This is a genomic window from Cupriavidus sp. SIMBA_020 (assembly GCF_046535395.1).
In the GTDB taxonomy this organism is placed as follows: Bacteria; Pseudomonadota; Gammaproteobacteria; order Burkholderiales; family Burkholderiaceae; genus Cupriavidus; species Cupriavidus campinensis.
This window is the reverse complement of record NZ_JAWRWU010000014.1, coordinates 1-56,350: the sequence shown is the minus strand read 5'-3', so window position 1 is coordinate 56,350 and position 56,350 is coordinate 1. Positions and strand designations below refer to the sequence as shown.

General features: G+C 65.6%; 56 protein-coding genes and 1 tRNA gene (1 of these 57 cut by a window edge). 44 read left to right on the top strand and 13 right to left on the bottom strand.

Features of this window, described 5'->3' with window-relative positions; genetic code table 11:
- The 9 genes from trpB to SB751_RS22700 all read left to right on the top strand — a co-directional run.
- On the top strand, nt 1-982 hold the 3' portion of the coding sequence (gene trpB, locus SB751_RS22740; RefSeq protein WP_092290124.1) for a tryptophan synthase subunit beta. The gene continues 212 nt to the left of window position 1, outside the view; 982 of the gene's 1,194 nt are visible here — the last part of the coding sequence; its start codon lies off the left edge, out of view; it ends in the stop codon at nt 980-982.
- Nucleotides 982-1,866, top strand: a complete 885-nt coding sequence (locus tag SB751_RS22735; protein ID WP_144199396.1) for a DNA-methyltransferase — start codon at nt 982-984, stop codon at nt 1,864-1,866. Before trpB ends, SB751_RS22735 begins: the two co-directional genes overlap by 1 nt.
- Before the next feature lie 8 nt (nt 1,867-1,874).
- Entirely contained in the window at nt 1,875-2,672 is a 798-nt protein-coding gene (gene trpA / locus SB751_RS22730; RefSeq protein WP_144199394.1) for a tryptophan synthase subunit alpha, read from the top strand.
- A gap of 193 nt (nt 2,673-2,865) precedes the next feature.
- Nucleotides 2,866-3,738, top strand: coding sequence for an acetyl-CoA carboxylase, carboxyltransferase subunit beta (accD, locus tag SB751_RS22725; protein WP_092290111.1), 873 nt, complete (start codon nt 2,866-2,868; stop codon nt 3,736-3,738).
- Between the two features lie 84 nt (nt 3,739-3,822).
- Entirely contained in the window at nt 3,823-5,133 is a 1,311-nt protein-coding gene (gene folC / locus SB751_RS22720) for a bifunctional tetrahydrofolate synthase/dihydrofolate synthase (RefSeq protein ID WP_144199392.1), read from the top strand.
- A 50-nt stretch (nt 5,134-5,183) separates the two neighbouring features.
- Nucleotides 5,184-5,927 (top strand): SPOR domain-containing protein, encoded by a 744-nt coding sequence (locus tag SB751_RS22715; RefSeq protein WP_144199390.1) that lies wholly within the window; start codon nt 5,184-5,186, stop codon nt 5,925-5,927.
- Between the two features lie 47 nt (nt 5,928-5,974).
- Nucleotides 5,975-6,472 carry a CvpA family protein gene (locus SB751_RS22710; RefSeq protein WP_144199388.1) on the top strand — a complete coding sequence of 166 codons (498 nt, stop codon included), beginning with the start codon at nt 5,975-5,977 and terminating at the stop codon, nt 6,470-6,472.
- A gap of 85 nt (nt 6,473-6,557) precedes the next feature.
- A complete protein-coding gene (gene purF, locus SB751_RS22705; protein ID WP_144199386.1) occupies nt 6,558-8,087 on the top strand; it encodes an amidophosphoribosyltransferase in 1,530 nt (509 codons plus the stop codon).
- Nucleotides 8,088-8,111: 24 nt separating this feature from the next.
- Nucleotides 8,112-9,320 (top strand): O-succinylhomoserine sulfhydrylase, encoded by a 1,209-nt coding sequence (locus SB751_RS22700; RefSeq protein WP_144199384.1) that lies wholly within the window; start codon nt 8,112-8,114, stop codon nt 9,318-9,320.
- A gap of 69 nt (nt 9,321-9,389) precedes the next feature.
- Here the strand turns inward: SB751_RS22700 and SB751_RS22695 are convergent, their stop codons facing one another.
- Together SB751_RS22695 and nodI are read right to left on the bottom strand one after the other, a co-directional pair.
- Nucleotides 9,390-10,244 carry an ABC transporter permease gene (locus SB751_RS22695; protein WP_144199382.1) on the bottom strand — a complete coding sequence of 285 codons (855 nt, stop codon included), beginning with the start codon at nt 10,242-10,244 and terminating at the stop codon, nt 9,390-9,392.
- A 1-nt stretch (nt 10,245) separates the two neighbouring features.
- Entirely contained in the window at nt 10,246-11,139 is an 894-nt protein-coding gene (nodI, locus tag SB751_RS22690) for a nodulation factor ABC transporter ATP-binding protein NodI (protein ID WP_244845028.1), read from the bottom strand.
- Nucleotides 11,140-11,262: 123 nt separating this feature from the next.
- On the opposite strand from nodI, the gene SB751_RS22685 reads away from it, so the two are divergent.
- Both SB751_RS22685 and SB751_RS22680 read left to right on the top strand, forming a co-directional pair.
- Nucleotides 11,263-11,793 carry a PaaI family thioesterase gene (locus SB751_RS22685; RefSeq protein WP_144199378.1) on the top strand — a complete coding sequence of 177 codons (531 nt, stop codon included), beginning with the start codon at nt 11,263-11,265 and terminating at the stop codon, nt 11,791-11,793.
- Between the two features lie 30 nt (nt 11,794-11,823).
- Entirely contained in the window at nt 11,824-12,441 is a 618-nt protein-coding gene (locus SB751_RS22680) for a LysE family translocator (protein ID WP_144199376.1), read from the top strand.
- 72 nt (nt 12,442-12,513) lie between these two features.
- Here the strand turns inward: SB751_RS22680 and rpsU are convergent, their stop codons facing one another.
- Nucleotides 12,514-12,726, bottom strand: coding sequence for a 30S ribosomal protein S21 (gene rpsU, locus SB751_RS22675; RefSeq protein ID WP_029044331.1), 213 nt, complete (start codon nt 12,724-12,726; stop codon nt 12,514-12,516).
- A gap of 487 nt (nt 12,727-13,213) precedes the next feature.
- Between rpsU and SB751_RS22670 the strand changes: the two genes are divergently transcribed.
- Together SB751_RS22670 and SB751_RS22665 are read left to right on the top strand one after the other, a co-directional pair.
- Complete coding sequence (locus SB751_RS22670) at nt 13,214-14,137, top strand: esterase/lipase family protein (protein WP_144199374.1); 924 nt, start codon at nt 13,214-13,216, stop codon at nt 14,135-14,137.
- Nucleotides 14,138-14,142: 5 nt separating this feature from the next.
- Nucleotides 14,143-15,141 carry a lipase secretion chaperone gene (locus tag SB751_RS22665; protein WP_211943969.1) on the top strand — a complete coding sequence of 333 codons (999 nt, stop codon included), beginning with the start codon at nt 14,143-14,145 and terminating at the stop codon, nt 15,139-15,141.
- Between the two features lie 77 nt (nt 15,142-15,218).
- On the opposite strand, the gene SB751_RS22660 is transcribed toward SB751_RS22665, so the two are convergent.
- The 3 genes from SB751_RS22660 to fdxA form a co-directional block, all read right to left on the bottom strand.
- Nucleotides 15,219-15,294 (bottom strand) — tRNA-Asn (locus SB751_RS22660).
- 243 nt (nt 15,295-15,537) lie between these two features.
- A complete protein-coding gene (locus SB751_RS22655) occupies nt 15,538-16,641 on the bottom strand; it encodes an NAD(P)/FAD-dependent oxidoreductase (RefSeq protein ID WP_092290087.1) in 1,104 nt (367 codons plus the stop codon).
- Between the two features lie 87 nt (nt 16,642-16,728).
- A complete protein-coding gene (fdxA, locus tag SB751_RS22650; protein ID WP_092290086.1) occupies nt 16,729-17,052 on the bottom strand; it encodes a ferredoxin FdxA in 324 nt (107 codons plus the stop codon).
- Nucleotides 17,053-17,430: 378 nt separating this feature from the next.
- On the opposite strand from fdxA, the gene SB751_RS22645 reads away from it, so the two are divergent.
- The 6 genes from SB751_RS22645 to rmuC all read left to right on the top strand — a co-directional run bounded on the left by SB751_RS22645 (nt 17,431) and on the right by rmuC (nt 23,906).
- The gene (locus SB751_RS22645) at nt 17,431-17,943 is read left to right on the top strand and encodes a hypothetical protein (RefSeq protein ID WP_144199370.1); all 513 of its coding nucleotides are present in this window, start codon (nt 17,431-17,433) and stop codon (nt 17,941-17,943) included.
- A gap of 83 nt (nt 17,944-18,026) precedes the next feature.
- Nucleotides 18,027-19,205 carry a nicotinate phosphoribosyltransferase gene (gene pncB, locus SB751_RS22640; RefSeq protein ID WP_144199368.1) on the top strand — a complete coding sequence of 393 codons (1,179 nt, stop codon included), beginning with the start codon at nt 18,027-18,029 and terminating at the stop codon, nt 19,203-19,205.
- 81 nt (nt 19,206-19,286) lie between these two features.
- On the top strand, nt 19,287-19,973 hold the full coding sequence (locus tag SB751_RS22635) for a lactate utilization protein C (protein WP_144199366.1): 687 nt from the start codon (nt 19,287-19,289) through the stop codon (nt 19,971-19,973).
- A 144-nt stretch (nt 19,974-20,117) separates the two neighbouring features.
- Nucleotides 20,118-21,536 carry a sodium:proton antiporter gene (locus SB751_RS22630; RefSeq protein ID WP_377732130.1) on the top strand — a complete coding sequence of 473 codons (1,419 nt, stop codon included), beginning with the start codon at nt 20,118-20,120 and terminating at the stop codon, nt 21,534-21,536.
- Between the two features lie 5 nt (nt 21,537-21,541).
- Nucleotides 21,542-22,537 (top strand): 2-hydroxyacid dehydrogenase, encoded by a 996-nt coding sequence (locus SB751_RS22625; protein ID WP_144199364.1) that lies wholly within the window; start codon nt 21,542-21,544, stop codon nt 22,535-22,537.
- Between the two features lie 19 nt (nt 22,538-22,556).
- Complete coding sequence (gene rmuC, locus SB751_RS22620) at nt 22,557-23,906, top strand: DNA recombination protein RmuC (protein ID WP_144199362.1); 1,350 nt, start codon at nt 22,557-22,559, stop codon at nt 23,904-23,906.
- On the opposite strand, the gene SB751_RS22615 is transcribed toward rmuC, so the two are convergent.
- The 5 genes from SB751_RS22615 to SB751_RS22595 form a co-directional block, all read right to left on the bottom strand.
- Complete coding sequence (locus tag SB751_RS22615; protein ID WP_092290069.1) at nt 23,884-24,165, bottom strand: hypothetical protein; 282 nt, start codon at nt 24,163-24,165, stop codon at nt 23,884-23,886. The two genes, rmuC and SB751_RS22615, sit on opposite strands and share 23 nt — an antisense overlap.
- 210 nt (nt 24,166-24,375) lie before the next feature.
- Nucleotides 24,376-25,659: a gephyrin-like molybdotransferase Glp gene (gene glp, locus SB751_RS22610; RefSeq protein WP_250024677.1), complete on the bottom strand. Its 1,284-nt coding sequence runs from the start codon at nt 25,657-25,659 to the stop codon at nt 24,376-24,378.
- Between the two features lie 102 nt (nt 25,660-25,761).
- Nucleotides 25,762-26,361, bottom strand: coding sequence for a molybdenum cofactor guanylyltransferase MobA (gene mobA / locus SB751_RS22605; RefSeq protein WP_211943966.1), 600 nt, complete (start codon nt 26,359-26,361; stop codon nt 25,762-25,764).
- A gap of 48 nt (nt 26,362-26,409) precedes the next feature.
- Nucleotides 26,410-27,534 (bottom strand): GTP 3',8-cyclase MoaA, encoded by a 1,125-nt coding sequence (gene moaA, locus SB751_RS22600; RefSeq protein ID WP_250024676.1) that lies wholly within the window; start codon nt 27,532-27,534, stop codon nt 26,410-26,412.
- 242 nt (nt 27,535-27,776) lie between these two features.
- On the bottom strand, nt 27,777-30,965 hold the full coding sequence (locus tag SB751_RS22595; protein WP_144199354.1) for an Rne/Rng family ribonuclease: 3,189 nt from the start codon (nt 30,963-30,965) through the stop codon (nt 27,777-27,779).
- A gap of 894 nt (nt 30,966-31,859) precedes the next feature.
- Here SB751_RS22595 and SB751_RS22590 point away from each other — a divergent pair.
- The 4 genes from SB751_RS22590 to SB751_RS22575 are packed head-to-tail and all read left to right on the top strand — an operon-like array spanning nt 31,860 to nt 35,157.
- Nucleotides 31,860-32,861, top strand: coding sequence for an RluA family pseudouridine synthase (locus SB751_RS22590; protein ID WP_211943940.1), 1,002 nt, complete (start codon nt 31,860-31,862; stop codon nt 32,859-32,861).
- Nucleotides 32,862-32,921: 60 nt separating this feature from the next.
- Nucleotides 32,922-33,581 carry an HAD-IA family hydrolase gene (locus tag SB751_RS22585; protein WP_149135568.1) on the top strand — a complete coding sequence of 220 codons (660 nt, stop codon included), beginning with the start codon at nt 32,922-32,924 and terminating at the stop codon, nt 33,579-33,581.
- Complete coding sequence (locus SB751_RS22580; RefSeq protein ID WP_144199348.1) at nt 33,574-33,957, top strand: Rieske (2Fe-2S) protein; 384 nt, start codon at nt 33,574-33,576, stop codon at nt 33,955-33,957. Before SB751_RS22585 ends, SB751_RS22580 begins: the two co-directional genes overlap by 8 nt.
- Before the next feature lie 42 nt (nt 33,958-33,999).
- Nucleotides 34,000-35,157, top strand: coding sequence for a S49 family peptidase (locus SB751_RS22575; RefSeq protein ID WP_144199346.1), 1,158 nt, complete (start codon nt 34,000-34,002; stop codon nt 35,155-35,157).
- A 6-nt stretch (nt 35,158-35,163) separates the two neighbouring features.
- On the opposite strand, the gene SB751_RS22570 is transcribed toward SB751_RS22575, so the two are convergent.
- Together SB751_RS22570 and SB751_RS22565 are read right to left on the bottom strand one after the other, a co-directional pair.
- Nucleotides 35,164-35,895 (bottom strand): SAM-dependent methyltransferase, encoded by a 732-nt coding sequence (locus SB751_RS22570; RefSeq protein WP_144199344.1) that lies wholly within the window; start codon nt 35,893-35,895, stop codon nt 35,164-35,166.
- A 3-nt stretch (nt 35,896-35,898) separates the two neighbouring features.
- Nucleotides 35,899-36,501 (bottom strand): Maf-like protein, encoded by a 603-nt coding sequence (locus SB751_RS22565; RefSeq protein ID WP_144199342.1) that lies wholly within the window; start codon nt 36,499-36,501, stop codon nt 35,899-35,901.
- Between the two features lie 218 nt (nt 36,502-36,719).
- Between SB751_RS22565 and SB751_RS22560 the strand changes: the two genes are divergently transcribed.
- From SB751_RS22560 to nagZ, 21 genes are all read left to right on the top strand, one after another.
- Entirely contained in the window at nt 36,720-37,337 is a 618-nt protein-coding gene (locus SB751_RS22560) for a YceD family protein (protein ID WP_144199340.1), read from the top strand.
- Between the two features lie 122 nt (nt 37,338-37,459).
- The gene (rpmF, locus tag SB751_RS22555; protein WP_008644820.1) at nt 37,460-37,639 is read left to right on the top strand and encodes a 50S ribosomal protein L32; all 180 of its coding nucleotides are present in this window, start codon (nt 37,460-37,462) and stop codon (nt 37,637-37,639) included.
- Nucleotides 37,640-37,831: 192 nt separating this feature from the next.
- Nucleotides 37,832-38,911 (top strand): phosphate acyltransferase PlsX, encoded by a 1,080-nt coding sequence (plsX, locus tag SB751_RS22550; protein WP_144199338.1) that lies wholly within the window; start codon nt 37,832-37,834, stop codon nt 38,909-38,911.
- A gap of 85 nt (nt 38,912-38,996) precedes the next feature.
- Complete coding sequence (locus tag SB751_RS22545) at nt 38,997-39,977, top strand: beta-ketoacyl-ACP synthase III (RefSeq protein WP_144199336.1); 981 nt, start codon at nt 38,997-38,999, stop codon at nt 39,975-39,977.
- 79 nt (nt 39,978-40,056) lie between these two features.
- On the top strand, nt 40,057-40,986 hold the full coding sequence (gene fabD, locus SB751_RS22540) for an ACP S-malonyltransferase (protein WP_211943942.1): 930 nt from the start codon (nt 40,057-40,059) through the stop codon (nt 40,984-40,986).
- Between the two features lie 18 nt (nt 40,987-41,004).
- The gene (fabG, locus tag SB751_RS22535; RefSeq protein ID WP_144199332.1) at nt 41,005-41,754 is read left to right on the top strand and encodes a 3-oxoacyl-ACP reductase FabG; all 750 of its coding nucleotides are present in this window, start codon (nt 41,005-41,007) and stop codon (nt 41,752-41,754) included.
- Between the two features lie 169 nt (nt 41,755-41,923).
- On the top strand, nt 41,924-42,163 hold the full coding sequence (gene acpP / locus SB751_RS22530; protein WP_008644813.1) for an acyl carrier protein: 240 nt from the start codon (nt 41,924-41,926) through the stop codon (nt 42,161-42,163).
- A 210-nt stretch (nt 42,164-42,373) separates the two neighbouring features.
- The gene (gene fabF, locus SB751_RS22525) at nt 42,374-43,606 is read left to right on the top strand and encodes a beta-ketoacyl-ACP synthase II (RefSeq protein ID WP_144199330.1); all 1,233 of its coding nucleotides are present in this window, start codon (nt 42,374-42,376) and stop codon (nt 43,604-43,606) included.
- Between the two features lie 183 nt (nt 43,607-43,789).
- On the top strand, nt 43,790-44,389 hold the full coding sequence (rpoE, locus tag SB751_RS22520) for an RNA polymerase sigma factor RpoE (protein ID WP_092290028.1): 600 nt from the start codon (nt 43,790-43,792) through the stop codon (nt 44,387-44,389).
- Between the two features lie 116 nt (nt 44,390-44,505).
- Nucleotides 44,506-45,135, top strand: a complete 630-nt coding sequence (locus tag SB751_RS22515) for a sigma-E factor negative regulatory protein (RefSeq protein ID WP_144199708.1) — start codon at nt 44,506-44,508, stop codon at nt 45,133-45,135.
- An 8-nt stretch (nt 45,136-45,143) separates the two neighbouring features.
- The gene (locus SB751_RS22510; RefSeq protein WP_144199328.1) at nt 45,144-46,223 is read left to right on the top strand and encodes a MucB/RseB C-terminal domain-containing protein; all 1,080 of its coding nucleotides are present in this window, start codon (nt 45,144-45,146) and stop codon (nt 46,221-46,223) included.
- Between the two features lie 149 nt (nt 46,224-46,372).
- Entirely contained in the window at nt 46,373-47,866 is a 1,494-nt protein-coding gene (locus SB751_RS22505; protein ID WP_144199326.1) for a DegQ family serine endoprotease, read from the top strand.
- 261 nt (nt 47,867-48,127) lie between these two features.
- Nucleotides 48,128-49,921, top strand: coding sequence for a translation elongation factor 4 (gene lepA, locus SB751_RS22500; protein ID WP_144199324.1), 1,794 nt, complete (start codon nt 48,128-48,130; stop codon nt 49,919-49,921).
- A 71-nt stretch (nt 49,922-49,992) separates the two neighbouring features.
- A complete protein-coding gene (gene lepB / locus SB751_RS22495) occupies nt 49,993-50,892 on the top strand; it encodes a signal peptidase I (RefSeq protein ID WP_211943943.1) in 900 nt (299 codons plus the stop codon).
- Nucleotides 50,893-50,946: 54 nt separating this feature from the next.
- Nucleotides 50,947-51,345 carry a DUF4845 domain-containing protein gene (locus SB751_RS22490; protein ID WP_211943944.1) on the top strand — a complete coding sequence of 133 codons (399 nt, stop codon included), beginning with the start codon at nt 50,947-50,949 and terminating at the stop codon, nt 51,343-51,345.
- 4 nt (nt 51,346-51,349) lie between these two features.
- Nucleotides 51,350-52,120 (top strand): ribonuclease III, encoded by a 771-nt coding sequence (rnc, locus tag SB751_RS22485; protein WP_144199318.1) that lies wholly within the window; start codon nt 51,350-51,352, stop codon nt 52,118-52,120.
- Nucleotides 52,117-53,055: a GTPase Era gene (era, locus tag SB751_RS22480; RefSeq protein ID WP_144199316.1), complete on the top strand. Its 939-nt coding sequence runs from the start codon at nt 52,117-52,119 to the stop codon at nt 53,053-53,055. The genes rnc and era overlap by 4 nt, the downstream gene beginning before the upstream one ends.
- A 5-nt stretch (nt 53,056-53,060) precedes the next feature.
- Nucleotides 53,061-53,945 carry a DNA repair protein RecO gene (gene recO / locus SB751_RS22475; protein ID WP_211943945.1) on the top strand — a complete coding sequence of 295 codons (885 nt, stop codon included), beginning with the start codon at nt 53,061-53,063 and terminating at the stop codon, nt 53,943-53,945.
- A gap of 4 nt (nt 53,946-53,949) precedes the next feature.
- Complete coding sequence (gene pdxJ / locus SB751_RS22470) at nt 53,950-54,732, top strand: pyridoxine 5'-phosphate synthase (protein WP_144199312.1); 783 nt, start codon at nt 53,950-53,952, stop codon at nt 54,730-54,732.
- On the top strand, nt 54,729-55,145 hold the full coding sequence (acpS, locus tag SB751_RS22465; protein WP_144199310.1) for a holo-ACP synthase: 417 nt from the start codon (nt 54,729-54,731) through the stop codon (nt 55,143-55,145). The genes pdxJ and acpS overlap by 4 nt, the downstream gene beginning before the upstream one ends.
- A gap of 30 nt (nt 55,146-55,175) precedes the next feature.
- Nucleotides 55,176-56,234 carry a beta-N-acetylhexosaminidase gene (gene nagZ / locus SB751_RS22460; protein ID WP_144199308.1) on the top strand — a complete coding sequence of 353 codons (1,059 nt, stop codon included), beginning with the start codon at nt 55,176-55,178 and terminating at the stop codon, nt 56,232-56,234.
- Nucleotides 56,235-56,350: the final 116 nt, after the last annotated feature.

Genomic DNA, 56,350 nt, shown 5'->3' with positions numbered 1-56,350 from the left:
CGGCGGGGCGCAGATCTTCCTCAAGCGCGAAGACCTGAACCATACCGGCGCGCACAAGATCAACAATGTGATCGGCCAGGCGATTCTGGCCCGCAAGATGGGCAAGAAGCGCGTGATCGCCGAAACCGGCGCCGGCATGCACGGCGTGGCCACGGCGACGATTGCCGCGCGTTTCGGCATGGAGTGCGTGGTCTACATGGGCGCCGAAGACGTGCAGCGCCAGGCCGCCAACGTCTACCGCATGAAGCTGCTCGGCGCCACCGTGGTGCCCGTGGAGTCCGGCTCGCGCACGCTCAAGGACGCGCTCAATGAAGCGATGCGCGACTGGGTGACCAACGTGGAATCCACGTTCTACATCATCGGTACCGTGGCTGGCCCGCACCCGTATCCGATGATGGTGCGTGACTTCCAGTGCGTGATCGGCGAGGAAGCCAAGGTGCAGATGCCCGAGCTGGCCGGCCGCCAGCCGGACGCGGTCATCGCGTGCGTGGGCGGCGGCTCCAATGCGATGGGCATCTTCTACCCGTATATCGACTATCCCGATGTGCAGCTGATCGGCGTGGAAGCCGCCGGCGACGGCCTGGAGACGGGCCGCCACGCGGCGTCGCTGACCGGCGGCTCGCCGGGCGTGCTGCACGGCAATCGCACCTACCTGCTGCAGGACGCCAACGGCCAGATCATCGAGACCCATTCGGTCTCGGCCGGCCTGGACTACCCCGGCGTGGGCCCCGAGCACGCATGGCTCAAGGACATCGGCCGCGCGCAGTACGTGCCGATCACCGACGACGAGGCGCTCAAGGCCTTCCATGACTGCTGTCGCATCGAGGGCATCATCCCGGCGCTGGAGTCGAGCCATGCCATCGCCTACGCGTGCAAGCTGGCGCCGACGCTGCCGAAGGACAAGCTGTTGCTGGTGAACCTCTCCGGCCGGGGCGACAAGGACATGCACACCGTGGCCGAACGTGCGGGGCTGAAGCTCTGATGCAAGTGCTGCCTCCCGAATCCGACCTGCTGGACTCCTCCGCGCTGCGGCTCTACCAGGAAGACGTGCTGGAAGGGATCTCCAAGATCCCCGACGGCTCCATCGATCTCGTCGTGGCTGACCCACCCTATGGGCTGGGCAAGGACTACGGCAACGATTCCGACCGCCTCTCGGGCCAGGCCTACCTGGAATGGTCCGAGCGGTGGATGGACGCCATCGTGCCGAAAATCGCGCCGCGCGGCTCGCTCTACCTGTTCTGCACGTGGCAGTACTCGCCCGAGCTGTTCGTGATGCTCAAGCAACGGTTGACCATGATCAACGAGATCATCTGGGACCGCCGCGTGCCGAGCATGGGAGGCACCACCCGCAAGTATTCGTCGGTGCATGACAACATCGGCTTCTTCGCCCGCCAGCGCGACTACTACTTCGACCTCGACCCGGTACGGATTCCGTACGACGCCGAGACCAAGAAGGCACGCAGCCGGCCGCGCTTCGAGGGCAAGAAGTGGCTCGAGGTGGGGTACAACCCGAAGGACCTGTGGAGCGTGTCCCGCATCCATCGCCAGGACCCCGAGCGCGCCGACCATCCGACCCAGAAGCCGCTCGAGATCGTGGAGCGGATGGTGCTGTCAAGCTGCCCGCCGGGCGGGCTCGTGCTCGATCCGTTCACGGGCAGCGGCACCACCGCCGTGGCCTGCGTGCGCCATGGCCGGCGCTTCGTCGGCTATGAGATGAATCCTGAGTACGCGCAGCTGGTGCGGCAGCGGGTGGAGGCGGCCATTCCGCTGGTCACGCCCGCCGTTCCAGATCCGGTTCCCGCCGCCGCCCCCGCAGCCAATGACGATGCCGCGGAAGCCGATGCCGCCGTCCAACGCCTTATCTAATTCCTGACATGTCCCGCATCCAGAAGACTTTCGCGGCCCTGGCCGCGCAGCAGAAGAAGGGCCTGATTCCGTTCATCACTGCCGGCGATCCGGCGCCCGGCCTGACCGTGGACCTGATGCACGCGCTGGTGGCCGGCGGCGCCGATGTGATCGAACTCGGCGTGCCGTTCTCGGACCCCATGGCCGACGGCCCGGTGATCCAGCGCGCGTCCGAGCGGGCGCTTGCGCAGGGCGTGACGCTGACGCAGGTACTCGCCTGGGTCGCAGAATTCCGCAAAACCGACGCCAACACGCCTGTGGTGCTGATGGGCTACGCCAACCCGATCGAGCGGATGGGCGACGAGGCCTTCGCCAAGGCCGCCCGCGCGGCCGGTGTGGACGGCGTGCTCGTGGTCGACTATCCGCCCGAGGAGTGCGAGGCGTTTGCCGCACTGATGCGCGCCAATGAGATGGATCCCATCTTCCTGCTCGCCCCGACCTCCACCGATGCGCGCATCGAGGCGGTGGCGAAGGTCGCCAGCGGCTATCTTTATTACGTGTCGCTCAAGGGCGTGACCGGCTCGGCCACGATCGACCTGGAAAGCGTGGCGAGCCGCCTGCCGCTGATCAAGCGTCACGCCAACCTGCCGGTGGGCGTGGGCTTCGGCATTCGCGATGCCCAGACCGCGCGCGCCATCGGCAGCGTGGCGGACGCCGTGGTGATCGGCAGCCGGCTGGTGCAACTGCTGGAAGACGCTCCGCGTGACCAGGCAGTGACCGCGCTGCGCGACTTCATCGCCGAAATCCGCCAGGCCCTGGACGCCTGAGCGACGGCAAAACGTGACGCCATGCCGACATCGGCGTCGCTCTATTGTGATCGATGTATCACAATCGATGCGATTTGCTTCGGCCAGACCGGCCCGGCATGGTAAATTCGCGGCCTGATTCCCTGCCGTCCCACCGTCAGCGCCTGCGCATGCAGGCTGGCGCGCGGGCGGCGGCTATCCGAAAGGAGCTTTCATGAGCTGGTTGGATAAACTCCTGCCTCCCAAGATTCAACAGACCGACCCCTCCACCCGCAAGGGCATTCCGGAAGGGCTGTGGGTCAAGTGCCCGGCGTGCGAGTCCACGCTGTACCGGACCGACGTCGAGGCCAATCTGCACGTCTGCCCGAAGTGCGACCACCATATGCGCATCCGCTCGCGCGAGCGGCTGGACGCGCTGCTGGACGCCGAGGGCCGCTATGAGATCGGCCAGGAAATCGTACCGGTGGACGCCCTGAAGTTCAAGGACACCAAGAAGTACCCGGACCGCATCAAGGCCGCCATGGAAGAGACCGGCGAGACCGATGCCATGGTCGTCATCGGCGGTGCCATCCACACCATTCCGGTGGTGGTGAGCTGCTTCGAGTTCGAGTTCATGGGCGGTTCGATGGGCTCCGTGGTGGGCGAGCGCTTCGCGCGCGGCGCGCAGGCGGCGCTCGAGCAGAAGGTGCCGTTCATCTGCATTACCGCCACGGGCGGTGCGCGCATGCAGGAAAGCCTGCTGTCGCTGATGCAGATGGCCAAGACCACGGCCATGCTGAACCAGCTGGCCAACGCCAAGCTGCCGTTCATCAGCGTGCTGACCGACCCGACCATGGGCGGCGTTTCCGCCAGCTTCGCCTTCCTGGGCGACGTGGTGATTGCCGAACCCAAGGCGCTGATCGGCTTTGCAGGCCCGCGCGTGATCGAGCAGACCGTGCGCGAGAAGCTGCCGGAAGGCTTCCAGCGTGCCGAGTTCCTGCTGCAGAAGGGCGCGATCGACATGATCGTCGACCGTCGCAAGCTGCGCGCCGAGCTGGCGCAACTGCTGGCGCTGCTGCAGAAGCAACCGGCGGACGCGGTAGCCTGACACGATTCGTGCGAATGCAGGACAATGGCGCGGGTGCCCCCACCCGCGCCATTTTGTTTTTCCCGTTTTGAATCTGGTTTTCCCATGCCCATCTTCCACAATCTCCCCGACTGGCTGACCCATCTGGAAAGCGCCCACCCCGTGGGCATCGACATGGGCCTGACCCGCATCACGCGCGTCAAGGAGGCGCTGGGCCTGCGTATCGACGCGGTGGTCTTCACCGTGGGCGGCACCAACGGCAAGGGTTCGACGTGCGCGATGCTCGAGCGCATCCTGCTCGAGGCCGGCTACAAGGTGGGCATGCATACCTCGCCGCACCTGATCACGTTCAACGAGCGCGCGCGCATCAACGGGGAGATGGCCACCGACGCGCAACTGCTGCCGCACTTCGAAGCCGTGGAGCGCGCCCGCACGAGCTTTGCCGATCCGGTCAGCCTGACCTACTTCGAATTCACCACGCTGGCCATCATCCACGCCTTCGCGGCGGCCGGGCTGGACGCCATGATCCTCGAGGTGGGCCTCGGCGGCCGGCTCGACGCGGTGAATGTGATCGATACAGACTGCGCGGTCATCACCAGCGTGGACATCGACCACACCCAGTACCTCGGGGACACGCGCGAGAAGATCGGCTTCGAAAAGGCGGGCATCTTCCGCCCGCACGTGCCGGCGATCTGCGGCGACCCGATGCCGCCGAAATCGCTGATCGACCATGCCGAGGCCATCGGCGCGGAATTGTGGCTCGTGGGCCGCGATTTCCACCACCAGGCGGCCAAGGGGCAGGAGCGGCAGCAATGGGACTGGATTGGCCCGGACCGCAAGCTGAATGGCCTGGGCTATCCGGCGCTGCGCGGCGCCAACCAGTTGCTGAACGCCTCTGCGGCGCTGGCGGCGCTGCAGGCCATGCGCCCGCGCCTGCCGGTGAGTGCGCAGGAGGTGCGCAACGGGCTCGCCTTCGTCGAACTGCCCGGCCGGTTCCAGGTGATGCCGGGCCGCCCCGCCGTAATCCTGGATGTGGCGCATAACCCACATGCAGCCGCCACGCTGGGACAGAACCTCGAGAACATGGGCTTCTTCCGCTACACCTACGCGGTGTTCGGGGCGATGGCGGACAAGGACATTGCCGGCGTGCTGCGCCATGTGGCCGACAAGGTGGACCACTGGTGCTTCTGCGACCTGCCTACCGAGCGCGCCGCCAGCGCGGCGGACCTGCGCGAGCAGCTCGAGGCAGGCGGCTTCCGCGAAGGCCCGGACAATACGGCGGCGTGCTTCTCCAGTCCCGAACTGGCGTATCGCGATGCCATCGAGAGAGCGACCGAGAATGATAGAATCCTGGTCTTCGGGTCGTTCTACACGGTGGCCGGCGTGCTCGCATATCGCGCCACGCAGGCGAATTGATCGCCGCCGGAATGACATCGCACCGAATCACTCTCTAGGCATCGGCATCCATGGGCCTGCTTTCGCTGTTCTCGTCCCGCAAGGGCTCTGATCCGGCACCGGAGCGCGGTCGTCGTACGCGCGCGGACGTGGGCGCCGGCGTCGGCGCGTCGCGCCGGTTGAACGAGGAATACGCCGACGACACCCTCGACCCCGACTTCCCGCAGAAGCAACGCGCGCGGCGCCGCCTGATCGGCGCCGTGGTGCTGCTCGTGGCGGCGGTCATCGTGCTGCCCATCGTCTTCGAACACAAGCCGCGCCCCGTCTCGGAAGATGTGGCGGTCAAGGTGGCCAACGGGCAGGGCGCTGCGCAGAAACCGAAGGTCGAGGCACGCAAGGCCGATCCGCTGCCGCCCGCGCCAGCCGCCGCGCGCAATGACGCCGCGCTGGACGCTGGCGAGGAACTCGTCAGCGCGCCCGCCGCGGCCGACAAGCCGCGTGCCGAGGCCAAGCCAGAAGCCAGGCCCGATACCAAGGTCGCCGAGACCAAGCCCGCCGACAAGCCGGCTGACAAGGCCACCGGCAGCGGCAAGTTCATGATCCTGATTGGCGCGTTCTCCTCCGAGGAACGTGCGAAGAACTGGCTGGCCAAGCTCAAGGCGAGCAAGGTGCCGGCCTATGTGGAGAAAAAGACGCTTGCCGACGGCGAGCGGATCCTGCTGCGCGCCGGCCCGTTCACCGATCGTGACGCCGCCGATGCGGCCGACAAGAAGGTCAAGGCCGTGGGCCTGACCTCCAAGGTGGTGGAACTGTAAATCGCCCCCATCTGACGGGTCATCTGCCAGGAACAAGCGCCAGACGCATGGCTTTTACTTTTTTCGATTACGGCGTTGCCTTCATCCTCGTGGCCTCGGGCCTGATTGGCATCCTGCGCGGGCTGGTCCGCGAGGTGCTGGCCCTGGTGGGCTGGGTGGTGGCCTTCCTGCTGGCCTACCACTTCGGCGCGATGGCGGCCCAGTGGATGCCGGAAACGCTGCCCGGCGGGCAGCTCACGCGCAGTGCGCTGGGCTTCCTGGCAGTGTTCTTCGGTACCTGGATCGTGTCCGCACTGGCCGGCGCCATCCTCGGCCAGTTGCTGGAAACCACGGGCCTGAAGCCCGCGGATCGCGGCCTGGGGCTGGTATTTGGCCTCGCGCGCGGCGTGCTGATCGTGATGCTGGTCGTGGTGCTGGCCGGGCTCACCAAGCTGCCGGAAGAACAATTCTGGCGCGACGCGGTGTCGCGCCCCTATGTGATGCAGGCCATGGACGAGCTGCGGCAATGGCTGCCGCCGGACCTGGCCAAGTATGTGAAGACCTGAAGTCAACGCGGGTCCCGTCTCCTCCTACCGGATTGCAGCCGGGACCGCGCCCCTGAATCAAAGTTGCCTTTCCTGGGAGTGCGGCATGTGCGGTATCGTCGGCGTGGTTTCCACCAGCCCTGTCAACCAATTGATCTATGACAGCCTGCTGCTGTTGCAACACCGCGGACAGGATGCAGCCGGCATCGCCACGGCCAACGGCAGCACCTTCCACATGCACAAGGCCAACGGCCTCGTGCGCGATGTGTTCCGCACCCGCAACATGCGCGGCCTGCCGGGCACGTCCGGCATCGGCCAGGTGCGCTACCCGACGGCCGGCTCCGCCTCGAGCGAGGAAGAAGCCCAGCCGTTCTACGTGAGCGCGCCGTACGGCATCATCCTGGCCCACAACGGCAACCTGACCAACTCGGAACAGCTGCGCGAGGAGATGTTCCGCCGCGACCGTCGCCACATCAACACGCATTCGGACACCGAAGTGCTGCTGAACGTGCTGGCCGACGAACTCCAGCGCGGCAGCGACGGGCTGTCCCTGGACCCCGAGGCGATCTTCAAGGCCGTCTCCGGCATGCATCGCCGCGTGAAGGGTGCCTATGCGATCACCGCCCAGATCGCCGGCTACGGCCTGCTGGCCGTGCGCGATCCGTTCGGCATCCGCCCGCTCTGCATCGGCAGCATCGACACCCCGACCGGCAAGGAATACCTGATCGCGTCGGAATCCGTGGCGCTGGAAGGCATGGGCTACCGCATGGAGCGCGACGTGGCGCCCGGCGAGGCCATCTTCATCGACATGGACGGCAAGTTCTACAGCAAGCAGTGCGCTGAGAACCCGGTGCTGACGCCCTGTATCTTCGAGTACGTGTACCTGGCCCGCCCGGACTCGTGCATCGATGGCGTGCCCGTCTACGACGCGCGCCTGCGCATGGGTGACTACCTGGCCGAGAAGATCCGCCGCGAAGTGTCTACCGGCGACATCGACGTGGTCATGCCGATTCCCGACTCGAGCCGCCCGGCCGCCATGCAGGTAGCCAACTCGCTCGGCGTGGATTACCGCGAGGGCTTCTTCAAGAACCGCTACGTGGGCCGCACCTTCATCATGCCGGGCCAGGCCGTGCGCAAGAAGTCGGTGCGCCAGAAGCTCAACGCCATGGGCGTGGAGTTCAAGGGCAAGAACGTGCTGATCGTCGACGATTCCATCGTGCGCGGCACCACCTCGTTCGAGATCGTGCAGATGGCCCGCGACGCCGGCGCCAACAAGGTGATCTTCGCCTCGGCCGCGCCGCCGGTGAAGTACCCGAACGTGTACGGCATCGACATGCCCACGCGCAGCGAACTGGTGGCCCACGGCCGCACCGACGAGGAAGTGGCGCAGATGATCGGCGCCGACAAGCTCGTGTACCAGGACGTGGAAGCGATGAAGCAGGCCGTGCGCGACATCAACCCGGCGCTGCGGGACTTCGACGCCTCGTGCTTCGATGGCCGCTACATCACCGGCGATATCGACGAGGAATACCTGGTGCGCCTGGAGACCGCGCGCAGCCAGGCTGACCGCGACGGCACGAACGCCGACACAGAGCGCTCGCAACTGCACCTGCAGCGCTCGGGCAACCACGAATAATCCGATCAGAAGACAGCCAGCAGCATGAGCGAACCGTTCCAACCAGAGTCCCTCGGTATCGATACCCTTGGCGTGCGTGCCGGCACGCTGCGCAGCAGCGAGTTCATGGAGCACTCCGAGGCGATGTACCTGACCTCGAGCTTCTGCTTCCACAGCGCCGCCGAGGCGGCCGAGCGGTTTGCCAACTCGGAAGAGGGCTACACGTACTCGCGCTTCACCAATCCCACGGTGTCGATGTTCCAGTCGCGGCTGGCGGCGCTGGAAGGCGGCGAGGCGTGCATGGCCACGGCATCGGGCATGAGCGCGATCCTGTCCGTGGCGCTGGCGTCGCTGCAATCGGGTGACCACTTGGTCAGCTCGCGGTCGATCTTCGGCTCGACCATGACGCTGTTCAACACAATCCTGGCCAAGTTCGGCGTGGAGACGACGTACGTGGACACGGGCGACCTGTCCGCGTGGCGTGCCGCCGTCAAGCCGAACACGAAGCTGTTCTTCCTGGAAACGCCGTCGAACCCGCTGACCGAGGTCTCGGACATCGCGGCGATTGCCGACATCGCCCACAATGCGGGCGCGCTGTTCGTGGTGGACAACTGCTTCTGCTCGCCGGCGCTGCAGCAGCCGATCAAGTTCGGCGCGGACGTGGTGGTGCATTCGGCCACCAAGCACATCGACGGACAGGGGCGGGTGCTGGGCGGCGCGGTGGTCGGCAAGCGCGACTACATCATGGGCAAGGTCTTCCCGTTCGTGCGCACGGCCGGCCCGACGCTGTCCGCGTTCAACGCGTGGGTGATGCTCAAGGGCATGGAGACGCTGGCCATCCGCATGGAGCGGCATTCGCAGAGCGCGCTGACGGTGGCGGAGTTCCTGGAGGCGCATCCGGCTGTGGCCAAGGTGTACCACCCGGCGTTGAAGTCCCATCCGCAGTACGACATCGCCATGCGCCAGCAGAGCGGCGGCGGGGCGATTGTCTCGTTCGAGCTGAAGGGCGCCACGCCCGAGCAGCAGCGCGCCAATGCCTGGCGCGTGATCGACAGCACGAAGGTGTGCTCGATCACGGGCAACCTGGGCGATACGCGCACGACCATCACGCATCCGTACACCACCACGCACGGTCGCGTGGCACCCGAAGCGAAGGCGGCGGCGGGCATCACCGAAGGGCTGATCCGCCTGGCCGTGGGACTGGAATCGGTGGCCGACATCAAGGCCGATCTGCTGCGCGGGCTGGGCCAGTAAGCCAGCAAGCCAGTAAATCGTTTTGTTTTTACCCCTCTCCCGGTGCCGGGAGAGGGCGTATCCTGCACCTCAGCGCAGCATCCTGCGCCTCAGCAGCACCAGCGCCACCAGCAGCGCGGCCACGGCGTACACGGCCAGCACGGCCAGATGCAATCCCCCATGTTCCACCGGACGGCCCAGCATCAGCGGGCGGATCAGCGCCACCGCGTGGGCGAGCGGCAAGACCTGCGTCGCGGCCTGGGCGCTGGCCGGCAATTGCTCGAGCGGGAAGAACACGCCGGAGAGCAACAGCATCGGCGTCATCACCAGCGTCTGGTAGAACATGAAGAAGTCGTAGCTCGGCGCGAGCGCCGTGACGATCATCGCCAGGCTCGCGAAGGCGATGCCCGCCAGCACGATCACCGGCAGCGCCGCCAGCGCGCCCGGGAACTGCGCATAGCCCAGCGCGCCCGCCACCAGCATGATCGCCACGCCGGACAGCACGGCCTTGCTGGCCGCCCAGAGGATCTCGCCCAGCACCACGTCGCCCAGCGTCAGCGGGGCATGCATGATGGCCTCCCACGTGCGCTGCACATGCATGCGCGAGAACGCGGAGTACATCGACTCGAAGCTCGCCGACATCATCACGCTCGACGCCGTGGTGCCCGCCGCCAGGAAGGCGATATACGACACCCCGTGCACCTCTCCGACCAGCAGGCCCAGCCCCAGGCCGAGGCCGAACAGGTAGATCATCGGGTCGGCCAGGTTGCCGATCATCGACGGAATGGCGAGTTTCTTCCATACCATGTAGTTGCGATACCAGACCATCATCCAGTTGCGCGCGTTGCGCGGCAGCAGCGGCTGGGGATAGTGCTGGCGGGGCGGCGGGGCGGGGCGGGGCGCGTTGGCCGCCACGTCGGGCGTGCGGGGGTCCTGTTCGCTCATTTCAGTCTCTCATGTCGCGGCCGGTCAGCTTGAGGAACACGTCCTCGAGGTTGGCCGGCCGGTGCAGGTAGCGCACGCTGCCATTGCCGTGCAGCGCGGCCAGCAGCGGGCCCGGTTCGCGCACGTAGCAGAACAGCGTCTCGCCCCGCATCTCGGTCCGTTCGGCCAGCGGCGTCACACGGTGGCGCAGCGGCTCCAGTTCGTCGCCGTAGATCTCTACCACGTCGCAGCCGATCTCCCGGTCGATGAGTTCGTGGGGCTTGCCTTCGGCAATCTTGCGGCCGCCGTCGATCACGCAAAGGTGATTGCAAAGGCGCTCGGCTTCTTCCATGAAGTGCGTGGTCAGCAGGATGGTCTTGCCCGCCGCGATCAGGGACTTCAGCCGCTCCCAGATCAGATGGCGCGCCTGCGGGTCCAGGCCGGTGGTCGGCTCGTCCATGACCAGCAGGTCCGGATCGTTGATCAGGGCCCGCGCCACGGTCAGGCGGCGGCGCATGCCGCCGGACAGATCGCGCACCTGCGCGTCGGCCCGGTTCTCCAGCCGCGCAAACTCCAGCAGCATCGGCACGCGCCGCGATATCTCGGCCGATGACAGGCCGAAATATCGCCCGAAGATGCGCAGGTTCTCGATTACGGAAAAATCCGGGTCGAGGTTGTCGAACTGCGGCACCACGCCCACGCGCATGCGAGCCTGCGGTGCCCGCTGCGGAATCGGCTCCCCGCACAGCATGAGCGTGCCGGAAGCCGGCGTGGTGAGACCCAGCAGCATGCGCAGCGTGGTGGTCTTGCCGGCGCCATTGGGGCCGAGCAGGCCGAAACACTGGCCACGCTGGACTTCGAGGTCGAGGTTGTCGACGACGACTGTGTCGCCATACAGCTTGCGCACGTTGCGCATCTGCAGGATGGGAGGGGTGGCAGTCAAGGCGAAGGCCCGGTGAGTGCGATCCCGCCATTATGCCGGTTTGCGGGTATCGTTCCGGAGTGCGGGGCCAATCCCCGCAATGACAGGGGAGACAAGATGAGCGTGGAAGACGTGCTGGCCCAGTGGCAGGCCGACGAGGAGCGTGTGCGTGCGCAACTGGCGCCGGTGGGGCTGATTACGCGCGACCAGTTGCGCGCGCGCTCCGGGGCGGAGTTCTTTGACGATATCCTGAGCGGCAAGCTGCCGGGCATCCCCATCGGCAATCTGGTCGGCTTCCTGCCGGTGGCTTTCGAGGTGGGCCGCGTGGTGTTCCAGGGCACCCCAGGGCCGGAGCACTACAATCCGCTTGGCACCGTGCACGGCGGCTACGCGGCCACATTGCTCGATTCCTGCGTGGGATGTGCCGTACACAGCATGTTGCCGGCCGGCAAGGGTTATACGACGCTGGAGCTCAAGGTGAACTACGTGCGCCCGCTGACCAGCAACACCGGCCCCGTGCGCGCGGAGGGCAACGTCGTAAGCCTGACCAACCAGATCGGCATTGCTGAAGGGCGGCTTACGGACGCGCAGGGCAAGCTCTACGCCTACGCCACCACGACGTGCCTGCTGTTCCCGTTGCCGGCCTGAGCCAATATCCACAATAAAAAGGAGAACACCATGACGTTTGAACACTGGTTGGCGTTCGCGCTGACGAGCCTGGTGCTGCTGATCATTCCGGGGCCGACGATCCTGCTCGTGATTGGCGATGCACTCGCCCATCGCGGCCGCAGCGCGTTTGCCACGGTGGCGGGGGTGGCGGCAGGGGATCTCACGGCTTTCACGCTGTCGATGGCCGGCCTGGGCGCCGTGCTGGCGGCTTCGGCCACGCTGTTCACGGCGCTGAAGTGGGCCGGGGCGGCCTATCTGGTCTATCTGGGCGTGCAGGCGTTGCGTTCGGCCAGCCGCGCCAGTGCGCTCGACGTGCCGGCACAGGCGGGCAGCGCAGGGCAGCGTTTTGCCAAGGCGTGGCTCGTGACGGCGTTGAACCCGAAGAGCATCGTGTTCTTCGTGGCATTCGTGCCGCAATTCCTGGACGCGCATCAGGCCTTCTGGCCGCAAGCAGCGGTGCTGATCCCGACCTTCGTGGTGCTGGCCAGCGCCAACGCCATGGTCTACGCGCTGCTGGCGCGCTCGCTGGCCAGCCGGCTGACCACGCGTCGGGCGCAGTCCAATGTGCAACGTGCCGGGGGCATCACACTCATCGGGGCAGGCGCGCTGATTGCCACGCGCACTTGATGACCTGACGGGTTGAGCCGGGACGAAAAAAAACCGCCAGCATGCTGGCGGTTTCTTTATGCAATGCGCGAATCAGTAGAGCTTCTTCGGCAGCATTTGCATGCGCAGACGCTTACGCAGACGCGACTCGGCAGCCTTCTTCTTGCGCTTGCGCTCGGTCGTCGGCTTTTCGTAGGCGGTACGGCTCTTCAGTTCCACGATCAGGCCAGTCTGCAGAATGGCGCGACGGAAACGACGCATTGCAACTTCAACGGGTTCACCCGGCTTCAGAACGATCTTAGTCAACTCAGTCCTTTGAGGGAATGCCGCGGGGCGGCGGGTTCATACGAGGGGGAAACGTCGTCGCTGTGGGGCTCCGGAGCCTTCTGCGACGGTGGTATTGCACGCTGCGGCGAATGCCGAGGTGCGCCCCCGTCGAACCTGCAAGCTTGGACCGGGGTCCGGACTGCCAGTGTCAGGGGTGAAGGGCCAAATTTTCCTACGTAGTAAAAAACTTGGCGAGATACCTGTTTCCTTGGATATTGCGCAAATGATACGCCGGTAAGCTTTTACAGGTATACGAGCCCGGAGTCAAGATCAAGGCGCGCACGGGCCGCATATCCGTGAAAAATGCGGGGAAAAGTGCCCGATAGGACCTGCGGAGGTGGGGGTGGATGGCGCCGATGGAGGGGCCCCGGCCACCTCCAGTCCACCCGCCGCGAGGGGGCAGGCGAAGGCTGCCGCTGTGCTTTCATGGATTCTCGCTAACCACAACAAGACGAGGAGAAGGGCCATGATTCGCAAGTTGCTGCGTCAGAGCGCATTCGCGCTGGGCATACTCGGGTGCCTGTTCACGGTGTCCAGCCCGGCACATGCCGGCTACACCACGACCAAGTATCCGATTGTCCTGATCCACGGCTGGGGCGGCTGGGACAGCCTCGCCGGCTTCTACAGCTACTTCTACGGCATTCCGCTGGCGCTGGAGGCCGATGGCGCCGACGTGTACGTCTTGCAGGTGTCGGCGGTCAACAGCACCGAGACGCGAGGCGAGCAGGCGCTCGAGCAGATCCAGCAGATCCTGGCCGCGACGGGTGCCGAGAAGGTCAACCTGATCGGCCATAGCCATGGCGGGCCGACCTCCCGCTACGTTGCCGGCGTGCGCCCCGATCTGGTGGCATCGGTCACGGCGGTCGGCGCGCCGAACTGGGGGGTGCCGTTCGCCGACGCCGCCACAGGGCTGGGCAGCTTCAGCCAGTCCGTGGTGAACAGCGTCACGACGGCTGTCGGTACCTTGATTGACCTGCTGTCGGGTGGCGGCCAGCCACAGAGTTCGGCAGGTGCTTTGGCTTCCCTGTCGACGCCGGGCATGAATGCGCTCAACGCCCAGTTCCCGGGTGGGCTTCCCAGCACATACTGCGGCACCGGCGCGCCCGTCGCCAACGGGGTGCGCTACTACTCCTGGGGCGGCGACCGCGTGCTGACCAACGGGGCGGATGCCAGTGACGCGGCACTGATCGCCCTGAACGCGGCGAACACCGAGACCAGTGATGGCGCGATCCCGACCTGCAGCATGCACCTCGGCCAGTTCATCAAGGCCTATCACCTCAACCACCTCGACGAGATCAACCAGTTGGCTGGGCTGAGCAACGTGTTCGAGACAAATCCGATCACCATCTATCGCCAGCACGCCAACCGGCTGCAGCAAGCAGGGCTGTAATCGGCATGGGCATCCGTACGCTCGCTGTCAGCGGCGCGGCGGTGGCGGTTGTGGCCCTGGTGGCGATCCGTTCGCTGCCGGGCGACCCCGCATCGCCGCCCGCCACACCCGTTGCGACGACGGATGCCGCCTTGCCCCCAACGATGGGGCAGGTGGCATCGGACGATGACACGACGGCCGCTTCCTTGCCGATTCCGTCCCACCTGCGGGGCGTGGCAGTCGACGGTGGCGTCGACGTCGACCGCAACGGCAGTCTGATCGTCAATCGCAAGCTCAAGAACCTGTTTCACCACATGATCGGTATGGCCGAGGGGGATCCCGCGCGGCTGTCTGGCGTGCGGGAGAGCCTCAAAACGTGGCTGCTGGAGCAGGCCACGCCAGCGACCGCGCAGGACGAAGTCATGGCGGCGTTCGATCGCTATATGACCTATCTCGAGGCGGCTTCCCACGTGCAACTACCATCGCAATCGCCCGGCGATCTTGAACGCGTCTACCAGACCCTCGCCTTGCTGCGCCGTCAGCATCTGGGTCAAGTGATGGCCGAGGGCTTCTTCGCCGAGCAGGAAGCGCTGGACCGCTACACCGTCGAGCAGCGCCGGGTCCTGGCGGATGACACGCTGAGCCCGGATGAGCGCAAGCAGCGCCTCGATGCGCTGGCGCAGCAGTTGCCGGAGTCGCTGGCCCGGCCATTGGCGCAAACGCGCAAGATTTCGCAACTGGCGCAGGACACCGAGTCACTGCGCGCCAGCGGCGCGAGCCAGGAGGCGATCGACCGCCTGCGCACCGAGCGCTTCGGCCCCGAGGCCGCCGAGCGATTCCGCGCGCTCGACCAGCAGCAGGCGCAGTGGAAACAACGTCTGGTGAGCTATCAGGCCGAGCGGGATGCGATACGCGCGGACAGCAGCCTTGCACCGGAGGCTCAGGCGCGCGCGATCGATGAACTCGTCGCCAGGCGCTTCAGCGGCACCGAGGTGCTGCGGGTCCGGGGTTTGGGAAACCACTGAGGAGGGGAGGGTGCTGCGAGGGGCGAGCAGAAAACAAAAAAGCCAGCAGGCGCTAACCTGCTGGCTTTTGTATTTCTTGGCTCCCCGACCTGGGCTCGAACCAGGGACCTACGGATTAACAGTCCGGCGCTCTACCAACTGAGCTATCGGGGAACAGCTGAGAAGGAAATTATAACCAGCCTCTCTTCGTTTCGTCAACAACTTTCCGACGTTTTTTTATCCATCGAAACTTGCTGCAAAAACTCTGGTTCGCCTCGAAACCGGCCTGCAGCGGGCGTTTCCGCCGATTGCTGCGTGTCGTGTTCGACAGCGAGGCCGCATTATAGCGACCTTTTGGATTTGTGCAAACAAAAAAACCGCCCGAGGGCGGTCTTTCTGCATTGGCACTCGACAAGCTTAGTCGAACACCGGCGATTCCACGCCGAGGATCTTGTGCAGCTTCGGCGAAGTCGTCGTGTACTGCATGTGGATCTTCTTCTCGGGGAAGATGTACGGGGCAGCGCCGAACGCGGCCAGCGCGCACTCGTGGAAGCCCGACAGGATCAGCTTCTTCTTGCCCGGGTAGGTGTTGATGTCGCCCACGGCGAAGATGCCCGGGATGTTCGTCTGGAACTTCTCGGTATCCACCTTGATCTGCTTGCGCTCGAGCTCAAGGCCCCACTCGGCGATCGGGCCAAGCTTCGGCGACAGGCCGAAGAACACCAGCAGGTCGTCCAGTGGCAGGCGGCGGGTGACGCCATCGGCACCCGTCACCTTGATTTCGGTCATCAGGCCGTCGCGTTCCTCGTAGCCGCTGATCTGGCCCACCAGGAACTGCATCTCCATCTGTTCACACAGTTCCTTCATCTTGGCGACCGATGCCGGCGCGGCGCGGAAGCCGTCGCGACGGTGGATCATCACCACCGATTCAGCCTTGCCGACCAGGTCCAGCGTCCAGTCCAGCGCGGAATCGCCGCCGCCCACGATGACCAGGTTACGGCCGTGGAAGCGGCTCGGATCCTTCACGCGGTAGAACAGTTGCTTGCCGTCGAACTTGTCGATGCCTTCCACCTTCACGGTACGCGGCTGGAACGAACCCACGCCGGCGGCGATGAAGATGGTCTTGGTGATGAAGCGCGTGCCGGTCGAGGTCTCGACGAAGAAGCGGCCGTCCTCGCGGCGCTCCACGACGGCGACTTCCTGGCCCAGGTGGAACGTAGGCTCGAACGGCTCGATCTGCTTGAGCAGGTTGTCGGTCAGCTCCTGGCCCGTGCAGATGGGCACGGCCGGGATGTCATAGATGGGCTTGTCCGGGTACAGCTCCACGCACTGGCCGCCCACTACCTTGAGCGAGTCGATCACGTGCGCCTTGATTTCGAGCAGACCCAGTTCGAAGACCTGGAACAGGCCAACGGGGCCGGCGCCAACGATCAGCGCGTCGATTTCCAGCGGCTGGCCGCCGGGATTGCCGCCGGCCTGCTGGGTCGCGTCGGCCACGGGATTTGGAATGCTCAAGTCCATATTCGTCCTGATACGTTTGTGGGCACGCTGTGCCCGGTATTGCGGAAAGCGCGTGGGGCGGCTTTCTTGTTGTGGTGTCGCCGGGGCTCAGCGCTGCAGGTATTGCAGCTTGTCGGTGGCGTCCTTCCATTCCTCGGCCTCGGCCAGCGGGGCCTTGGTCTTGGTGATGGACGGCCACGAACGGGCCAGTTCGGCGTTCAGATCGATGAAATTCTGCTGATCGCCGGGGACGTCTTCCTCGGCATAGATCGCGTTGACCGGGCACTCGGCCACACACACGGCGCAGTCAATGCATTCGTCGGGGTCGATGGCCAGGAAGTTCGGGCCTTCGCGGAAACAATCGACCGGACACACATCAACGCAGTCGGTGTAGCGGCAACGGATGCAGGATTCGGTGACAACGTGAGTCATTTCGGTTCCAAAAAGCGGATCGGTCTTCGATGGGAAACAGTTCAGGCCACTTGTGGTGCCGCCGCGCCCGGCCGCCGGACACGCGCGCACGCGCATGTCAATCGGTGGATGTCGGGGCGCACGGGGGCCGTGGCCTTTCAAAGACCGATATTGTATCCGAGCCTTCCCGCAAGGATAGCGAGTCTATATAGCCGGGTCAGATAGTTTTCTTATTTCTTTATGTGCTTTTGGGTGCAAACCGGGCGAACCCGGCCCCAAATCGCCTTGGCAACCGCCCGTTGCGCCACGAAAGGCGCGCGACGGACTAGTATTCCCCTGTATGGCCCGGGGGCTTTCGGGTCATTTTTTCGCCTTCTTCCTCGATTTCCGAGACGCGCCATGCCCATTTCGCACCGCCTGACCTGCCTGCTGATCGCCGTTTCTCTGGCGCCGGCCGCCGGCGCGCAGCCGATGGGCGCGGGCCGGGGCAACAATATGGCCGATAGCGTCGTCTCGCGGCTGGTGGCATGGCGGGCGCGCACCGACCAGCCGGTGGCGCTGGCCGCGCTGACCGCCTTCGACTGGGACAGCTTCAGCGTGGTGCGGGCTCCGGCTGGCGACAGCATGGCCAACTGCAGCCGCGAGGGCCTGGTGCCGTGCGGGCCGGAGCTGCATCCGCCGCCGGGCGCGCAGGTGCAGGTGCTGCGCTTCGACCGGGCCGGCCAGCAGGTCTATCAGGAGCGGATCATGGTGCCATCGGGCAATTTTGCCGATCCGCTGCCATCCGCCGTCAGCCGCGCGCGGGCCACGCTGGTTACCTGCGCCGATGGCGGCGGGCCGCCACTCTGGTGCCTGCAGTCGGGCGCGCAGCCGGGGGTGCCGTCCGACCTGCGCTGGCTGGATGGCAGCTAGCCCAGCTCCGGCCATCCCTGGCCATTCGGCCAGTTTCGGTTAGCATGTGGGCCTCGTCTCCGGCATGCCGTTTGCGCCACGCTATGATCATCCGCTCCCTGCTAGACACCGACCTGTACAAGTTCACAATGATGCAGGTGGTGCTGCACCGCTTCCCGCAGGCTCAGGTCGAGTACCGGTTCAAGTGCCGCAATGCGGGCGTCGACCTGACCCCGTATATCGACGAGATTCGCGCCGAAGTGGCCAACCTCTGCCAGCTCCGCTTCACCGAGGAAGAACTCGACTACCTGCGCAGCATGCGCTTCATCAAGAGCGATTTCGTCGATTTCCTGGCCCTGTTCCACCTGAGCGAGAAGCACGTCGCGATCACGCCGTCCGAGAAGGGTGGCGGTGAGATCGACATCACGATCCGCGGCCCGTGGCTCCATACGATCCTGTTCGAGGTGCCCTTGCTGGCCATCGTCAACGAGGTCTATTTCCGCCGCACCCAGCCAGCACCGGACCTGGCTGAGGGCCGCCGGCGCCTGGAGGCCAAGCTCGCGCTGCTGAAGGCGGCGCCCTACGCCGACTGCGTGATCGCAGACTACGGCACCCGCCGGCGTTTCTCGGGCGCCTGGCAGGAGGAGGTGCTGCTGACCGCGCGCGGCATCCTCGGCGCGCAGCTTGCCGGTACCAGCAACGTCCACTTCGCGCGGCTGCACAACATGACCCCGCTTGGCACCATGGCCCACGAGTACCTGCAGGCGTGCCAGGCGCTCGGCCCGCGCCTGCGCGACTCGCAGGTCTACGCGCTGGACAACTGGGCGCAGGAATATCGCGGCGACCTGGGCATCGCGCTGTCCGATACTTATGGATTCGATGCCTTCCTGCGCGATTTCGACCTCTTCTTCTGCAAACTGTTTGACGGCGTGCGGCACGATTCGGGCGATCCGCTCGAGTGGGGCGAGCGCATGCTCGCGCATTACGCCTCCCACCGCGTGGATCCGCGCGGCAAGACGCTGATCTTCAGCGATGCGCTGAACATCCCCAAGGTCATCGAACTGTACGAGCGCTTCCGCGGCCGCTGCAAGCTGGCCTTCGGCGTGGGCACGAACCTGACCAACGACCTCGGCTACACGCCGCTCCAGATCGTCATCAAGATGGTGCGATGCAACGGCCAGCCCGTGGCCAAGCTCTCGGACACGCCCGAGAAGACCATGTGCGACGACCCCGGCTACCTGGCCTACCTGCGCCAGGTGTTCGCGATTCAGCCCCCGGCTTAACAACATTCACGCCCGGCGGCGCCCGCGTGCCGGCGCGGCCTTCTATAATCGGCCAGCCCCAGGAACCGGACCCCTTACGCCATGGAAACCAACGCCGCCCGTGACCGCATCTTCGCCCGCATCCGCGCCGCCCAGGGCAGGGGGGCCACGGTGACCACCGGCGAGCGCGAGGCCGTGGACGACTATCTCGCACGCCATCCGCAGGGTCCGCAGCCGGCCATTGCCGCGGATCGGGTCGAGGCGTTCAGCCTGCAGGCGCAGAAGATGGCCTCCACCGTGGAGCGCGTGGCCACGCTGGCCGACGTGCCGGGTGCCGTCTCGCGCTATCTGGACGGCCTGGGCCTCGTGCGCCGCGCGGTGGCGTGGGACAGCCTGGGCGACCTGCCATGGCAGGCGCAGGGGCTGGACGTGGCATGCCGTCCGCCAGCGCGCGATCCGCAGGTCGACCATGACCATGGCGACCTCGTTGGCATCACCGGCTGCTTCGTGGCGATTGCCGAGACCGGCTCGCTGATGCTGTTGTCGGGGCCGCAAACCTTTGCCTCGGCCGCGCTGCTGCCTGAGACCCACATCGCCGTGGTGCCGGTTTCGCGCATCGTGGCGAACCTCGAGGAAGCCTTCGCGCGCATGCGTGCCGAGCACGGCCAGCTGCCCCGCGCTACCAATGTCATCAGCGGCCCGTCGCGCACGGGCGATATCGAGCAGACCATCGTCCTCGGCGCCCACGGCCCATACCGCGTGCACGTGATCCTCGTCGACCAGGACTGAGGGCTGGGCTCGGGGCCCGGCCAGGCGTCACATTCCGGGTTATTCCGGCAGCATTTTCAGACCAGTCTCAAAAGGGTTTGCTTTACACTGGCCGCTTTCGAGACGAGGAGAACCTGCCCGATGATGCGACGCGCACGACGTGCCATGGCACCGTGGTCTACCGCGATGCTTGCGGTCATTGCCCTGTTTCCGTCCCTGGCCGGTGCCGCCGAGATCGATGGCGCCACGCTGTCGCCGCTCTGGGGCGTGCCGTTTGCCGGTGTCCTGCTGTCCATCGCGCTGTTCCCTCTACTGGCCCCGCACTTCTGGCACCACCACTATGGCAAGGTGGCTGCGGCCTGGGGCGCGCTGTTCCTGGTGCCGTTCGCGATGCAGTTCGGTGTCCACGCCGCCGTGGCCAACACGGTGCACGCGCTGCTGGGCGAATACATCCCGTTCATCATGCTGCTGGGGTCGCTCTACGTGGTGGCCGGCGGTATCTGCCTGCGTGGCAACCTGCACGGCACGCCCAGGCTGAACACCGGCATCCTCGCGCTCGGGACCGTGCTGGCCAGCCTGATGGGCACCACCGGCGCGGCGATGCTGCTGATCCGGCCGCTGCTGCGCGCCAACGACAACCGCCGCCATGTGGCACACGTGGTGGTGTTCTTCATCTTCCTGGTGGCCAACGCGGGCGGCTCGCTGACGCCGCTCGGCGATCCGCCGCTGTTCCTGGGCTTCCTGAAGGGCGTGGAGTTCACGTGGACGCTACGCAACATCTTCCCCGAGACGGCGTTCCTGTGCGTGGCGCTGCTGGCGCTGTTCTATGTGGTGGACCGCCACTACTTCCTGAACAAGGAAGAAGAGCTGCCGCTGGCGCAGGACCCGACGCCGGACTCCAAGCGCCTTCAAATCGACGGCAAGATCAACTTCCTGCTGCTGCTGGGCGTGCTGGCGCTGGTGCTGATGAGCGGGCTGTGGAAGCCGGGTATCGCGTTCGACGTGATGGGCACCGAGGTCACGCTGCCGGCGCTGGTCCGTGACGTGCTGCTGGTGGTGATTACCATCGTGTCGCTGATCGCCACGCCGCATAGCGCGCGCAGCGGCAACGAGTTCAACTGGGAGCCGATCCTCGAAGTCGGCAAGCTGTTCGCGGGCATCTTCCTGACGATCATCCCGGTCATCGCGATGCTCAAGGCCGGCACCGACGGCGCGTTCGCTGCAGTGATCCACGCGGTCAGCGATTCCTCTGGCAAGCCTATCGACGGCATGTACTTCTGGGCGACCGGTATCCTGTCCTCGTTCCTGGACAACGCACCGACCTACCTGGTGTTCTTCAACACCGCCGGCGGCGACCCGGCCACCCTGATGACGCGCGATGCCTCGACGCTCGCCGCCATCTCGGCCGGCGCGGTGTTCATGGGCGCCAATACCTATATCGGCAATGCCCCCAACCTGATGGTGAAGGCCATTGCCGAAAGCCGCGGCGTACGCATGCCGAGTTTCTTCGGCTACATGGCGTGGTCCGGTACCGTGCTGCTGCCGCTGTTCCTGGTGATGACGTTCCTCTTTTTCCACGTGTGACTGCCATGAAGCCCTCCGTCCTCGTTACCCGCGCGATCTATGCCGACGTCGTCGATCGTCTTTCGCAATATTTCGATGTCGACAGCAACCAGGAAGACCTGGTGCTGGACGCCGCCGCGCTGAAGGCCCGCCTCGCGGGCAAGGCCGGCGTGCTGGCCAATGCCGCGGACAAGATCGACGGCGCGGTCGTCGCAGCGCTACCGCAGCTGCGCGCCGTCTGCAACATGGCGGTCGGCTACAACAATCTCGACGTACCGGCCCTGACCGCCGCCGGCGTGGTGGCGACCAACACGCCCGACGTGCTGACGGAGACCACGGCCGACTTCGGCTGGGCACTGCTGATGGCCACCGCCCGCCGCGTGACGGAGTCCGAGCACTACCTGCGCGCCGGCAAGTGGAAGCGCTGGAGCTATGACATGCTCGTGGGCATGGACGTCTACGGCAGTACGCTCGGCATCCTCGGCATGGGCCGCATCGGACAGGCGCTGGCCCGTCGCGCAGCTGGCTTCGGCATGAACGTGCTGTACCACAACCGCAGCCAGTTGCCCGCCGAGACCGAGCGCGCGCTCAATGCGCGCTATGTCAGCAAGGCGGAACTCCTCGCGCAGACGGATCACCTCTTGCTGGTGCTGCCGTACAGCCCCGAGAGCCATCACGCGATTGGCGCAGCGGAGCTGGCGGCGATGAAGCCGACCGCCACCCTGATCAACCTGGCGCGCGGCGGCATCGTCGATGACGCCGCGCTGGCCGCCGCGCTGCGCAATGGCCAGATCTTCGCCGCCGGTCTGGATGTGTTCGAAGGTGAGCCGAGCGTCCACCCTGATCTGCTGACGGTACCAAACGTGGTGTTGACGCCGCATATCGCGAGCGCCTCGGAGAAGACGCGTCGCGCGATGGCCAATCTGGCCGCTGACAACCTGATTGCGGCACTCGACGCCGGCCCCAAGGCGGGCCATCCGCCTTCGGTGATCAACCCTGAGGTCATGGCGCGCCGCCGCTGAATCGGATGTTCCTGAATTGATGACATTGATTTCCGTCCTGACGCTCGCCACCGCCATCGTGGCGGTGATCCTGCTGGCGGTGCTGCTGTGGCGCTCGCGCGCCGGGGCGGCATCCGCGGAACTGCTTGATGGTCTTGATCGGCTGGAGCGCGTGTTGCGTGGCGAAGTGAGTGCGGCCGCCCGCGATGGCCGCGATGAGTCCGGCCGGCAGATGCTGCGCTTCCAGCAGACCTTGTCGGCGCACCTGACCAGCATCGCCACGGTGCAGAATCAGCAGATCGCGCAGATGTCCGAGTCCAACGACCGCCGGCTGGCCGAGGTGCGAGCCACGCTCGAGCAGAAGCTGCGCGACATCGAGGCGAACAACGCCGCGAAACTGGAGGAAATGCGACGCACCGTGGACGAGAAGCTCCATGCGACGCTCGAGCAGCGGCTGGGCGAGTCGTTCAAGCTGGTGTCGGACCGGCTGGAGCAGGTGCATCGCGGCCTGGGCGAGATGCAGATGCTGGCACAGGGCGTGGGCGATCTCAAGCGGGTGCTGACCAATGTCAAGTCGCGCGGCACGTGGGGCGAAGTGCAGCTGGAAATGCTGCTGGAACAGATCCTCACGGCGGACCAGTACGGCAAGAATGTTGAGACCGTGCGCAATTCGGGGGCGCGGGTCGAATTCGCGATCCGGCTGCCGGGCCGCGACCCGTCCAGCGGCCCGGTATGGCTGCCGATCGATGCGAAGTTTCCGAAGGAGCAGTACGAACGCCTTGTCGATGCCCAGGAGCATGGCGACGTGGACGGCGTGGCCGTGGCGGGGCGTGAGCTTGAGGTGGCGTTGCGCCGGGAGGCGCAGTCGATCGCCGAGAAATACCTGGCGCCGCCGGCTACCACCGACTTTGCAATCCTGTTCCTGCCAACCGAGGGGCTTTACGCCGAGGTGCTGCGCCGCCCGGGCCTGACGGACCTGCTGCAGCGGGATTTCCGCGTGACCGTGGCCGGGCCGACCACGCTGACCGCGTTGCTCAACAGCCTGCAGATGGGATTCCGGACGCTGGCGCTGGAGAAGCGCTCCAGCGAGGTGTGGGAGGTGCTGGGCGCCGTCAAGACCGAATTCGGCAAGTTTGGCGAGGTGCTGGCCAAGACGCGCGATACGCTGGTGCGTGCCGCGCGCAATATCGAACAGGCCGAGGTGCGAACCCGCCAGATGGAGCGGAAGCTTCGCACGGTGGAAGCGCTGCCCGGGGAACTCGCCGAGCAGCTATTGGGAACCGCCGCAACGGCGGGTTCGCCGGAGGCGGTGCAACCGCCTCCGCCACAGGACGACGCCAGCGCGGCCCAAGCCGCCAATGGTGACGTTACTGGTGATCTTCGGGCGTGAGTTCGCGCACGTGCACTTCGATGCCGCCGAAGCGGGCGGCTACCCAGTTGTAGGCCTTGCAGCCGAGCCACAACAGGCCGAAGCCAATCAGTGCGTTCAGGATCAGCGCGGTGAAAACCGTAATCCCCGGCAGGTCGCCATAGCGGATAAAGGCCACGAACAGGCCCATCGCCACGATTGGCACCGAGAAGCACAGATAGACCAGCACCAGTGCGCGCGCGGTCTTGACGGGGTGGAGGTACGCGATCTCCTGATTCATGACGACAGACAAGATATTGGGGGGGTGATTTTTCGTGCTGCAAGTGTAGCGACTGGGGCTTGCGACGCATAGTCCGTCACTCGCGGGGCGTACAAAAAACGACAGCGCAACGTGTGCTGTCATACGATGACTGCCGATTTGATCATTGATTCGGCTCATCAATGCGGCGCACCTATGCCTCGGGCGTTCCGCATGGCGGACTGCAACAAATTACATCAGCCCGTCGAACAGCATCACCTCGACCAGATCGCCGGCGGCAACGGCTTCTTGCTCGTGGCCCAGCACGATGAAGCAGTTCGCCTCGCTCATCGACCGCAGTACGCCAGAGCCTTGCTGGCCGGTGATCCGGACTTCCCAGTCGCCATCGGCCGCCGGCGCCAGAATGCCGCGCTGGTATTCCGTGCGGCCGGGCTTCTTGCGGATGGCCGCCGCGCTGCGCACGCGCATCAAGGGCAACGGCGGCACGTTGGCACCCATCTGCCGGTGCAGCGCGCCGCGCACGAAGTGGTAGAAGGTGACCATCACGGCCACGGGGTTGCCGGGCAGGCCGAAAAGCAGGGCCTCCCGGCCGTTCGACGCAATGCGTCCGAATGCCATGGGGCGGCCCGGGCGCATGGCGATCTTCCAGAATGTGACATCGCCCAGCCGCGCCATGATTTGCTTGGTGTAGTCGGCTTCGCCCACGGACACGCCGCCGGAGGTGATCACCGCATCGGCGTTTTCGCAGGCGCTGCGGAACGCGGCCTCCAGCGCGGCGGGGTCGTCGCGGACCACACCCATGTCGATCAACTCGACATTGAGCCGCCGCAGCATGCCGTGCAGCGTGTAGCGGTTGGAGTCGTAGACGCAGCCGGGGTCGAGCGGCTCGCCAATCGAGCGCAGTTCATCGCCGGTGGAGAAGAAGGCCACGCGCAGTCGGCGCCGCACCTTGATTTCGGCCACGCCGAGCGAGGCCAGCAGGCCAAGGTCCGCCGGTTGGAGAATGCGGCCGGCGGCGAGTGCCGCCTGACCGCGGGCCAGATCTTCGCCACGCAGCCGGCGGTTGTCGCCGGGGCGCACGGCATCGGCCGCAAAACGGATCTGGTTGCCGCCTGCCTGCACGTCCACGAATTCCTGCGGCACCACGGTGTCGCAGCCGCCGGGCATGATTGCGCCGGTCATGATGCGCACCGCCTGGCCCGCCGTGGGCGCCGCGTCGCACGCATTGCCGGCGTAGGCCGTGCCGATGACTTCCAGGACCACGTCGCCGCCGGCTGCCAGCGCCGCGCTCTGGAAGGCGTAACCGTCCATCGCCGAATTGTCGTGGGCGGGCACGTCGATGGGCGAGATCACGTCCTCGGCCAGTACCCGGTCAAGCGCGGTGCGAAGTGCCAGTTGCTCGGTGCCACGCACCGGCTCGACCACCTCGCCGATGATCGCGTTGGCCTGGGCCACGGGCAGGGCGGTCGGGTCGTAGCCGGAGAGGCAGGAAATGACGGATTGCAGGGATGGCATGAGCAGTCTGCGGCGAAAAGAAGCGAAAACGGCGAAAAAGGGCGGAAACGCGGATGGAACCGCGGGCAGGACGGATGCCCGAGTCTAACCCGCGTGGTGCGCTCAGCGGGCCTCGTGTGTGCGTAGTTCGTCCAGCGTATTGATGTTGGCGAACGCGTCGGCGTCGGGGAAGGGCACCTCTGCCAACCGGTGGCTGGCCGCCCAGGTCTCGATCTTGCGCCCGCCGCCACTGATGTAGGTGATCAGGCTGTCGAGCGCCGTGACCGGCATCAGGCAGAACACCGGCTGGGTTTGCCGATGCCCGTCGGCGTCCACCGTAACCGGAATTGCCATCTCGGCGCCTTCGGCCTCGATCGCCTGCGCCAGCCGTTCGACGAGGTCGGTGGGCAGGAACGGGGTGTCGCACGGCGCCGTGACGAGCCAGCCGGTGCTGCACTGCTCGAGCCCGGCCATCATGCCGGCCAGCGGCCCGGCGAAGTCGGGCACGGAATCGGTGACCACGGGCACGCCGAACGACTCATAGGCGGCTAGGTTGCGATTGGCGTTGATCAGCATCGCGCCAGTCTGCGGCGTCAGGCGCATCAGCGTGTGCATCGCCATTGGCACGCCGCGCAGCGGTTGCAGGCCCTTGTCGGTGCCACCCATGCGGCTGCCCCGGCCGCCGGCCAGGATCAGGCCGGTGATGTCTTCGCGTGCGATCATGACTTTCGGAAAGTTGTGAGGCGGCGCCGATGGCCGGGATGGCCCGGGTCAGCCGCCAATGTAGGACATCTCGATCTTGCGTTCGGCGCGCGCCAGGCGTACGGCCGGATCGCCTCGCTGCTCGGAATAGTTGTCGGTGCGGCCCTGCCAGACCTGGGCGATGGCATTGGCGATCTCCAGGTCGCTGTGGCCGCCGCGCAGCAGCGCACGCAGGTCGTAGCCCTCGGTGGCGAACAGGCACAGGTACAGGCGGCCCTCGGTAGACAGGCGGATGCGGCTGCAATCGCCACAGAACGCGTGGGTCACGCTCGAAATCACGCCGATTTCGCCGGCGCCATCGCGATACCGCCAGCGCTCGGCCGTCTCGCCCGAGTAGTTGGCAGGAATCACCTCGAGCGGAAACACTTCGTCAATCCGCCGCACCACGTCGGCGGAAGGTAGCACTTCGTCCATTTGCCAGTGGTTGCTGGCGCCAACATCCATGAATTCGATGTAGCGGACGATGATGCCGCTGCCACGGAAATGGCGGGCCATGGGCACGATTTCGGCGTCGTTGGTGCCGTGTTTGACCACCATGTTGACCTTGATCGGCGCCAGGCCGACGGCCTGGGCGGTCTCGATGCCGTCCAGAACGTCGCGCACTGCGAAGTCAACGTCGTTCATCTTGCGGAACGTGGCGTCGTCGATGGCGTCCAGGCTCACGCTCACGCGCGACAGGCCGGCATCGCGCAGCGACTGCGCCTTGCGCCCCAGCAGCGACGCATTGGTGGTCAGCGTCAGGTCCAGCGGCTTGCCCGAGACGGTCTCGATGCGCGCCAGCATTTCAACGAGTTTTTCGATGTTCTTGCGCAGCAGCGGCTCGCCGCCGGTCAGCCGGATCTTCTCCACACCCTGCGACACGAACACGCGCGCAGCGCGTTCGATCTCCTCGAAGCTCAGCAGCTCGGCGTGCGGCAGGAAGGTGTAGTCCTTGTCGAACACCTCCTTGGGCATGCAGTACACGCAGCGGAAGTTGCAGCGGTCCGTCACCGAGATGCGCAGGTCGTGCAGCGGCCGGCCGCGGGTGTCCGCCACGAGGCCAGTGGGTGTGTCGAGGTGGGACGGAATGCTTGGCACCATCGAGCGATAACGATGGTCGCGCAGGTCGAGGATGGGAATGACGGTGTCGGTCATGGCCTGGGGGTGGCGACGCCGCTGCCCGGCGCGATGTGTGCATCCGGGGCGGTTCTGCCTGCATTCTAGCCGAGGTGGCTGACGCGCCGGCGGCGACCGTGCGCTTCGCAGGGGCACAGTGGGGTATTGGCGGCGGCAGTACAGTAATGTGATGCATGCATCATGTGCGGTGCCCCATGAAAAAAGGGACGGCCGAAGCCGTCCCTTTTTCCGTGTTGGTTGCCAGCTAGCGCTGGCCGACCTTACTGCTGTTGCTGCTGCTGTTGGTCGCGCTGACCGCCGGTCTCGACCAGGACCATCGGACCTTCCGGCAGCGGGGGCAGCGGCTTGCGCTCGCGCTGCACGCGCGGGGCCGGTGCCACGTTGGCGGCGGCGGTCTGGGCGGCTTGCAGCTTGGCATTGTCCGTCTCCACCCACTGGAGGCCGGCCGAAGCCAGCATCGGCTCGAGTGCATCGGCACGCAGCGGAGCGGCGGCCGGCGCTGCCACCGGGGTCGGCGCGACGGCAGGCGTCACGATGACCGGCTCGGCAACGACCGGGGCGGCTTCGACGGGTGCCGGTGCCGGGGCTTCCACCACCGGAGCGGTGTAGACCGGCGCGGGCGTCACAACCGGCGCGGCTTCGGGGGCGCTGACCGGTGCGAACACCGGTTCGGCCACCGGGGCCGGGCTCACGGGCTGGGCCGGCTGGCTCGGCTGGGCGTAGGCGGCAGGTTCCACGCGGGCCACGGTTTCCACCGTTTCACGTGTTTCGCGGATTTCCACGGCTTCCGTGACCTCGGCGACTTCCGCCACCTGGGCCACGCGGGGCACCTCAGCCACCTGGGCCACGGCAACCGGTTCCGGCTGGGCCACGACTTGCGGTGCAGCCTGGGCGGCCACCGGTGCGAATTCCGTCTCGGTCACGCCTGCGGCCACTTCGGCCAGGTTGGACGTGTCGTTGGCGTCGCCGTTTTCGCCATCGGCGCCTTGCACACCATCTTCGCGCTCGCGGCGATAGCGGTTACGGCCACGACGGTTGCGGCGGCGGCGCTCTTCGCCCTCTGCACCTTCCGTTGCCACGGCTTCCAGGCCTTCCGGCAGTTCGGTCGCGGCGGCGGCTGCCACCACGGCCACGGCCGGGGCGGCTTGCGCAGCCTCGAATGCGGTCTGCGGTGCACTTTCGACGTTCAGGGCTTCCTCGGTCTCGCGGGTGTCGCCACGCTCACGCTGCCGTTCGCGCTGACGCTCGCGGCGTTCCTGATTGCGCTCACGGCGATTGCCTTCCTGACGGGCTTCGCCACCCTCGGGCTGACGGGCGATGGCCGGCGTGGCCTGCTGGCCTTCGCGCGGGGCGCGTGCCGGACGCTCACCGCGCTCGGTGCGTTCGCCACGTTCAGTCCGCTCGCCACGTTCGGCACGATCACCGCGTTCCGCGCGCTCACCACGCTCGGCGCCACGTTGTTCACCACGCTCGGCACGTTCGCCACGCTGGCCACGGCCCTGGCGCTCGCCACGCTCGCCGCGTTCACCACGCTGTTCGCGATCACCACGCTCGCCACGTTCACCACGCTCGCCACGGCCCTGGCCACGGCCTTCGCCGCGACTTTCGCCACGCTGGCCGCGTTCGCGGCGGCCGTCGCCGCGTGCCTGGGCGTCAGCGGCCGGCTTGGCCGGCTCTGCCGCCGGGGCGGCGGCCGGACGTGCGCCGAACAGGCCCTTCAGCCAGGCGATGAAACCGCCGGCGGCCACGGGCTGCGTGGCCGGTACCGGACGTGCGGCAGCGGCCTCGGGGCGCGGGGCGCGCTCGGGGCGGGGCACCGACACCGGCGCCGGCGCGTCGGGCGTAATGCCCTTGACGGCGGCTTCCTGGCGCGGACGCGCATCTTCCTTCTTGCGGCTGCTGTAGCTCGTGTCCGCCTCGAGTTCCTTGGCGGCGGCCTCGGCCATGCGATAGCTGGCCGTGGATTCCTCCAGGCGCGGATCGTCGTGGCGCAGGCGCTCCAGCTTGTAGTGCGGGGTTTCCAGGTGCTTGTTGGGGATCAACAGCACGTTCACCTTGAAGCGCAGCTCGATCAGGTTGATTTCCTGACGCTTCTCGTTCAGCAGGAAAGCGGCCACTTCCACCGGCACCTGGCAGTGGATGGCGGCCGTGTTCTCCTTCATCGCCTCTTCCTGGATGATGCGCAGCACCTGCAGGGCGGACGATTCGGTATCGCGGATGTGACCTGTTCCATTGCAGCGCGGGCAGGTGATGTGCGAGCCTTCCGACAGCGAAGGACGCAGGCGCTGGCGCGACAGCTCCATCAGGCCGAAGCGGCTGATCTTGCCCATCTGCACGCGGGCGCGGTCGTGGCGCAGGGCGTCCTTCAGGCGCGTTTCCACGTCCTTCTGGGCCTTGCTGGACTCCATGTCGATGAAGTCGATCACGATCAGGCCGCCCAGGTCGCGCAGGCGCAGCTGGCGGGCGATCTCGTCGGCCGCTTCCAGGTTCGTGCGCAGCGCCGTTTCCTCGATGTCCGCGCCCTTGGTGGCACGGGCCGAGTTCACGTCAACGGAAACCAGGGCTTCGGTATGGTCGATCACGATGGCGCCGCCGGACGGCAGCATCACCATGCGGGAATAGGCGGACTCGATCTGGTGCTCGATCTGGAACCGCGAGAACAGGGGCACGTCGTCCCGGTACTTCTTCACGCGGTTCATGTTGTCAGGCATGACCACGCTCATGAAAGCGCGTGCCTGTTCATAGATCTCGTCGGTATCGATCAGGATCTCGCCGATATCGGGCTGGAAATAGTCGCGAATGGCGCGGATGACCAGGCTCGATTCCAGATAGATCAGCAGCGGGGCCTTGTTGTCGCCGGCGGCGCCGTCGATGGCCTTCCACAGTTGCAGCAGGTAGTTCAGGTCCCACTGCAGTTCCTCGGCCGCGCGGCCGATGCCAGCGGTGCGGGCGATGATGCTCATGCCGTCCGGCACGGTCAGCTGGCCCATCGTCTCGCGCAGTTCCTGGCGGTCCTCGCCCTCGATGCGGCGCGATACGCCACCGCCACGCGGGTTGTTCGGCATCAGCACCAGGTAGCGGCCGGCCAGCGAGATAAAGGTGGTCAGGGCGGCGCCCTTGTTGCCGCGCTCTTCCTTCTCGACCTGGACGATCAGTTCCTGGCCTTCGTGCAGGGCGTCCTGGATGCGCGCGTTGCGCACGTCCACGCCGTCCTTGAAGAACGCACGGGCCACTTCCTTGAACGGCAGGAAGCCGTGGCGCTCTTCGCCGTAGTTGACGAAGCAGGCTTCCAGCGAGGGCTCGATGCGGGTGATGACGCCCTTGTAGATGTTGCCCTTGCGCTGCTCGCGCCCGGCGGTTTCGATGTCGATATCGATCAGTTTCTGACCATCGACGATCGCGACGCGCAATTCTTCCTGTTGCGTCGCGTTGAACAGCATGCGTTTCATCGCAATACCTCACTCCAGTGTCGCGGAAGTCACACGAAAGGTGTCCGCGACGATCCATGGAGCACGCGAGGAAATAGAGTGGGGGCGGGAGAATTGCCGGAGTCGCCGGCGCGCAATACGACGCGGCCGGGCGGGGCGCGGGTGAAAGAGAGAGGCTGTCGACGTCTAGGCAGGCGTCCGCTGGGTCGGAGAGAGCGCCATGGCACTGCTCCTGATACAGCGACTTGCGGCGGATGCCCGGAATGGCCGGGGGCGATGCGGCAACGCACAATGCAAACGGCACTGGCGTCGCGGCATCGCGGCCGGCCGGGAATGGCCAAGACGCGTCAAAGAGCAAGTTTTCCGGACGCGGCAAGCGGGGCCGAATGTCAACCTGACCTGTCTCCTGGCGGGCGCGCCGCTGCTTCTTGGAGTTCTGCGACCGGGCGCCGGTAATACGACTAGCCGATATTGCAGGTCGGTTGGCAGGCTCGCCTGCCGGCCGGCACCGATTTCCCGGTGCGGGCGGTCTTCTCTCACCGATGTGGATGCCTGTCGGGCATCCACATTGAATTCTGTTCTACCTGGATCACTCTGTTTCCACGTGCCCGCCGTTTCTCGCCGAAGCCGCCTCTGGGCAACTTCCTGCGCGCCGGCGTGGCGCGTGCGTGCTGCTGATTTCCACCATTTGCCCATCTGGCGCCTGCGGGGTACGCAAAATGCGGGAGACGGGCCGGGTTGGTGGCAACCCGAAGTGTAAAATGCGTGATCCTGCGCGGATATTGGTGGCAATCCCCATCGGTCTCGTCACCCGCCAGCCCAACTTGGGCCCGCGCCTATATTGCTCACAGAATCGCTTACACAGGTCGTGCGCTGCCGGTCTTTGGCCGGGACAGCCGGGAAATTATATTGAAAATGAATGAGTTACGCCATCAAATTGAAAAGGAGCCGCGCGTCGCGCCCGGCGCGCTCCAGGTGGCGTACGTCACGGTGGACGAAAGTGCCGAGGGCCAGCGCATCGACAACTTTCTGCTGAAGGTCTCAAAGGGCGTGCCCAAGAGCCATATTTACCGGGTCTTGCGCTCGGGCGAGGTACGCGTGAACAAGGGCCGGATCGACGCCACTTACCGGCTGAAGCTGGGTGATGTGATCCGGATCCCGCCCATGCGGGTGGCGGAAAAGGCACAGGACGCCGATGCTTTCGTGCCTTCGTCGGAATTCCCGATCCTGTTCGAGGACGCCTGGCTGCTGATTATCGACAAGCCGGCCGGCGTGGCCGTCCATGGCGGCTCGGGCGTGGCCTTCGGGGTGATCGAGCAATTGCGCCGCGCGCGGCCCGAGGCGAAGTTCCTGGAACTGGTGCACCGGTTGGACCGCGAGACGTCCGGCATCCTGATCCTGGCGAAGAAGCGCTCGGCGCTGGTGCACCTGCACGAGCAGATGCGCGGCACCGGCATGGACAAGCGCTACTTCGCCTGCGTGGCAGGCGAATTCCAGAACACGCGGCAGCACGTCAAGCTCCCGCTATATAAATACAGCACGCCCGATGGCGAGCGGCGCGTGCGCGTGCAGGCCGATGGGCTGACCGCGCACACCATCTTCAACAAGGTGGAGGCGTTCCCGGGCTACACCCTGCTCGAGGCCGAACTGAAAACCGGCCGCACGCACCAGATCCGGGTGCACTTGCAGGCGTCCGGCTTCCCCATCGTCGGCGATGAGAAGTATGGTGATTTTGCGCTCAATAAGGCACTTTCTCGTAGCAATGCCAAGCCCGGCATCAAGCGGATGTTCCTGCACGCGCACCGGATGACGCTGGCGCACCCGTCCACGGGCGAGCCGCTGACCGTTTCGGCGCCATTACCCGCCGAGTGTGTTGATTTTCTGCAACAATTGCGTCAGCACCGCGCGGCGGACTGACGCGTCGCATCGCCGCCTTCGCAGCCGCCACACCACTTTCCGCATCGACCAAGGACCTCAATGGCCAGGCAGCGCTTCGACCTGATCGTCTTCGACTGGGATGGAACCCTCATGGATTCCACCCCGACCATCGCCAAATGCATTCAGCTGGCCAGCCGCGACCTGGGCCTGCCCGTGCCGGATGACAGCGCCGCGAGCCACGTGATCGGCCTTGGGCTGAAGGACGCGCTGTCCTATGCCGTGCCCACGCTGGACCCGGCCGACTATCCGCGCCTGGCGGAGCGTTACCGCTACCATTTCCTCACGCGCGATGCGGACCTCGTGCTGTTCGATGGCGTGCGCGAGATGCTCGAGGCCCTGCACGGCGAGCACTACTTCCTCGGCGTGGCCACGGGCAAGACCCGTGTGGGGCTGGAGCGGGCGCTGGCGGCCACCGGCCTTGGCAAGCTGTTCGATGGCACGCGTTGCGCCGACGAGACGTTCTCCAAGCCGCACCCGGCCATGCTGCAGGAGCTGACGCGCGAGCTGGGCCAGGACGTGGCGCGCACGGTCATGGTGGGCGATACCACCCATGACCTGCAGATGGCGGTCAACGCCGGCGCGCACGGGCTGGGCGTCTGCTACGGCGCGCATCCGGCCGATTCGCTGCGCGCGATGGCGCCGGTGCACTGCGCCACGTCGATCGCCGATCTCCAGGACTGGCTGCTCACGCATGCCTGAAGCCGGCCAGCCACTGCACCGCGTGTGCGCCAGCGACGAACTCGTCGATGGCGGGGCCGGCGTGCGGTTCTCCGTGCGCCGGGAAGCGCGCGAGATCGGCGCATTCGTGGTCCGTTTCGATGGCGTTGCGCACGCCTACCTGAACCAGTGCGCGCACGTGCCGATGGAGCTGGACTGGCAGGAGGGGCAGTTTTTCGATAGCGCGGGCCTATACTTGATGTGCGCGACACATGGCGCGGTTTATGCGCCAGACACCGGCCTTTGCGTGGGCGGCCCTTGCCGGGGCGCCGCGCTGGCCAAGCTCCGGACCGAGGAACGCGAGGGTGCTGTCTACTGGCTCCCCGAACCGCCTTTTTACCCGCCCGACGCCACCTGAATGATCCGCCGGGCCGCCGTCTGACTTTATCGAGTCCATCGCATGACAGAACAGCAAAAACCGCCGGTCGAACCGGGTCAAACGCAAGACGAACACAAGGCCGGCGACAGTCACCGCCTGGAAACGGCGGCGCAGGCCGATTTTCCGCTCGAGCAGGAACTGCGTGCCGGGGAGGACGCGGCGCGGCGCGAGGCCGACGAGCGCCGTGCGCGCCTGAGCGGGCAGGGTGGAGCGGCCCCGGTGGGTGGCGGCAGCGCCACCGGTGGCTGGGAGCGCGACGTGCTGGAGAAGGTGCTGATGGCCACGCTGCGCGAACAGCGCGCGGCACGGCGCTGGAAGATCTTCTTCCGGCTGGTGGTGCTGGGCATCCTGGCGCTGATCCTGTACGCGGTAATCGACTTCAAGGGCGATGGCATCGCCAGCACCGCGGGGCGCCATACCGCGATGGTTTCGCTGGAAGGCGAGATCGCGGCGGGCACGCCGGCCGGCGCGGAATCGATCAATGCCTCCCTGCAGGCGGCCTTTGCCGATACCAACGCGGCCGGCGTGATCCTCAAGATCAATTCGCCGGGCGGCTCGCCGGTGCAGGCGGGCATCATCAACGACGAGATCAAGCGTCTGCGCACCGTGTATCCGGGCAAGCCGTTCTACGTGGTGGTGGAGGAAATCTGCGCCTCCGGCGGTTACTACGTGGCAGCGGCGGCCGACAAGATCTATGTGGACAAGGCCAGTATCGTCGGCTCGATCGGCGTGCTGATGGATGGCTTCGGCTTCACCGGCCTGATGGAAAAGCTCGGCGTGGAGCGCCGGCTGTACACCTCGGGTGCCAACAAGGGCATGCTCGACCCCTTCTCGCCGCAGGTGCCGCGCCAGAAGGTCTATGCCGAGACCATGCTCAAGGAGATCCATCAGCAGTTCATCGACGTGGTGAAAGAAGGCCGCGGCGACCGGCTGAAGGACGATCCGGACCTGTTCTCGGGCTTGTTCTGGTCCGGCGAGCGCGCCGTGGCGCTGGGCCTGGCCGATGGCGTGGGTAGCGCCGACTACGTGGCGCGCGACCTGTTCAAGGCCGAGGATATCGTCGACTACACGGTCAAGGAAAACATCGCCGAGCGCGTGGCCAAGCGGTTTGGTGCGGCCATGGGCAGCGCGGCGATGAAGACCATGATGATGTCGACCGGCGCGCAGTCGCTCCGGTAAGCAGGACTAGGCGGCCAGCAGCGAGAAGATCGCCGGCCGCTTTTGCAGGGCAATCCGCTCCGGCCGCCAGGCCGACAGCGGCAGCGTGACGATGGTTTCGGTGGGCAGCGTCAGGTCGACGGCCACCGATACCATCGTGGTGCCGGCGCAATGCTGGCGCAGCGCTTCCAGCAGCGCGGCGTTGCGGTAGGGGGTCTCGATGAAGACCTGCGTCTGGCGCGCCTTGCGCGAATGCGCTTCCAATTCCCGTAGCTTGCGCGCGCGCTCGTCAGCGTCCACGGGCAGGTAGCCGTTGAACGCGAAGCTCTGGCCATTCAGGCCGGAACCCATCACCGCCAGCAGGATCGAGCTCGGCCCCACCAGCGGCCGCACCGTCACGCCGCGCGCGTGGGCCAGTCGGACGAGGTCCGCACCGGGGTCGGCCACGGCCGGCACGCCGGCTTCGGAAAGCAGCCCGCCATCGCGGCCCCCGGCGATGGGGTCCAGCAGCGCGGCCAAGGCCTCGGCGCGCGTGTTCACGTTCAGCTCACGGATCTCGATCTGCTGGATCGGCCGCGCCAGCGGGCTGGTTTCGCCCAGTTTCTTCAGGAAAGCGCGCGCCGTCTTGGCGTTCTCTGCCACCAGGTAGTCGAGCCGCGCGGCAATCTGCTGCACGCCGGCGGGGATGACATCGGGCAGCGGATCGAACTCGTCGCGCTTGCCGAGCGTGTTGGGAATCAGGAACAGGGTACCGGCCATCGTTCAGGCTCCGAAAAACGGGTAGCCGGCGGCACGCAGCATGCCGGTCAGCGCGATCAGCGGCAGGCCGATCAGCGCCGTGGGGTCGTCCGATTCCACGCGCGCGAGCAGGGCGATGCCCAGACCCTCGGCCTTGGCGCTGCCCGCGCAGTCATAGGGGGTTTCCAGGCGCAGGTAGGCGTCTAGTTCGGCATCGGACAGGTCACGGAAGGTCGCCCGGGTCTGTACATCGGCCAACTGGGCCTCGCCGGTGCGGCTGTCGAGCAGGCAGAGTGCCGAATGAAATGTGACGGTTCGTCCGCGCATTTGCTGCAACTGGGCCAGCGCCTTCTCATGGCTGCCGGGTTTGCCGATCTGGGCGCCGTCGAGCGTGCAGACCTGATCCGAGCCGATGACCAGTGCGCCGGGGTGGCGCGCGGCAATCGCCTCAGCCTTGCGGCGCGAGAGGCGCAGGGCCGTGGCCTCGGGGGCCTCCCCGGCCAGCGGGGTTTCGTCGATGTCCGGTACAGCCACGTCGAACGGGATGCGCAGCCGCGCGAGCAACTCGCGCCGGTACGGAGAACTCGACCCGAGGATCAGGGGCGGGCGGATAGCGGAGGACGACATATATATAGAGGTAGCGTCGGAGGGAGAGGGGACGTTAGTTAGTCAGTTGTATACTTTGACCGAGTCCCGTTTTTCAGCTTATAATCGCGCGTTTAGCCACACAGGCACATTCGTGCCCGGCCGTGATCGGAAGCCATCGCGGCAGGCGTATCCGCCCTCGATGGCGTGGATCGTCCCAGGTGTGGCAAACAAGGCATTTTTCCAGCGATTCAGCGTACATGAGTCAGCCGACCCAGCCAGCGGCGTCCGCCGTGGCATTCGATCTGCGCGAAACCGATCTGTTCGCCTTCTGCCGCAAGGGTGGCAGCGTGGCGGGCGACGTGGCGACGCGCGATTTGCCGCGCATCTTAGCCGAGACGGCCGAGGATGCGCCAGCATCGGCACCGGACGAGACGTTTCACTACACGCTCACCGGCTTCATGCGCGAGGAAGCGGTGGAGGCTGGCGCGGTGGTGTCGCAGCGGCTGTTCGTCGACGTCACCGTGCAAGGGCGGGTCTGGCTCGATTGCCAGCGCTGCCTGCAGGTCTACCCGGAGCCGATCGACACGTCGATGCGCTTCGAGGTCATGGCCAGCGAAGAAGCGGCGGATTCGGCACCCATGGATGATGACGACATCGACGTGATCGTCGGGTCGAAGAAGTTTTCGCCGCTGGAACTGGTGGAAGACGAGGTGCTGCTGGCGTTGCCGTCGGCACCCAAGCATATGGTCTGTCCCGCCGTGCACGAGTCGCTCGTGACCGGCGCGGACGGTGAGGTGGAGCCTGAGGCTCCGCCCGAAGAGGAAAAGCGGCCATCGCCCTTTGCGGCGCTGGCCGGCCTGAAGACGAAGCACTGACGCCGCAACAGAGCGGCCGGCGCACCCGTCCTCGGGTAGCAGGTCAAGCATCCGGCCGGGCCCCGGCTACGCCTCGCGCAGGATGCGTGTGTTAATATCGCAAAATTCTCGAAGGAGTCATCATGGCTGTTCAACAGAACAAGAAGTCGCCGTCCAAGCGCGGCATGCATCGTTCGCATGACCATCTGTCGGTCGCACCCCTGGCCGTTGAGCCGACCACGGGCGAGACCCACCTGCGTCACCACGTGAGCCCGAACGGCTACTACCGTGGCCGCAAGGTCATCAAGACCAAGAACGACTGACCAGGTTGTCTGGCGTGACCCTGTGTCTCGCTCGCGCACGTTGTCAGGTGTAAAACAGGAAAGCGGCAAGCTCGTTGCCGCTTTTTTGTTGGGCGCTCGGCGCCCACCCGGCAGCGTATCCGCGCGTCCGGCTGGTTGCGTCCCCGCGAACCGAGGCGGCGGATGCCGGTGCGCATTCCGTATCTGGAAACAATGACGATCAAGCTCGCTATCGACTGCATGGGCGGCGATCACGGTGTATCCGTGACCGTGCCGGCGGCGATCAGTTTTCTTTCCCGTCACGATGACGCCGAGATGATCCTCGTCGGCTTGCCCGATGCCATCGGCGCGCAGCTCAGGAAGCTGCATGCGGCCGATCATCCGCGCGTCACCGTGGTGGCGGCAACCGAGGTCATCACGATGGATGACCCGGTGGAAGTGGCGCTGCGCAAGAAGAAGGACTCTTCGATGCGCGTGGCGGCCACGCAGGTCAAGGAAGGCCGCGCCGACGCGCTCATCTCCGCCGGCAACACCGGCGCGCTGATGGCTGTGTCGCGCTATGTGCTGAAGACGCTCGAGGGCATCGAGCGGCCGGCCATCGCCACTACCATTCCCAATGAGCAGGGCTGGGGCACCACGGTGCTCGACCTGGGTGCCAACGCCGACTGCGAACCCGGGCACCTGCTCCAGTTCGCCCGCATGGCCGAGGCCATGGTGTCCGTGGTGGATCACAAGGATCACCCCACGGTGGGCCTGCTCAATATCGGCGAGGAAGTGATCAAGGGCAACGAGGTGGTCAAGGCCGCCGGCGAGCTGCTGCGCGCTTCCGAGCTGAATTTCTACGGTAACGTGGAAGGCAACGACATCTTCAAGGGCACGACGGACATCGTGGTCTGCGACGGCTTCGTCGGCAATGTGGCGCTCAAGAGTACCGAGGGCCTGGCCAAGATGATTGGCGGCATGATCAAGGAGGAGTTCACGCGCTCCTGGTTCACCAAGCTGCTGGCCGCCGTGGCCATGCCCGTGCTGTCGCGCCTGGCGCGCCGGCTGGACCCCGCGCGCTACAACGGCGCCTCGCTGCTGGGCCTGCGCGGACTGGTGATCAAGAGTCACGGTTCCGCCGACGCCCACTCTTTTGAATGGGCGATCAAACGCGGGTATGATGCGGCCAGAAACGGCGTAATCGAACGTATAGCAAGGGTCTTCGCCAACAAGTCCGGCGCCACGGCGCCCGCGACGGGCGGCCCGGAGACCGACGCACCGGACCCACATCCCGATACCCATGCCGCCTGAGGCCTCAAGCCCTCTGAACCCCCTGAGTGCAGGGGCCGTGGCGGCTGCCGCAGGCGGCCCGGGTGAGCATCACGATCCGACAGACATGACCAAGTTCGCAAAAATCATCGGTACCGGGAGCTACCTGCCCCCGCGGCGTGTCACCAATCACGAGCTGGCGGCGCAGCTGGCCGAGCGTGGCATCGAAACGAGCGACGAGTGGATCGTCTCGCGCAGCGGCATTTCGGCGCGGCACTGGGCCGAGCCGGACGTCACCGCCAGTGACCTGGCCGTGCAAGCGGCCGAGCAGGCGATCGAGGCGGCCGGGATCGAGCGCCAGGACATCGACCTGATCATCGTGGCCACCTCCACGCCGGACTTCGTGTTCCCGAGCACCGCCTGCCTGGTGCAGCAGAAGCTCGGCATCACGAACCATTGTGCGGCTTTCGACATGCAGGCCGTGTGCTCGGGCTTCGTCTACGCGCTCTCCACGGCGGACAAGTTCATCCGCAGCGGCTCGCACAAGAACGTGCTGGTGATCGGCACCGAAGTGTTCTCCCGCATCCTCGATTTCAACGACCGCACCACCTGCGTGCTGTTCGGTGATGGCGCCGGCGCCGTGGTGGTGACTGCCTCGGACGAGCCGGGCATCCTGTCGTCGGCCATGCATGCCGATGGCAGCCACGCGGACATCCTCTGCGTGCCGGGCAATGTGTCGGGCGGTGCCATCACCGGCAACGCCTTCCTGCACATGGACGGCCAGGCGGTGTTCAAGCTGGCCGTGAACGTGCTGGACAAGGTGGCGCGCGAGGCGATGGCCGCAGCCGAGGTGCAGGCGGACGAAATCGACTGGCTGGTGCCGCACCAGGCCAATATCCGCATCATGCAGGGCACGGCGCGCAAGCTGGGCCTGCCGGCCGAGCGGATGGTCGCCACGGTGCACGAGCATGGCAATACTTCGGCGGCGTCGATCCCGCTGGCGCTCGACGTGGCCGTGCGCGACGGCCGTATCCGCCCGGGTCAGACCGTGATGCTGGAAGGCGTTGGCGGCGGCTTCACCTGGGGCGCGGTGCTGCTGCGCATGTAAGATGCGGTCCGGCGCGGCGTGCCTGAAAGGGCGCGTGCGCCCGGACACGCTCGTCTGAATCGTTAAGACTGGATTCCCGATGAAATTCGCATTCGTTTTCCCTGGCCAGGGCTCGCAATCGGTCGGCATGCTCAACGCGTTTGCCGACAACCCGGTGGTCCGCGCCACGCTGGAGGAAGCTTCCGCCGCGCTGGGGCAGGACATCGGCCGCCTGATCGCGGAAGGTCCGGCGGAAGAACTGAACCTCACGACCAACACCCAGCCGGTGATGCTGACTGCCGCCGTGGCCGTGTACCGCGCCTGGCTGGACGCCGGCGGCCCGGCCCCGGCCCTGGTGGCCGGCCACAGCCTGGGCGAGTACTCGGCGCTGGTGGCCGCGGGCGTGATTCCGTTTGCTGACGCTGTGCCGCTGGTGCGCTTCCGCGCACAGGCGATGCAGGAAGCCGTGCCGGTGGGCGAGGGCGGCATGGCCGCCATCCTGGGCCTGTCCGATGACGACGTGCGCGCGGCTTGCGCCGAGGCGTCCGCTGCCGGCGTGGTCGAGGCCGTCAATTTCAACGCCCCCTCGCAGGTGGTGATTGCCGGCCACAAGGCTGCCGTGGAAAAGGCCTGCGAGATCGCCAAGGCCAAGGGCGCCAAGCGCGCGCTGCCGCTGCCGGTGTCGGCGCCGTTCCATTCGTCGCTGCTGAAGCCGGCTTCGGACCGCCTCAAGGAGCGCATGGCTGGGCTGGCGTTCTCGGCGCCGTCGATCCCGGTCATCAACAACGTGGACGTGGCCATCGCCAACGACCCGGCCCAGATCAAGGACGCCCTGGTGCGCCAGGCCGCCGCCCCGGTACGCTGGGTGGAGTGCGTGCAGAAAATGGCCGCCGAAGGCGTGACCCATGTGATCGAATGCGGTCCGGGCAAGGTGCTGGCCGGCATGACCAAGCGCATCGACGGCAATCTCGTCGGCGGCGCGATCTTCGACCCCGCATCGCTGCAAGACACGCTGGCGCTGCTGAAGTAAGCCAAGGAACATCGCAACATGAGCAAGACTCTGGAAAATCAGGTCGCCCTGGTGACGGGTGCGTCGCGCGGCATTGGCCGGGCCATCGCGCTGGAACTGGCGCGTCAGGGCGCCACCGTGATCGGCACCGCCACGAGCGAGTCCGGCGCGGCCGCCATCGGCGAATACCTGAAGGCCGAGGGCCTGCAGGGCCATGGCGTGGTGCTGAACGTGAACGATGCCGCGCGCTGCGAAGCCGTGATCGAGGAGATCGTGAAGGCCCACGGCGGTCTGGCCGTGCTGGTGAACAACGCCGGCATCACCCAGGACCAGTTGGCCATGCGCATGAAGGACGATGACTGGACGAGCGTCATCGACACGAACCTGACGGCGGTGTTCCGCCTGTCGCGCGCCGTGCTGCGCCCGATGATGAAGGCCCGTACCGGCCGCATCATCAACATCACTTCGGTGGTGGGCTCCACGGGCAACCCGGGCCAGATGAACTACGCGGCGGCCAAGGCCGGCGTGGAGGGCATGGCCCGCGCGCTGGCGCGCGAGATTGGCAGCCGCAACGTTACTGTGAACTGCGTGGCGCCGGGCTTCATCGACACCGACATGACCAAGGTCCTGTCGGACGAGCAGCATGCGGCGCTGAAGACCCAGATCCCGCTGGGCCGACTCGGCCAGCCGGAAGACATCGCGCATGCGGTGGCGTTCCTGGCCGGCCCGCAGGCCGCCTACATCACGGGCACAACGCTGCACGTGAACGGCGGCATGTACATGAATTGATTGCATTACCCGACGTACATTTCGGCGAAGAAGCCGAAAGATGGCGGGCGAAGCAGTTGTTTTTCAAACCGAACGGGCGCGATTCTTGCAATAGATGGCAGGCGGATTTTTTGTGGTCCAAACCTGCTAAAATGCGCCCACTTTTTGTCGAACTTCCCTGGAGGGTTACATGGACAATATCGAACAACGCGTCAAGAAAATCGTGGCTGAACAGCTTGGCGTGGCCGAGGCAGACATCAAGAACGAATCGTCGTTCGTGAACGATCTCGGTGCGGACTCGCTGGACACGGTTGAACTCGTGATGGCGTTGGAAGATGAATTCGGCATGGAAATTCCTGATGAGGAAGCCGAAAAGATCACGACCGTGCAACAGGCCATCGACTACGCCACCGCGCACGTCAAGGCCTAAGCCGTCGTCTTCGCATTCCGAGCCACAGAAGGCACAAGGGTGGGGCCGTCATGGTCCTGTCCGGTTGTTTTCTGTGGCTTTCGTCTGTTCGAAGAAGCAGAATCGGAATGATCTCAAACCGTATTACGCGCCGCATGCAATGACTAACGGCCGGATCGGCGAGATCCTGAATCAATCCAATTCCGCTTCACGCACTCGTAGGAAATCATAGTGAGCCGTCGTCGCGTCGTCGTCACTGGGCTTGGCCTTGTGTCTCCGGTCGGAAACACGGTTGCCGAAGGCTGGGCCAACCTGGTTGCCGGCAAGTCCGGCATTGCCACCGTCACCAAATTCGATCACTCCCCGTTCGCCGTCCATTTTGCCGGTGAAGTGAAGGGTTTCAACGTCGAGGAATATGTTCCGGCGAAGGAAGCCCCCCGTATGGATACGTTTATCCATTTCGGTATCGCGGCGGGTACCCAGGCGCTGAAGGATAGCGGCCTGGAAGTGACCGAGGAGAACGCCGAGCGCATCGGCGTGCTGGTTGGCTCCGGCATCGGCGGCCTGCCGATGATCGAAGCTACGCAGATGGAGCTGGCCAATCGCGGCCCGCGCCGGATTTCGCCGTTCTTCGTTCCGGGCTCGATCATCAACATGATCTCGGGCCATCTGTCGATCTATCACGGCCTGAAGGGCCCGAACCTCGCGGCCGTGACGGCCTGCACGACCGGCCTGCACAGCATCGGCCTGGCCGCCCGCCTGATCCAGGCCGGCGATGCCGACGCGATGCTGGCCGGCGGCGCCGAGTCGACGGTTTCGCCGCTGGGCATTGGCGGCTTTGCCGCAGCCCGCGCGTTGTCCACCCGCAACGACGATCCGGCCACAGCCTCGCGTCCGTGGGACAAGGACCGCGACGGCTTCGTGCTGGGCGAGGGTGCCGGCGTGATGATGCTCGAGGAGTATGAGTCGGCCAAGGCACGCGGCGCCAAGATCTATGCGGAGCTGATTGGCTTCGGCATGAGTGGCGACGCGTTCCACATGACCGCCCCGAACACCGACGGCCCGCGCCGCTGCATGGTGGCTGCGCTGAAAAACGCCGGCGTCAATGCCGACGAAGTGCAGTATCTGAACGCGCACGGCACGTCCACGCCACTGGGCGACAAGAACGAGTCCGACGCCGTGAAGCTGGCCTTTGGCGAGCACGCCTACAAGATGGTGGTCAATTCGACAAAGTCGATGACCGGTCACCTTTTGGGCGGCGCTGGCGGTCTCGAGTCGGTCTTCACCGTGCTGGCGATCCACAACCAGGTTTCGCCGCCGACGATCAACATCTTCAACCAGGATCCGGAATGCGACCTGGATTACGTAGCGAATACTGCACGTGAGATGAAGATCGACGTGGCCGTGAAGAACAACTTCGGTTTTGGCGGCACCAACGGCACGCTTGTCTTCCGCCGCATCTGACCGCGACGGGTATCACGGGGCTCGCCACGGCGAGCCCCGATTCATTTCGGCATGCGGAACCAAACATGCGGACGGGCGGTCACAGAATGCGCTTCGCGACACCCGGTGGGTCCCGATTCGTAGGTAAAATACAACGTTTGTCGTGACGACAAAACCAAGAGATACACTGCAGGTGAACCATTCGTGAGCGAACGCGAAGCCGATCAGCTTCTAGTTGAACGCGTCCAGCAGGGCGACAAACGAGCCTTTGAGTTGCTGGTGGCCAAGTACCACCGCAAGATCATCCGGCTCATTTCACGCCTTGTCCGCGATCCCGCCGAAGTGGAGGATGTGGCGCAGGATGCCTTTATCAAGGCGTACCGCGCGCTTCCCCAGTTCCGGGGCGAATCCGCCTTCTACACGTGGCTGTACCGCATCGCCGTCAACACCGCCAAGAACTATCTGGCCACGCAGGGCCGCCGCCCGGAGGCGTCCAGTGATATTGACGCCGAAGAGGCTGAAACTTTTGCAGACGGCGAGCAACTAAGGGATATCAATACGCCGGAGTCCATGCTCCACACGCGTCAGGTGGCCGAGACGGTCAACCGCGCAATGGAGGCGCTGCCGGAGGAATTGCGTACCGCCATCACCCTGCGCGAGATCGAGGGCCTCAGCTACGAGGAAATCGCCGAAGCCATGGGTTGCCCGATCGGGACCGTGCGGTCACGGATCTTCCGCGCCCGCGAGGCGATCGCCGACAAGTTGCGCCCCCTGCTGGGAACAGCCGAGGGCAAGCGGTGGTAGGGATAGCAAGTTGAAGAATGTCGTGCAGCCAGCGTTGCAGCCAATTCCTGCATCGATAAACGACAAGCAGCAGTACGGGATTTATCGGTGTTCAATGGAATTTCTTGGGGTGGGAAATGGGTCAGGCTCATAAGCAGTCGGTTCATGTAGTGGAAGCATCGGAGCAAATCTCCGTTTTGATGGATGGCGAGCTGGCGCCGAACGAAGTGGACGCCGTGCTGGGCCTCGCGAAGAGCGACGCCGGCATGACGGACTGGAACGTCTACCAGCTGATCGGTGACACGCTGCGTTCGGAAGAGTTGACGCACGCTGGTTCGACCGAAGCGTTTCTCTCCCGATTCTCCGCGCGCCTGGAAGTCGAGCCCCATGTGCTCGTGCCCGCCGTGGCTGCAGCCGGCCGCCAACGCCTGCTGGTACGCCCGTCGTGGGTGCGCCGCGTGATGCCCGGCACGGCCATCGCCGCCGCCGTGGCGGCCGTGAGCTGGGTTGTGGTGCCGCAGATGCGTGGTCCGGGTGATATCGGTACGCCCGATGCCGTCGTGGCCCGCGTCGAGCAGTCCGCCACGCCGGCCAAGGCTGGTTCGATCGTGACCGTGGCCGCTGACAGCGCCCAGATGATTCGCGATCCGCGCCTTGATGAATACCTGCGTGCCCATCGCACGTCGGTGGCGACCGAAGCCTTTGTGCCGACCATGCGCACGGTGGCGAATGGCGCAAACTTCTCACAGGAAAATTCGCAGGAATAATGCCGGACATGCATAAAGGAATGTCGCCCGCCAACGTAGCGGGCGTACACGGAAGGAAGGGCCTGCGCAGGTCCTTTTTTCTGGCCTTGTGTCTGACCGCTGCCGCCGCAACGGCGCAGCCGTCTGACAATACGCTGAACCGACGCGACGCCACGGCGTGGCTCAACAAGATCCACCGTGCCGCCCAGCGCGAGAACTACGTCGGCACGCTGATCTATCAGCGGGGCAGCGTCATGCATGCGTCGCGGATCCAGCATTACAGCGATCTCGTCCACAACGAGTACGAACGCCTGGAAACGCTCGACGGCAAGCCGCGCGAGGTGCTGCGCCAGAACGACGTCGTGCACAGCCTGATTCCAGAAGCCAAGCTCGTGGTCGTGGAGAAGCAGGAGGCGAAGGACCGCTTCCCGGCGCTGCTGGCGACCAACAAGAGCGATGTGCTCGAGCTGTACGACATGCGCAAGCTGCCCGCCGAGCGCGTGGCGGGCGTCGAGTGCGAGGTGTTCTCGCTTGAGCCCCACGATGCGGCGCGCTACGCAGTGCGCCTGTGGGCCGACAAGGGCTCGGGTCTGCTGATGCGCGCGCAGACCATCGGCGAGGGCGGCAAGGTGCTCGAACAGGTGGCGTTCTCGCAGGTCGACATCGGCGTGCCGTCGGACAAGCAACGCATCCTGTCCGCCATCAAGAGTTCGCAGTCATGGAGCCGCTACGAAGTCACCTATCAGCCGGCCAACGTGGCCGACGAAGGGTGGATCATCGGTTCGCCGCTCAAGGGCTTCCAGAAGATCCGCGAAGTGCGCCGCCCGCTGGGCGAGTTGCGCCCGCCGGCACAGGGCAGCAAGCCGGGGCAGGTCTTCGAGGTGCTCCAGATCGTCTACAGCGACGGTCTGACCGGGTTGTCGATCTTTATCGAACCCGTATCGGAACAACGGGCGCGCCGTGAAGGCGTGGCTTCGCTCGGCGCCACGCAGGTCGTGGTGCGCCGCGTGGCTGACTACTGGATCACGGTGGTGGGCGAGGTGCCCGCCGCCACGGTCAGGCAGTTCGCCGCCGGCGTGGAGTACCGCCCGCCCAAGACGGTACACTGAGCGCATGGGCGCGCTGGCGCCGGGGCAGCGAACCCCGGTGCTGGCCGCTTGGTGCGGGCCAGTCGCGCTTGAAGTTCCGCCTTGCGGGGTCGATCGACTCCGACGTCCGGCAAGGCATCCGTTTCTCGCTGATCTCCCGGGAGTTGTCGATGATTTCCAAATCCCCAGCCCTGGTGCGAACCATGGTCATGGCTGCCATGCTCGTGCTGGGTCCGGCTGTTGCCCAGATGGGGCATGCCCAGGCGGCTGCCTCGAACTACAACCTGCCTGACTTCACCGATCTGGTGGAGAAGGCCAGCCCGGCCGTCGTCAACATTCGTACCACCGAGCGCATCCGCTCGCGTGGCGGCAACTCACCTGAAGACGACGAGATGGCCGAATTCTTCCGCCGCTTCTTTGGCGTGCCGATGCCGGGCGCGCCGGGTGGTCCCACCCCGCCGCGCCGTGGCCAGCCGCCGCAGGGCGAGGAACAGAGCCGTGGCGTGGGGTCTGGCTTTATCATCAGCCAGGATGGCTACGTGATGACCAACGCTCACGTGGTGGCGGACGCCGAGACCATCTACGTGACCCTGCCCGACAAGCGCGAGTTCAAGGCCAAGCTGATCGGCTCCGATCGCCGCACCGACGTGGCGCTGATCAAGGTGGAAGCGAGCAACCTGCCGCGCCTGCCGCTTGGCGATTCGGACAAGATTCGTCCGGGCGAGTGGGTGCTGGCCATTGGCTCGCCGTTCGGGCTCGACAATAGCGTGACTGCGGGCATCGTCTCGGCCAAGGGCCGCGATACGGGTGACTACCTGCCGTTCATCCAGACCGACGTGGCCGTGAATCCCGGTAACTCGGGCGGGCCGCTGATCAACCTGCGCGGCGAGGTGATCGGTATCAATTCGCAGATCTACAGCCGTAGCGGTGGCTACATGGGCATCTCGTTCGCGATTCCGATCGACGAGGCGATGCGCGTGTCCGAGCAGCTCAAGGCATCCGGCAAGGTGACCCGTGGCCGGATCGCCGTGGCCATCGGCGACGTGACCAAGGAAGTGGCGGACTCGCTCGGCCTGGGCCGTGCGCGTGGCGCGCTGGTTGGCAGCGTGGAACCGGGCGGACCGGCCGAGAAGGCCGGCATCGAGGCGGGCGACATCATCCTGAAGTTCAACGGCCGCGACATCGAGAAGGCGTCGGACCTGCCGCGGATGGTTGGCGATACCAAGCCGGGCACCCGCGTGCCGCTGCAGGTGTGGCGCAAGGGGCAGACGCGTGACGTTTCCGTGACCGTGACCGAACTCGAGCCGGACAACGCCCGCGCCGTGGCGCGCCGGGGCGACAAGCGGGGCGGCAGCGCGGACGAAGCCGCGCCAGCCGCCAAGCCGAACGCGCTGGGGCTGATCGTCACAGACATTGCCGAGACCAAGCTCAAGGAACTGAAGGTCAAGTCCGGCGTGGAGGTGGAGGCGGCAGACGGCCCCGCGGCACGTGCCGGCATCCGTCCGGGCGACATCATCCTGCGTCTGGGCGACGCTGACGTGACCAACGCGCGGCAGTTCAACGACATGGTGAAGGCGCTGGACAAGAACAAGATGGCGGCCGTGTTCGTGCGCCGTGGCGACGCCACCCAGGTGCTGACGCTGCGTCCGAGTCAGGCCCGGTAAGACGGTCCGGGCGATCCCCGGACCCCCAGCCTCCATCGCGCCGGCCTCGATGTCCGGCGCGATGTGTTTCCGGGGTGCGCGATGCGCCACTCCCGGGCGCAGGCGCGGAAAGTGCCGGTCACGGTTCCGACACCATTTACCGCGCCGGAAGTCATTGAAAATCCGGTAAAATCGCGGATTGGCGCACGCATTGCGCCCCACCATTTTTAAGCTCCCGCGCCCCCGTCCCACCTGGCGCGCTGGCGCCTCCCTGAACGCTAGATGGACCACATTCGTAATTTCTCGATCATTGCCCACATCGACCATGGGAAATCGACCCTGGCCGACCGAATCATTCAGCGGTGTGGCGGGCTGTCCGATCGCGAGATGGAAGCGCAGGTGCTCGACTCGATGGACATCGAGAAGGAGCGCGGCATCACCATCAAGGCCCAGACCGCTGCGCTGAGCTACAAGGCGCGCGACGGCCAGGTCTACAACCTGAACCTGATCGACACCCCGGGGCACGTGGACTTCAGCTACGAAGTCAGCCGCTCGCTGTCCGCCTGCGAAGGCGCGCTGCTGGTGGTGGATGCCTCGCAGGGCGTGGAAGCCCAGACCGTGGCCAACTGCTACACGGCCATCGAACTGGGCGTGGAAGTGGTGCCCGTGCTCAACAAGATCGACCTGCCGCAGGCGGACCCCGCCAACGCGATCCAGGAAATTGAGGACGTGATCGGCATCGATGCCCACGACGCCACGCCGTGCTCGGCCAAGACCGGCCAGGGCGTGGAAGACGTGATCGAGGCGATGATCGCCAAGGTGCCGCCGCCCAAAGGCGACCCCACGGCCCCGCTGCAGGCGCTGATCATTGACTCCTGGTTCGATAATTACGTCGGCGTGGTCATGCTGGTGCGTGTAGTCAACGGCACGCTGCGCCCGAAGGACAAGGTGCTGCTGATGGCCACGGGCGCGCAGCACCTGGTGGAGCAGGTGGGCGTGTTCTCGCCGAAGTCGCTGCCGCGCGAGTCGCTCTCGGCAGGCCAGGTGGGCTTCGTGATCGCGGGTATCAAGGAACTGAAGGCGGCCAAGGTGGGCGACACCATCACCACCATGGCGCGCAAGGCGGCCGAGCCGCTGCCGGGCTTCAAGGAAGTCAAGCCGCAGGTGTTCGCCGGCCTGTATCCGGTGGAAGCGAACCAGTACGAGGCGCTGCGCGAATCGCTCGAGAAACTGCGCCTGAACGACGCCTCGCTGCAATACGAGCCGGAAGTGTCCCAGGCGCTGGGCTTCGGTTTCCGCTGCGGCTTCCTGGGCCTGCTGCACATGGAAATCGTGCAGGAGCGCCTTGAGCGCGAGTTCGACATGGATCTGATCACCACCGCGCCAACGGTGGTCTATCAGGTGCAGATGCGCGACGGCACGGTGCTGACCGTGGAAAACCCGGCCAAGATGCCCGATCCGAGCCGGATCGAGGCGATCCTGGAGCCGATCGTCACGGTGAACCTGTACATGCCGCAGGACTATGTCGGCTCCGTGATCACGCTCTGCACGCAGAAGCGCGGCTCGCAGATCAACATGAGCTACCACGGCAAGCAGGTGCAGCTGACCTACGAGATCCCGATGGCCGAGATCGTGATGGACTTCTTCGATCGGCTGAAGTCGGTGTCGCGCGGCTATGCGTCGATGGATTACGAGTTCAAGGAATATCGCCCGTCGGACGTGGTGAAGGTGGACATCCTCATCAACAGCGACAAGGTCGATGCGCTGTCCGTGATTGTGCACCGCTCGAATTCGCAATATCGCGGGCGCGAGGTGGCGGCCAAGATGCGCGAGATCATCCCGCGCCAGATGTACGACGTGGCCATCCAGGCGGCGATCGGGGCGAACATCATTGCGCGCGAGAACGTGAAGGCGCTGCGCAAGAACGTGCTGGCCAAGTGCTACGGCGGCGATATCTCGCGCAAGAAGAAGCTGCTGGAGAAGCAGAAGGCGGGCAAGAAGCGCATGAAGCAGGTGGGCACCGTGGAGATCCCGCAGGAGGCATTCCTGGCGATCCTGCAGGTGGACGACAAGTAAGCCGCAGGCCAGCGCCAAGTCCGCTGGCCGGGTGACAGGACGATCTTCTAAAAAATCAACGCCAAGCCGTCATGAATTTTGCACTGATCCTTTTTGTGCTGGTGGTCATTACGGGCATTGCCTGGGTTGCCGACAAGCTGGTCTTCGAGCGCCAGCGCCGCAGCGTGGCGCACCTTGCCCTGGCCGAATTCGACGCGCGCCGCGGCGACATGCAGGCGGTGCACGGGAGTACCGAGCTGGACGCCTCGCGCGCCCGGCTGGCCGAGGAAAAGCTGCGCCAGCCGTGGTGGCTCGAGTACTCGGCGAGCTTCTTCCCGGTCATTCTGGCGGTGTTCGTGCTCCGTTCGTTCGTGGTGGAGCCGTTCAAGATCCCGTCCGGCTCGATGATCCCGACGCTGCTGATTGGCGATTTCATCCTCGTCAATAAATACGACTACGGCATCCGCCTGCCGGTGCTGAACAAGAAGGTCCTCGACGTTGGCACGCCGCAGCGCGGCGACGTGATGGTGTTTCGCTACCCGAAGGACGAGTCGCTCGACTACATCAAGCGCGTGGTGGGCGTACCCGGCGACGTGGTGCGCTACGAGAACAAGAAGCTGACCGTGAACGGCAAGCCGGCCGAGTACTCCGCCTTGCCCGACTACCTCGACGAAGAGCGGCTGGCCTACTCGAAGCATTTCACCGAGACGCTTCCGGGCGGCGTGGCGCATGGCATCCTGAACGATGCCGACCGTCCGGCGTTCGTGGCGGGCGCCGACCCTGATTTCCCGTTCCGCGAGAACTGCACTTACAATCAGCAGGGGCTGACGTGTAAAGTGCCGGAAGGGCACTATTTCGTCATGGGCGACAACCGTGACAACAGCCTGGATTCACGTTACTGGGGCTTCGTCCCGGACAAGAACGTCGTAGGCAAGGCGTTCGTGATCTGGATGAACCTGGGCAATTTTGGGCGCGTGGGGTCGTTCAAGTAACGGTCGGACGCCTCGCGCAGCGCAAATACACTCAAAAAACGAGGGAAGCGCAAAATGGGTCAGAAGTTGGGTTTTTCGGGGAAGAGGGGAAATATCCGCGTAGATGTGCTTAAAGGATCACGTGGATTCTCATTGGGGTCGTTGCTGATCGTCATCATCATCGTGATTGCGGTGGTGCTGCCGGCAGTGAAGGCGATTCCCAGCATGATCGAGTACTTCTCGGTCAAGCGGGCGGTGAACTACGCGAAGGATCGGTCGGTCAACCGCAAGGATGTGGCGGCCAACTTCGACAAGCAGGCCCAGATCGACCGCATCGAGGCGCTCAAGGGTGACGATCTCGACGTGATCGAGGACGAAGCCGGCAGGATACGCAGCATTGGTTTTTCGTACCGGACCGAGATTCCCGTCTATGGTCCGCTGAGTCTATTGATTACCTATTCGGGAACGCAGTAACGACATGATCCTCGACGCCTTGCAGCAACGTCTCGGCTACCGATTCAGCAAGCCCGAATTGCTGCAGCAGGCGCTCACCCATCGCAGCCATAGCGCCCAGCACAACGAGCGCCTGGAATTCCTGGGCGACTCGGTGCTGAACTGCGCCGTGGCCGACATGCTCTACGGCATGTTTGGCAAGCTCGATGAGGGCGATCTTTCCCGCGTGCGCGCCAACCTGGTCAAGCAGCAGGCGCTGTATGAGATCGCCCAGATGCTCCAGCTTTCCGACGTCCTGCGCCTGGGCGAGGGCGAGCTGAAGAGCGGCGGCTTCCGCCGTCCGTCGATCCTGGCGGACGCGCTGGAGGCCATTGTCGGGGCGGTGTTCCTCGATGCCGGCTTCGATGCCGCGCGGGCGCTGATCCGCAAGCTGTATATCCCAATTCTGGAGCAGGTGGACCCCCGCACGCTGGGCAAGGACGCCAAGACGCTGCTCCAGGAGTATCTGCAGGGCCACAAGATTGCCCTGCCGCAGTACAACGTCATCGCCACACACGGTGCCGCACACAGCCAGCAGTTTGAAGTCGAATGCACCGTGCCTAAACTGGAGGTGCGCGTGTTCGGCACCGGCGCCTCGCGCCGTGCGGCCGAGCAGGCGGCGGCCAAGCTCGCGCTGGATGAGGTGCAGAAGCTCGTGCCCCAGCTGCTCAAGCGCAGCCGGGCCGAGCGCACGGGCAAGACCCGCAAGCAGCCGGTGCCGCCGGATCCCCAGTTGTCTCTCAGGTTGAAGGAATGACCGAATCTACCCCTCCGCAGCAGGACGCCCAGGCACCCTCGGATGCCGCGGCGTTCCGCTGCGGCACGGTGGCCATTGTTGGCCGCCCCAACGTGGGCAAGTCCACGTTGATGAATGCACTTGTCGGCCAGAAGGTCAGCATCACGTCCCGCAAGGCGCAGACCACGCGCCACCGCATCGTCGGTATCCAGACCACCGATGACGCGCAGTTCGTTTTCGTCGATACGCCAGGCTTCCAGACCCGCCACGCCAGCGCGCTGAACCGCTCGCTGAACCGCGCGGTCACGTCCACGCTGTCTACGGTGGATCTGGTGCTGTTCGTCGTGGAAGCCGGCTATTTCGGTGCCGATGACGAAAAGGTGCTGTCGCTGCTGCCGAAAAACGTGCCGGTGCTGCTGGTCACCAACAAGCTGGATCGCCTGGGCGAGAACCGCGCCGAGGTGATGATGCCGTTCCTGGAAAAGATGGGGCAGCTGTTCCCGTTCCGGGAAGTGGTGCCGATGTCGGCGAAGACGCATGATCACATCACGCGGCTGCTGGCCATCATCCGCCCGTACCTGCTCGAAGGCGAGCCGATGTACGACGCCGACGCGATGACCGACCGCAGCGAGCGCTTCCTGGCCTCGGAAATCATCCGCGAGAAGGTCTTCCGCTGGACTGGCGACGAACTGCCGTACACGAGCACCGTGATCATCGACAAGTTCGAGACCGAAGGCCGGCTGCGCCGCGTGTTCGCGACGATCCTGGTCGAGCGCGACGCGCACAAGGCCATGATCATCGGCAACAAGGGCGCCAAGCTCAAACAGATCTCCACCGAGGCGCGCCTCGACATGGAGAAGTTGTTCGACGGCAAGGTCTACCTGGAGATGTGGATCAAGGTCAAGAGCGGCTGGGCCGACAACGAAGCCGGACTGCGGGCCTACGGCTACGAGTGAGCAAGATGCCTGACGCGCCCCGAGCCGCGCCCAGGCGCGCGCGGAGCGCCGATCCCATCGCCGAGGAAGCCGCCGAACTGCTGGAAGTGCAGGGCGGCACCGGGCTGTCCCCGGCCGTGGCCGCCGGCCGCGAGATGATGGACCGGGCCATGCGGATCGTGCCCGCGCGCACCGAGTTGCGCGTGACCAACGAGTCCGGGTTCGTGCTCCACGCCTATCCCTATCGTGAGACTAGTCTTATTCTGGACGTCTTCACGCGAGACCACGGTCGCATGGCCATGGTGGCGAAGGGCGCCAAGCGGCCGCATTCGGCGCTGCGCTCGGTGCTTCAGCACTTCCACCCCATTTCGCTCTCCTGGACTGGCCGCGGCGAGGTCAAGACGCTGACCAAGGCCGAATACATGGGCGGCATGCTGCCACTGGCCGGTGATGCGCTGCTGTCGGGCTTCTATCTCAACGAATTGCTATTGCGCTTCTGCCCGCGCGAGGACGCGCATCCGGCACTGTTCAAACACTACATGATCACGCTGACGCGGCTCGCGCATGGTGAGTCCGCCAGTCTGGTGCTGCGCAGCTTCGAGCGTGTGCTGCTACAGGAGACTGGGTTCGCGGTGGCGTTCGACCAGTGCGTGAGCACCGGGGAGCCAGTGCAACCAGGCCTCGACTACGTGTATCACCCGGAACGGGGCGTGCGCCGCGCGCAGCCGAGCGATCCGTCGAGTTGGCCCGTGGTGTCCGGCCAGACCTTGCTGGACATGGGGCGGGACGATTATGGCCGCGCCCAGACCGCCACACAAAGCCGCGCCCTGATGCGTTTCCTGCTGCATTATTATCTGCAGGGTGCGCCGCTGAAAACGCGGCAAATCCTGATCGACCTGCAATTTCTGTAAAGCCATGATTTTTCACGCGAATCCCGGCGTCATCGACCTTGGCGTCAACATCGACCACGTGGCCACGCTGCGAAATGCGCGCGGCACTGCCTACCCGGACCCGATCGAGGCCGCCCTCCAGGCGGAAATCGCCGGCGCAGACGTGATTACGCTGCACCTGCGCGAGGATCGCCGCCATATCCGCGATGCGGACGTGCGCGCGCTGCGCCCGAAGCTCGCCACCCGGATGAATCTGGAATGCGCAATCACGCGCGAAATGCTCGACATCGCCTGCGAAATCCGTCCGCAGGACGTCTGCCTCGTGCCTGAGAAGCGTGAGGAAGTGACCACCGAAGGCGGTCTCGACGTGGCCGGGCATTTCGAGCAGGTCAGCGCAGCCTGCCGGCAGTTGGCCGATGCGGGTATCCGCGTCTCGCTGTTCATCGATGCCGATCCGGACCAGATTGCGGCCGCTGCCGCGTGCAAGGCGCCGGTTATCGAAATCCATACCGGCCGCTACGCCGACGCCCATACGCCTGAGGAGCAGGCGGCGGAATTCCGCCGTGTGGCTGAGGGTGTGGACGCAGGTATCCGCCATGGCCTCGTCGTCAATGCTGGCCACGGCCTGCATTACACCAATGTGCAACAGATTGCGGCACTGCCCGGTATCAAGGAGCTGAACATCGGCCATGCGATCGTCGCGCATGCAGTGTTCGTCGGTTGGCAGAACGCGGTGCGCGAGATGAAGGCCATCATGGTGGCCGCGCGTCTGGGCACTCGTTATCCCGTGCCGGGGCAGGCGGCGTGATCTACGGCATCGGCACTGACATCATCCAGATCGATCGCGTGCAGGGCGTGATGGAGCGCACGCGCGGCCGATTTGCCGAGAAGGTGCTCGGTCCGCGCGAACTGAAGATCTACCATGCGCGCAAGGCGCGCTCGGAGAAGCGCGGGCTGGCCTTCCTGGCCACGCGGTTCGCGGCCAAGGAGGCGTTCTCGAAGGCTATCGGCCTGGGCATGCGCTGGCCGATGACGTGGCGCGCCATGGAACTGCTGAACCTGCCGTCGGGCGAGCCCACGCCGCAATGCACTGGCGAGCTGGCCGAATGGGTGCGGGAACGCGGGCTGACCATCCGGGTCAGTGTCAGTGACGAACACGAGTACGCGGTGGCCTTCGCCATCGCGGAGCGGGGCGGCCAGCCGGCCGGCAACGCATCCTGAACCTACGCAGCCTGAACTCAAGATATTCCTATGAACAAGAAAGTTTCCGGCAAGCGTCCGGGCCCGGTGGTGCTCGACGTGGTTGGCAAGCAGCTCGATGCCGAGGACATGCGTCGTATCGCCCATCCGCTGACGGGCGGCGTGATCCTGTTCGCGCGGAATTTCGAGTCGCGCGCCCAACTGACCGCGCTGACGCGGGCGATTCGCGCTGTGCGCGAAGACGTGCTGATCTGCATCGACCATGAAGGTGGCCGCGTACAGCGGGCCAAGACCGATGGCTTCACGCATCTGCCAGCGATGGCAAGACTCGGCGAATTGTGGGATCGCGATGTGATGACGGCCACCAAGGTCGCCATTGCGTGCGGCTACGTGCTGGCGGCCGAACTGCGCGCGTGCGACATCGACCTGAGCTTCACGCCGGTGCTCGATCTCGACCATGGCCGCAGCGCCGTGATCGGTGACCGCGCGTTTCACGCCGATCCGCGGGTGGTAACGATGCTGGCCAACCATCTCACGCACGGCCTGCTGCTGGCCGGCATGAGCAACTGCGGCAAGCATTTCCCGGGTCATGGCTTCGTCGAGGCCGATTCGCACGTGGCCGTGCCAGTCGATGAGCGCGGACTTGACGAGATTCTGGCCCACGACGCGCGGCCGTATGACTGGATGGGCAACGCGCTGGCATCCGTCATGCCGGCGCACGTGATCTATCCGAAGGTGGACCCGAACCCTGCCGGCTTCTCGCCGTTCTGGCTCCAGGATGTGCTGCGTACGCGACTCGGCTTCGAGGGCGTGATCTTCAGCGACGACCTGAGCATGGAGGGCGCGAGCGTGGCCGGCACGGTGACCCAGGGCGCACGGGCCGCGCTCGGTGCGGGATGTGACATGGTGCTGATCTGCAACCATCCCGAGCGCGCCGACCAACTCCTCAAGGAGCTGGACGAGGCCGATCTGAAGAGCGACAAGGCGTCGCAACGTCGTATCCGCAAGCTGTTTGGTCGCAAGCGTCCGCTGGACTGGAACAAACTGCAACAGGATGCCGACTATCGTGCCGCACTGCGCCTGCTGCGCGAGCATGAGCTGATCGCCTGACGCGTAGGCGTCGGCGGGCAAATACAAAAAGGGCAGCCGTGAACTGACCCCCTAAAGTTGGACGGGTAAGTTAGGCCGCGGCCAAGGGCTGGGTCCTGTATTGCACAGGACTCAGC

Coding starts and splice junctions, on each gene's coding strand:
- SB751_RS22735 (WP_144199396.1), top strand. CDS start 982: ATGCAAGTGCTGCCTCCCGAATCCGACCTGCTGGACTCCTCCGCGCTG.
- trpA (WP_144199394.1), top strand. CDS start 1,875: ATGTCCCGCATCCAGAAGACTTTCGCGGCCCTGGCCGCGCAGCAGAAG.
- accD (WP_092290111.1), top strand. CDS start 2,866: ATGAGCTGGTTGGATAAACTCCTGCCTCCCAAGATTCAACAGACCGAC.
- folC (WP_144199392.1), top strand. CDS start 3,823: ATGCCCATCTTCCACAATCTCCCCGACTGGCTGACCCATCTGGAAAGC.
- SB751_RS22715 (WP_144199390.1), top strand. CDS start 5,184: ATGGGCCTGCTTTCGCTGTTCTCGTCCCGCAAGGGCTCTGATCCGGCA.
- SB751_RS22710 (WP_144199388.1), top strand. CDS start 5,975: ATGGCTTTTACTTTTTTCGATTACGGCGTTGCCTTCATCCTCGTGGCC.
- purF (WP_144199386.1), top strand. CDS start 6,558: ATGTGCGGTATCGTCGGCGTGGTTTCCACCAGCCCTGTCAACCAATTG.
- SB751_RS22700 (WP_144199384.1), top strand. CDS start 8,112: ATGAGCGAACCGTTCCAACCAGAGTCCCTCGGTATCGATACCCTTGGC.
- SB751_RS22695 (WP_144199382.1), bottom strand. CDS start 10,244: ATGAGCGAACAGGACCCCCGCACGCCCGACGTGGCGGCCAACGCGCCC.
- nodI (WP_244845028.1), bottom strand. CDS start 11,139: ATGCGCAACGTGCGCAAGCTGTATGGCGACACAGTCGTCGTCGACAAC.
- SB751_RS22685 (WP_144199378.1), top strand. CDS start 11,263: ATGAGCGTGGAAGACGTGCTGGCCCAGTGGCAGGCCGACGAGGAGCGT.
- SB751_RS22680 (WP_144199376.1), top strand. CDS start 11,824: ATGACGTTTGAACACTGGTTGGCGTTCGCGCTGACGAGCCTGGTGCTG.
- SB751_RS22670 (WP_144199374.1), top strand. CDS start 13,214: ATGATTCGCAAGTTGCTGCGTCAGAGCGCATTCGCGCTGGGCATACTC.
- SB751_RS22665 (WP_211943969.1), top strand. CDS start 14,143: ATGGGCATCCGTACGCTCGCTGTCAGCGGCGCGGCGGTGGCGGTTGTG.
- SB751_RS22655 (WP_092290087.1), bottom strand. CDS start 16,641: ATGGACTTGAGCATTCCAAATCCCGTGGCCGACGCGACCCAGCAGGCC.
- fdxA (WP_092290086.1), bottom strand. CDS start 17,052: ATGACTCACGTTGTCACCGAATCCTGCATCCGTTGCCGCTACACCGAC.
- SB751_RS22645 (WP_144199370.1), top strand. CDS start 17,431: ATGCCCATTTCGCACCGCCTGACCTGCCTGCTGATCGCCGTTTCTCTG.
- pncB (WP_144199368.1), top strand. CDS start 18,027: ATGATCATCCGCTCCCTGCTAGACACCGACCTGTACAAGTTCACAATG.
- SB751_RS22635 (WP_144199366.1), top strand. CDS start 19,287: ATGGAAACCAACGCCGCCCGTGACCGCATCTTCGCCCGCATCCGCGCC.
- SB751_RS22630 (WP_377732130.1), top strand. CDS start 20,118: ATGGCACCGTGGTCTACCGCGATGCTTGCGGTCATTGCCCTGTTTCCG.
- SB751_RS22625 (WP_144199364.1), top strand. CDS start 21,542: ATGAAGCCCTCCGTCCTCGTTACCCGCGCGATCTATGCCGACGTCGTC.
- rmuC (WP_144199362.1), top strand. CDS start 22,557: ATGACATTGATTTCCGTCCTGACGCTCGCCACCGCCATCGTGGCGGTG.
- SB751_RS22615 (WP_092290069.1), bottom strand. CDS start 24,165: ATGAATCAGGAGATCGCGTACCTCCACCCCGTCAAGACCGCGCGCGCA.
- glp (WP_250024677.1), bottom strand. CDS start 25,659: ATGCCATCCCTGCAATCCGTCATTTCCTGCCTCTCCGGCTACGACCCG.
- mobA (WP_211943966.1), bottom strand. CDS start 26,361: ATGATCGCACGCGAAGACATCACCGGCCTGATCCTGGCCGGCGGCCGG.
- moaA (WP_250024676.1), bottom strand. CDS start 27,534: ATGACCGACACCGTCATTCCCATCCTCGACCTGCGCGACCATCGTTAT.
- SB751_RS22595 (WP_144199354.1), bottom strand. CDS start 30,965: ATGAAACGCATGCTGTTCAACGCGACGCAACAGGAAGAATTGCGCGTC.
- SB751_RS22590 (WP_211943940.1), top strand. CDS start 31,860: ATGAATGAGTTACGCCATCAAATTGAAAAGGAGCCGCGCGTCGCGCCC.
- SB751_RS22585 (WP_149135568.1), top strand. CDS start 32,922: ATGGCCAGGCAGCGCTTCGACCTGATCGTCTTCGACTGGGATGGAACC.
- SB751_RS22580 (WP_144199348.1), top strand. CDS start 33,574: ATGCCTGAAGCCGGCCAGCCACTGCACCGCGTGTGCGCCAGCGACGAA.
- SB751_RS22575 (WP_144199346.1), top strand. CDS start 34,000: ATGACAGAACAGCAAAAACCGCCGGTCGAACCGGGTCAAACGCAAGAC.
- SB751_RS22570 (WP_144199344.1), bottom strand. CDS start 35,895: ATGGCCGGTACCCTGTTCCTGATTCCCAACACGCTCGGCAAGCGCGAC.
- SB751_RS22565 (WP_144199342.1), bottom strand. CDS start 36,501: ATGTCGTCCTCCGCTATCCGCCCGCCCCTGATCCTCGGGTCGAGTTCT.
- SB751_RS22560 (WP_144199340.1), top strand. CDS start 36,720: ATGAGTCAGCCGACCCAGCCAGCGGCGTCCGCCGTGGCATTCGATCTG.
- rpmF (WP_008644820.1), top strand. CDS start 37,460: ATGGCTGTTCAACAGAACAAGAAGTCGCCGTCCAAGCGCGGCATGCAT.
- plsX (WP_144199338.1), top strand. CDS start 37,832: ATGACGATCAAGCTCGCTATCGACTGCATGGGCGGCGATCACGGTGTA.
- SB751_RS22545 (WP_144199336.1), top strand. CDS start 38,997: ATGACCAAGTTCGCAAAAATCATCGGTACCGGGAGCTACCTGCCCCCG.
- fabD (WP_211943942.1), top strand. CDS start 40,057: ATGAAATTCGCATTCGTTTTCCCTGGCCAGGGCTCGCAATCGGTCGGC.
- fabG (WP_144199332.1), top strand. CDS start 41,005: ATGAGCAAGACTCTGGAAAATCAGGTCGCCCTGGTGACGGGTGCGTCG.
- acpP (WP_008644813.1), top strand. CDS start 41,924: ATGGACAATATCGAACAACGCGTCAAGAAAATCGTGGCTGAACAGCTT.
- SB751_RS22515 (WP_144199708.1), top strand. CDS start 44,506: ATGGGTCAGGCTCATAAGCAGTCGGTTCATGTAGTGGAAGCATCGGAG.
- SB751_RS22510 (WP_144199328.1), top strand. CDS start 45,144: ATGCATAAAGGAATGTCGCCCGCCAACGTAGCGGGCGTACACGGAAGG.
- SB751_RS22505 (WP_144199326.1), top strand. CDS start 46,373: ATGATTTCCAAATCCCCAGCCCTGGTGCGAACCATGGTCATGGCTGCC.
- lepA (WP_144199324.1), top strand. CDS start 48,128: ATGGACCACATTCGTAATTTCTCGATCATTGCCCACATCGACCATGGG.
- lepB (WP_211943943.1), top strand. CDS start 49,993: ATGAATTTTGCACTGATCCTTTTTGTGCTGGTGGTCATTACGGGCATT.
- SB751_RS22490 (WP_211943944.1), top strand. CDS start 50,947: ATGGGTCAGAAGTTGGGTTTTTCGGGGAAGAGGGGAAATATCCGCGTA.
- rnc (WP_144199318.1), top strand. CDS start 51,350: ATGATCCTCGACGCCTTGCAGCAACGTCTCGGCTACCGATTCAGCAAG.
- era (WP_144199316.1), top strand. CDS start 52,117: ATGACCGAATCTACCCCTCCGCAGCAGGACGCCCAGGCACCCTCGGAT.
- recO (WP_211943945.1), top strand. CDS start 53,061: ATGCCTGACGCGCCCCGAGCCGCGCCCAGGCGCGCGCGGAGCGCCGAT.
- pdxJ (WP_144199312.1), top strand. CDS start 53,950: ATGATTTTTCACGCGAATCCCGGCGTCATCGACCTTGGCGTCAACATC.
- nagZ (WP_144199308.1), top strand. CDS start 55,176: ATGAACAAGAAAGTTTCCGGCAAGCGTCCGGGCCCGGTGGTGCTCGAC.